The organism is Fusicatenibacter sp., assembly GCF_977045365.1.
Window position 1 is genome coordinate 1 of the sequence record NZ_CDRRUH010000003.1, and the last position, 54596, is coordinate 54596.

Here is a 54596-nt window from a genome sequence, read left to right on the forward strand (position 1 = left end):
TCAGCTATTTCAAAAGGATTTTTAACAATTCGTCCAAAGGACTGCATAGGGTGGTTTCATTCGTGTAATTATGTGCAATAATTTATTGGATTGCTATAAATAAGGCAGTTTTTTCTCTCCACGTGAATTAGGAAACAAAGTATTCCACTGCGTTCTCCGGGAAGAATTCCTTAAACTCACCGTACAACTGTGCCGCCAGTGTTTTATTGTGCGCTATGATCAAGGTTGGCTTATTTAACTGTGCAATAACATTTGCCATGGTAAAGTTCTTGCCGGAGCCTGTAACACCAAGCAAAGTCTCGCATTGATTGCCTTCCCGGAATCCTTTAACTAGTTTTTCGATTGCCTGAGGCTGGTCTCCGGTCGGCTGATAATCTGACACTAATTTAAACTTTTTCTGTTCGTTTTCCACTTCAATACCTCCCGATACGACTAATATCAACCAGAAAATTCGTGCAATTTGAGGTCAAAATTCGTGTAATGGCCTTTATTTTTTTAGTCAAAATGGCAATTACACGAATAAAGTCACTAAATTTTTTTTTTGACTTGGCGCCACTTACCATAACGCCCAGTCATTCTTCAAAACAGAATAGCACAAAACAACATAATTATAAAGGTACAACTATAAATTTTCTTTGTCAGCTTATGCATCTGATTGTATAAATATTCAATTCTCACTCGCGAACATCTGTTCTTTTCTCATTGTAGCAAAAAAGAAATATAAACACAAGACCAATCTATAATTACTACTATGTTTTTAACAAAATAAAAACCGCCTGCGTGAAAAGCAAACGGTTTCTCTATCCCTATAACATTTCATTTTTCCTTCTGCCGGCAAAAAGTTCTCTACTCTATTAAGAAATTCTTTTGCATTGCAAATCTGATTTTCCGAGTCCTCTTTTGATGCAATAAAGAAATCTGAGTAGTCACATTTTTCTCTAATACGGTATGCACTATCTATCAGTTTATATGTACCCCTATCGAACTTTCCTCCATGCACATAAACCTGATTAAAATGAGCAATTACAGAACTATGCTTCGAAGCATCAAAGCCTCCCGGAATATTTACCGCCCTAATCGCATGAAAGATTGCATAATATGATCTGTTTATCGCAACCTTATAAAATCCTGACTGGTGATTGCTTACAGCCGCTTCCATATCTTCTTTGGCACGAGCAAAGCGATATTCTGAAAGAGTTTTTACATCAAGCTGCATACAGAACCACTCCTTCCTCGGACACATTTCTATAAAATGGAGAAATTGTCATCCACGTCATATATTCTTGGTAACTGACATCAATAATTGAAAAAACCTTAAAATATTTTATGGAAATATCCGTTGAAACATCGCTCAGTTTATCTTCAAACATCCTTAATTCCTGATCAGTTCCATCCACAAGAACCATAACATCTATATCCGACTCATCGGTAGCTGTTCCACGTGCAACAGACCCATATAAAATTACTGCTTTCAGTTTTTCTTGATATACTGTCTGTAACATATCTGCCAATTCCGTCAACATCTTTTTCAATTCTATATCCTGCAATTTTTCCATATGTCTGCCCCACCTTTCCTAATTATTCTTAATAGCATTATAACCAACTTGCTGCAAAAAAAAACAATGCACACAGTATTTTCATTTTTTAACATGTTATCAGACCACCATAATCCTTTAACATTTCTAAAAATATATAAACTTATTTCTCCAAAAAGAAGAGATAGCCTAAGCTACCTCTTCCTCCAAATACCATTCTGCAATATCGTCCATCTCTGTCACATCCGAATAATCGTACACAATGATCACCGGCGCAGCTTCCTCTCTGTTTTCCTGCTCTGCATCATCTTCTTCCGTTACGCTTTCATCTTCTACTATAACAATCTCCTGAAACATGCTTTTCAGCATTTCTGCATCTGTGTGATCGTAAGGATGTACCTCCTCAATAAATGACTGAATCTCCTGAACACAATCTGCAATAATCGCCTGTATATCCGTATAAGTGTCCACCGTAATGATTGATTTGGAATGCCCCAGCGCAGCGGCTACCGCTTTCTGGTTTATATCATTCTTCATCAGAAGCGTTGCGTATGTATGCCTCAGATCATGAAATCTGATGTGTGGAAGACCCACCGTCCATGCTGCCTTCTGCTCCGGTTTTTCTCATACTTCTTGCGTTCTTCAAGAATCTCTTCAAACACATAATCCGGAATATCCAGTTCACGATAACTGGATGCTGTTTTCAGTTTGATCTCATGTTTCGTCTTTGTCTTTGGTTTCAATGACTCTTCATCTACATGGAGATCTCTTCCTAACTGTCTCTGGATGCGTAATTTGCGATTCTTATAATCAATATCCGAATACTTCAGGCCATTAATTTCACTTTTCCTAAGCCCCATTAACAAGGCAAAGACCATCTGCATATGGATCCGTGTCTCCTTCGATGCTTCCAGCAACAGTTTTACCTGCTCCAAAGTATATGTTTTAGTCTCATCTACAATAATCGTATGATACTTTGACTTTTTTACTCCTTTTGACAGTTCCAAACCTTCACAGGGATTCGTCATAATCAACCTTTTCGATAATGCGTATCTCATAGAGGTATTCATAATTGTTCTTGCCCTTTTAGGAATAGCAGAATATTGTTTTACAGGTTCTTTATACATTTTCATCAGATGCCCTTGATTGAGCGCAAGCAGCCTCAGACCGCCAATTCTGGGAATAATATGTTTCTGAATACAGTCCCTATAATTATAATAGGTATTCGCCGTAAATGACATATCAGATGGAGACATTCTCCATCTGATATACTATCATACAGATACGATTATTTCAATATATGGCTAAACCCCAACAGTTTAGCATCGTAATACCCAATTGCCACCTTTAAAAAGATAACTGTATCTTTTTTTCATAAATATTAATAATTCTTCCTATGAATAAGGCTGTCAGTATGGTTCCTATACCAAGACCATAAAAAGGGGTATGATTAATTAAACATAAAATAATAGTGGCAAACACAAGTGTAATATCAAAAGTATTTTTCACTATTGAAAAAGGAAAAGAGAAGACTTCTGAAATAGTTTTTACAATACCATCAGTTGGTGTTAAAATAAGATTTGTTTTCACGCTTAAAAATACGCCCATTGCAGTAATGAACATCGTCATAATAAAACAAATAACCCTTAAGTATAAACTTAACGATAATGTAGGAATTATAAAATCATATAAATCAGTCAACCAACCAAAAGCAAACGATAACGGAATTTCTAAAATAAAAGTAACTGTGATCTTTTTGGATAAAATACATTGAATAATAACAAATATTAAGTAACAGATAATAGAAGCTGTTCCTAAAGAAATGTTATAGATTTGTGATATTGAATACATCACAGAACTAAAAGCAGCAACTCCTAAATCAAAGCGAACATTTAATACAACAGCAAAAGCTATTAAATTCAAACCAAGAAAATATAAAAAATATTTTTTCATTCTTATTACCTCATCATTTCTATGGTACTGTAAGCCACCAGAACCGGAGATTCTGCCTTGATGGCACACTTATAAAAAGCCCAAAGGTCTTGATTTCAAGGCTTTCAGGCTTAAGTTAACCCCAGCGGAGTCTGTTGTGTTTATCTTACTGGAATTTCACCTTCATCTATCAGTCTGTCTGGGGAAAATACAATACGGATTCTTCCGTCTGTCGCAACCTTGCAATCTCCGTCAAACGCATTCTTACCGCCATCCTCGATTTTCGCAGTTCCTGAAAGGATATTCTCACAGATGCGTATCGCTGTATTCATGATGCTATGATCCATGGAACCAACGAAAGGCATTCCCGCATATCCCACATGGCCATTAAAATTGCGGTCAAATTCACTTTCATAGGACTTGATTTTATCCAGAGCTCCCAATAGTGTATTAATACTGTCTCTGCAGAGCAGATTACCATTGCAGGCATCTCCAGAAAACAGGATTCGCTCTTTCCGATCAAGGAAACAACAGCCTCCCGATGTATGACCCGGTGTCTCAATTACCTCGATACTGCGTCCCCCCAGCTCAAACACCATCCCCTCCTTCAAAGGAAGACATTTTGGCATCTTTTGTATCCGCCGGATATCCGCAGGGCTACAGTCATACACATCGTAAGCTCCCATATTTCCCAAAAGTTCCACATAATCTGCGATGCTATCATAATTTATCGGTTTAAGACTATCCTCATCTTTTTCGTGAATATATACCTCTTCAAACTGAGCAGCTCCTCCGATATGATCCGGATGTCCATGTGTCAGCACTACATCATAGGGAAGCGGAGTCAGCCAGGAAATCAGCTTTTTCAGGTCTGTCATTCCGACACCCGTATCGATGAGTAATGCACGTTCCGTACCTTTTAACAAAAACATGGCTGTCATACCAGCCTCATTGATAACCCAGGTGTCTTTTGCAATCTCCGTCACCTGATATGTAGTCAGCTTTGCCATATGCATTCCATCCTTTCCGCATCAGTGCATAAATACATTTTCTGCATCCTCATCTAATGGTACAGTAAATGCCGGAGCATGTTTAACAAGAAGCTCCATCAGCCTGTGGTCATAATTATCTTTAACTTCGCAGATATTGTCAAAAATCATAATTGCCTCTTTACCTGGCTCACATACCGGCCACTGCGGAAGAGAAGGAACGGAAGGATTTCCGTATCTCGCAAAGTTTATCCAGGCACCACATATTCTCTCCTGCAGGCGGTCTGTTTCTCCCGGCACATTGCAGATAGGAATTCGGTCAATATTATGGAAAACAAACGGGATTTCAGAGCAATGCCATGCCAGTTTTCCTCCCTCATATGGGAATTCATAATTAAACATGTAGGAATATACGGGAGCTTCCTTATGTACTGACTTCTTCGCAATGAAATCTTTCGATGCATAACGGAAAATATAATCCAGCGACAGAACATCTACAAGGCGATTATTCGGATATGCTTTTTCGAATTCTGCTGCAATCTCTTCTGCATCCTCCTGAAAGCATTTTTCCAGAAGTTTCATCGTTTCCTCACGGGTCAGTTCATCCCTATTCTCCAGAACCGGCTTGAAATCAAATTCTCCAAAAACGCTACCCACTATCACCGGAATCTTTTTTGCTCCATCGGTAAATCCTACTCTGCGCGGATCACCGGCATACCATGAATTTGCTCTCGGCTCTCCGCCCACGTAGAGTCCTTTCTCCTGCAGCTTGGGTGACACCTTATTATATGCTTCCGCAAGGAAATAGTAAGGAATCGTTTCCAAATCCTCAACGGATTCCAACTTCAATTCCGTCAGAAGGGCCTCCACAATTGCGGTACCGTCATCCTCTGCCTCTTTTTTACCTTCTTCTATTACGCCGCTCTGGATAATCCCCTTATGGAATAAACCTTCTGCAGCCGGTGTATTCATCAGGGAATAAACTTTCATTCCACCACCGGACTGACCAAACAGGGTTACATTACCTGGATCTCCGCCAAAACCAGCAATATTGTCCTGAATCCAATGAAGGGCTGCGACCATATCTGCATTTCCCACATTAGCAGAATTGTAGTATTTTTCCCCATAAGCAGATAAATCAAGATATCCCAAAATATTCAGACGATGGTTCAATGACACGACAACCACATCTCCGTACTCACTCAGATGATCTCCCTCATACGCCACCTGTTCAATGGATGAGCCTGCAAAGAATCCACCTCCGTGCAACCATACCATAACCGGTTTTTTTGCTTCCGGATCCAGACTCTGTGTCCAAATATTCAGATACTGGCAATTCTCATCCATTGGCCAGTAACGATGTGGGATCATAGCCTCCATCAACGGATGATCCTGCATCAGCATAGGACACACATAACCGTAGGCCAGAGCATTTTTAATACCTTTCCATGGTTTTACCTCTCTGGGCATTTGAAAGCGATCAGCATCAGCATACTTGATGCCATGGAAAGTGTATGTAGAATTCATCTTAAATCCCCGTATCTTACCCGCCTTAGTCTGAACTACCGGTTCTGCCTTACTACAGTAAAAACAATCTCCCATTTTGTATTCCACCTTTCTTTAGTAATTTTATGTATATCTTATTTCATTACCATTTTGTCATTTTTTTGTTACCGTTTTATTACATCTCTATCTCCACATACAGTTTGCATATTGGTCTCTTCCTGTATTGCAGCCCGATACTGAGAGGGAGTCATATGATAATGCTTTTTAAACACACGAAAAAAGTTTTCCGTATTTTCATATCCAATCTCTTTTCCGACTTCACTGACCGTCATATCTGAATTCCGGAGAAGACACTCTGCATTTTGAAAACGAATTTTTTGAATCATGGCTGAAAAAGTGCACCCGAACACATTCTTCAAATATTTGGAACAGTAAGGGACTGTATAATGTAGCTGTTCTGCAATTGTTGATACCCATCTACTATAATCCCATACATTTCAGAATGATCCGAAGATTATGGACTGCACATCTTTGCACATCTCCGAGACACAGACGAGGCTTCTTATCTAAATGTCCTTTGTACCCGATTGCTCTGCCATCATCTAAAATAAAAGCAACTTCCTCATTGGCCGGGCATATCTTTGGCACAAAACTTGCCGGATCATTGAAAAATGTTTTCATATCATTTGCCTGCATGTAGACTTTTTCCCCATCAACCAAAATCTCTCCATCCTTCATCTCGGCAGTATGTCCTTCACCCAGAGGTGCCATGACTGTATCCGGTCCTTCCGGATCAACCGTAAAGGAATTCCAGCTGGCTGCGAAAACCGGTGCAAATGGTACTTCCTGCACCATAATTACCTGCCCACGTTCATCAAACTCTGGCATAACTGTTCTCACAGCCTGAAGAATATTCATGGCCCTTCCTTTTCCTCCCGGCATAATCAAATCATTTCCGGCATGCATGGATTTCCAGGGTGTACTGCTGCCTCCGTTCCAATCAGTCATGATCAGACCTTCAAATCCCCATTCTCCGCGGGCAAGATCCGTACATAAGTCATAACTATCTGCTGTAGGAACACCGTTGATCAGATTGTAGGAACTCATGATAGACAACGGCTGAGATTCCTGAATAGCAATTTTATAGGGTTCCAGATAAATCTCCCTCAGTGCCCGCTGACCAATCACAGAATCCACAGCATTCCGATTCGTCTCCTGATTATTAGCTGCATAATGCTTAATGCATCCACCTCCTCCTGGCAGGCTCTGAAGACCGCGTACCATTGCTGACGCCATCTTTCCAGATATGAGAGGATCTTCAGAAAAATATTCAAAATTTCGTCCGCACATAGGATCACGCTGAATATTCATTCCTGGTCCCAGAAGCAAATCAATCCGCATTGCCTGCATATCTGCTGCCATTCCGCATCCTACCTGTTCCAAAATTTCCGGATCAAAAGACTGAGCAAGAAGCGTACCCACCGGCCATGCCGTACAGTAATGGTATACCTGCCTCTTTTCCCCCGATTCCAGATCGGTTGCCTCAAACTGCTGTGTGATACGCACACCGCCCGGACCGTCTGCCAATACAATAGAAGAAACACCATAACTTTCCAGTGCGTGTGTTGTTTCCCCTGCCGCTCCAGGTACAGATTCCGAACTGGCTCCAATCACAGGATTGTTCTCATCCTGCACACCCCAGCCTGTACCACAGCAAAGATCCGCCAATTGTGCAGCATCAAGCTGTGCGGCAAATTCTTCCATTGACACTCTGCCCGAAGCCACATCATTCAGCTTCCATTCTTTCTTTTCCACATACCGTACTGTTTCGTAAGGCATAACCGGCTGATAGCTGGTATCTGTCGCATATGTAACCACCTTTTCATCGCTATAGGCTGAACGCGAATCCAGCGTTTCCGGTATCTGCACAGCCAGAAGAACCGGTACATCCTTCCATATAGTTTCATCCTTTCGGTCAGTTAACCCCTTCTTTTCCTCCAAAGTTTCCGTTAACGGAAGCTCCACCAATACCTGTTCTGTCAAAGCAGTTTGTTCCAGCCGAATCTTGCACACCGGTTTTGTATCTCTGGAAGAAGTACCGATACGCACTCCATAATCTCCTTTTGACAGAATATAACCTCCTGCATTTTCACTATAAGATGCAAGATTACGCAGCGGTATGCGGATTTTGATATCTTCCTTTTCGCCCGGTGCCAGTAACATCGTTTTTTGGAAACCTTTCAGCTCCTGTTCCGGCATATCCATCTCCGATACCGGTGCAGAAACATATATCTGCACAACTTCACGTCCGGCAAACGCTCCTGTATTTTCTACTGTTACGCCAAGAACCAGTGTATCCTCATCCAGCGATGCCTCCAGATTTCCCAGTGCAAATGTCGTATAGGAGAGTCCATAACCAAAAGGATAACCCGGCTCAACATTAAATGTATCAAAGTAACGATAACCTACATAAATTCCTTCCGTATATACTGCCTTATTAAAATCCTGAAGGAAATTGCCTGCCGTAGGATAATCTTCATATTTTTTTGCCCAGGTTGCGGTCAGCTTTCCTGACGGTGTTGCCTTACCTGTGAGAATATCGGTAACGGCGGCTCCTCCCTCCTGTCCTGCCTGCCCCATGAGAAGAATAGCATCCGCACAAGCCGCCTCCAGATCCTGCACCGATATGGAGCCCGGAACATTCAGCACCAGTATCAATGAGGAAAAAGCTGACCGCAGCTTTTTAAGATTATCCATCTCCACTGCAGAAAGCCTGTAATCTCCAATTTCATACTTTTTATCCCCAATGGATACTTCTTTTTTCATGAAACGATCATTTCCCTCACCGGAATTTCTCGAAATGACACAAATAGCAGTTTCTGTTTCTTTTGCATATTCTTCCAGTTTTTCTGTTGTCAGCGGTTCCTCCGGAAACGCAAAAACACTCATGACCTGGTCCTTCATCTCTCTTTTGGCCAGATCATAGCATCTGGCCCACGCCATCTGCTGTTCCCGGTTCACAATCTCAAAACCTTCTGTTTCCATAGCATTCAGAATATTAATATGATAACGCAGAGACTGATCCACATCCTGATCACCACCGCCGGAAAGACCGCCGTTAAAAGGATCTCCCGATCCCGTTCCGCCGCGGATTGTTCTGGCAGCTCCGTTTCCAAACAAGGCAATCTTTCCCCTGCCCTTTAACGGAAGAACCCCATTTATGTTTTTTAAAAGTACCATTCCCTGCGTCGCCGCTTCTCTCGATATTGCAGCACCGCTGATCTCACGTTCGGACATCGGCGGATATATCGTATTACTTTTCATATTTTTTCCCTGCCTTTCATTTAAGACTCACTAAAAAACTATTGTATCCGAAGATATGTAATCTTTGCATCCCCCCGCATACGTACACTCAATGTAAATGTCTTATCAGGTATCCTTTGAAGAGAAATCACGTTGCCCTGTTTTTTTTCCCGGTATCTGAATTTCTGTTTTTATAAGGATATTGGCACTCGATGTTCCCGCACCGATGATATAGCATCCTTCTTCAACCATCAGAGACTGGCTGATGACATCATAAAAACGAAGTTCCTCAACCGGAATACTAAACTGCATGCAGCGGGTTTCTCCAGGCTGCACTGCTTTTTCTCTGCGAAATGCAAGCAACTGTTTCAGTGGTTTTTTTACCCTGGATGCAGGTGCAATACCGTATATTTGCACCACTTCATCAGAAACCATAGTTCCGGTATTCGTTATCTCAAGCACTGCTTCCAGCGTCATCTCTGCCAGCAGTCAGTCGAGACGTTCTTCCATAGACAGTGATGAATCCCAAAAAGGAGTCGTTTTATCACTCTTCATACTCCTCCAGAGTCTTAGGATATTCATAATTATTTTCCTTAAGAGCTGCGTACTGTATCTGGCAGTTTCCTCCGGTTACCAAAGTCTGGTATCCTACACCAGCATAAGAAAGCTGATATATTCCTTCATCTCCAGAACCCCATTTCAGCTTTTCAAACTCATCGCCGTACATTTTTTTAATATTTGGACCATATTCCTCGATCAGATCTGTCATATCAATAAGTGCACCTGCCTCATACAGACTGTTTACACTTTGCTTAGCATAAATCATATCTGGATATTCGTCCTCAGCAATCATCAAAGATATATCCTCGGAAGGATCACCTGTACTGGCTACCGGATAGGAAATATCCAAAGTCACACCTGTGGCTTCAGTAATCGCCTGAGCAACAGGATTTTCCCAGTTGCCATTTTTTCCGTCTGCATTGTAGTACTTGAAAGTTATAGGTGACAAATCATCCTTACTGTCCCCAGTACTGCTCTCGCTGTTTTCATTCTTGCTGCTTTCGCTCTTACTGCTTTCCGTATCCTTGGAGCCACATCCTGCCACTGTTCCAACGCAGAGTGCTGCTACCATAAGCAGAGCTAAAATTTTCTTCATTTTCATGTTATTCCTCCCTATATTCTTAGAAAGTCCTACTATAAGGCCAAACATTTGAGATTTTACAATACCTCTATTATTTGTCTCTCATTGCAATAACTCTCCAAGATTATTTTAGATTTTCACGCGCGTTTTTGCTTATCTGAAAGATATCATGGATAGTATATTGGAAGATATAGGAAAATTAACCTTTAAATTTAGAAATATTGACTAATCATTTTTGTAAAAAAAGGTACACCCGTGCGAACCTTGAAAATTTCATATAAAACAATAAATTTATGTCAGGAAATGGTATAATGATCTCAGATTATTTGTGAGGTGAAGCAGACATTATCGTTATGGATAATATGCGTTCCCATCATGCAAAGGCGGTGAAACAGCTACTGGACAGTTCAAAAGTAACCTATCTGTATTTACCCCCATATAGTCCGGATCTGAATCCGATTGAAAAGATGTGGTCAAAACTCAAAGCATTTTTAAGGAAAGAAAAGATACGGATGGCATCGGAATTACCATCAGCTATTTCAAAAGGATTTTTAACAATTCGTCCAAAGGACTGCATAGGGTGGTTTCATTCGTGTAATTATGTGCAATAATTTATTGGATTGCTATAGAACATTTTCCGTATTATCCTTCTTCTTTTCCGGTATACTTCTTCCATTTGACACTCCCCACAGCAAGGGGTTTTACGACGCATTGGATAAGCAGCAAGCTTTCGGATCACGCCATTATCCCTTACAGAATAATGGATTGCATCGATGTAGAGAATAGGATAGACCTCGTCCAGTGGCCGGTTCTGCCAGTCTTCAATCCGTGGCAGAATCTTATCCGTCACATCAGAAATTTGAACGCAAAGCAAAAAAATTCCCCCGCACCAGCTACTTCCGGTACAGGGGATTTGTCATACTTTATTTTGTTTTCTTCTTTAAAAATCCAATCGATGTCTTACAGATCAGTTTATCGAAAATCATAAACATTGCCGGCAGAATCAGGATAACAACGACCATACTGATGATCGCGCCCCGCGCAAGCAGGGTACAGATGGAACCGATCATCTCAACCTGAGAGTAGCAGGCTACACCGAAGGTTGCGGCAAAGAAACTCAGGCCGCTGCTGATGATGGACGGCATGCTCGTTTTGTGGGCAATGCTGATGGCTTCTTTTTTGTCTTTTCCGTTCTGACGCTCTTTCTGGTAACGGGTTGTCATCAGGATCGCGTAATCGACGGTTGCACCGAGCTGGATGGCTCCGATGACGATACTTGCTACGAACGGAAGGCTGGTTCCCTGATAATATGGGATTGCCATGTTCAGCATGATAGCAAATTCGATTACGGCTACCAGGATAATCGGCAGGGAAATCGATTTGAAGATCAGCAGGATGATGATAAAGATTGCACCGATGGAAAGGACGTTTACGTTGACCAGATCGGCGTCGGTGACATCCTGCAGGTCTTTCATCAGCGGTGCTTCACCGATGACCATACCATTTTCATCGTAAGATTTTACAATCTTGTCAATCTCTTTGACCTGTTCGTTTACTTCATCCGTTGCTGACTCATATTCCGAGCTGACGAATGCAAGCTCGTAATCATCACTCTGCAGCATGCTTCGAAGATCCTCCGGGATCATGGATTCCGGAATGGTCGGGCCAAGCAGGGAACTCATGCTGATGGTTGATTTGACACCTTTCACGTTGCCGATCTCATCCATCATTTTCTTTTTCTGTTTGGAGTCCATATCACGGTCCATCATGACGATGTGCATGTTGCTGACGTTGAACTGTGCTTTTACCTCATCGTTTGCCACGTTGCAGTCCAGGGTAGCCGGAAGGGAACGTGCGATGTTGTAATAAATCTGGGTATGATTGTTTCCGTAGATCGACGGGAACAGCAGGATCAGGAAGATCACAACCCACGCCTTATAATGTTTGGTGATAAAAGCGGATGGTTTATCCAGACTCTTTACCAGCGGTCTATGTCTCGTTTTCTCAATTGCCTTGTCAAATACCAGAACCATGGCCGGCAGGACGGTGACACAGCAGACAACGCCGATCAAAACACCTTTTGCCATAACGATACCAAGGTCGCGGCCAAGGGCAAAGGTCATAACACACAGTGCCAGGAAACCGGCTACGGTGGTAACGGAGCTTCCGGCTACGGATTTGAACGTGTTGGCGATTGCATGGCCCATCGCACGCTCTTTGTCATCCGGGAAACGCTTTTTATTCTCCTCGAAGCTGTTCAGCAGGAAGATGGAATAGTCCATCGTAACACCAAGCTGCAGTACAGCAGTCAGCGCTTTTGTGATATAGGATGTTTCACCAAGAAAGACGTTGCTTCCAAGGTTGTAAAGGATTGCCAGTCCGATACTTAACAGGAACAGAATCGGAACAACAAAGGAAGTCGAGGTCAGCTCGATAACAACAAGACTTAAAACTGCCGCAATAACAACGTAAACCGGAAGCTCCTTTAATGCTACGTTTTTGATATCGGTAACAACACCGGTCATACCGCCGATAAAGCACTGCTCGTTCGCAATTTTACGAAGATCCTCGATTGCCTCCATGGAGTCATCGGAAGAAGTCGTATTGTCGAACAGAACGAGCATCATGGTTGCATCCCCATTGTAGAATGCTTTCCGGAGTTTTTCCGGGATCATCTCAACCGGCACGCTGATGTCTGCCACATCGTCATACCATAAAACTTCTTTTACGTGGTTTACCTGCTCGAATTTTTCTTCGAGTTTCTGTACGTCCTTCATTTCCATGTTTTCCACAACAACCATGGAGAACGCACCCATGCCGTATTCATCTACCAGAATGTCCTGACCTTTTACAGTTTCCAGATGCTCCGGCAGATAGCTGAGCAGATCATAGTTTACTTTCGTTGCTGCCATTCCGATGACTGACGGAATAATCAGCAGAAATCCAATGATCAGCATCAGAATCCTGTGCCTGGCAATCCATTTGCCAACTTTAACCATTTTCATTCATCTCCTCTGATTCATTTTTAACTTGTTTTTCTAGTACCACATCTTACAACTTAAATGACTATTAGTCAATATTCGAAATGGCAAAAAATGAATTTTGGTCATTTTTTGTTTACTTTTACAAAAAATAACGGAAATCGGAAATGGGAATCGTTGATTTTTCTGCGCATCAAAAAAGAGTGCCTGGCTCCTTCGTCCTGACACTCTTTTTTATGCATTTTTTTATTTCACTTCAACCAGCTCAATCTCAAAATTCAGCTCTTTTCCAGCCATCTCATGGTTGGCATCAAATGTGATATTGGTCTCGTCTTTTGCGGTAACTTTTACCGGAAACGGCTGGCCGTACTGGTTCTGCAGATAAACCTGCTGTCCGACCTCTACTTCCTCTGCTCCCGGAAGCTGTGCGATCGCAACGGTGAAAATTGCGTTCGGATCCGGCATTCCGTAAGCCTCCTCCGGCATCAGATGGATGTTGACTTTTTCGCCGACTTCCATCTCTGCAACGGCTGCATCAAAGCCGCGGATCATCTGGCCCACACCGCAGATAAACTCGAGCGGTTCGCCGCGGTCGTAGGAAGAATCAAACTGGGTTCCATCGTTGAAGGTTCCTCTGTAATGGGTACGGCAGGTTTTTCCGACATTCTTACCTTCCATAACCGGTGTCGGTGCACCGCATCCGCCGCCGCAGGTTCCGCAGGAACCGCCGCAGGAGCTCTCCTCTTCCTCATGGCTTCCGCAATGGTCGCCGCAGGAGTGGCCTTCCTCGTGATCGTGGTGATCGCAGGTTGCACCCGCAGATGTGAGCGTTCCGTTTAAGTAAGCTTCCACCGCTGCATCCACATCTCCTTCCGCTCCGGAGCAGAGCTCTACGCCAGCCTCAGCAAGAGCAGCCTGTGCACCGCCGCCGATGCCGCCGCAGATCAGAACATCCACGCCCTGCTCGGAAAGAAGGCCTGCCAGTGCGCCGTGGCCGGTTCCGTTGGATCCGATCACTTCGCTGGAAACCACTTTGTTGTCTTCTACTTCGTAAACCTTAAAATTCTCTGTTTTTCCAAAATGCTGGAAAATATTCCCGTTATCGTATGTAACTGCAATTTTCATCTAACTAAATCCTCCGTAGTTTTTTTCTTACGCCTCTTTTCCCTGCATAAAGGCTTCAATCTGGTCCGGATCGCGCATCAGGCTCTCAGAAAGAACCTCGCATCCGTCCTCTGTGATCAGGATATCGTCCTCGATCCGGATTCCGATCTCCCACTCGTCGATATAAAGACCCGGCTCATCGGTGATGATGGCGCCCGGACGCAGCTTGTCGTTCCATGCCGCGGTCACATCGTGTACATCGATGCCGAGGTGATGGGAAACGCCGTGCATGTAATAGGTTCCGACATCCTCTTTCTTCTCGATCAGGCCAAGTTTCACACAGCCCTCGCCGAGAACATCTTTTGCGATATCGTCGAGCTCTTTTAATGTCATACCCGGTTTTGCTGCTTTTGCAACGGCTCGGTTTGCTGCCAGAACAACGTCGTAAACCTGTCTCTGGCGGTCCGTATATTTTCCGTTGACCGGATACGTTCTGGTGATATCTGCGCAGTAGCCCTGGAATTTTGCTCCAAGGTCCATCAGAAGCAGGGTCTCATCCTCGCACACGTCACGGTTGGTGTCGTAGTGCAGCATCGTTCCGTTTGCACCGCTTCCTGCGATCGTCGGGAATGCGGTTCCGTCTGCTCCCTCGTGGAAAATCTTGTACTCGAAATCAGCCTGTGCCTGATACTCGGTGCAGCCCGGTTTCAGATTCTTCATCACAAATTTCAGCGCATCATCCGTGATCTTGATTGCCTGGCGGACAAGTGCAATCTCATCCTCATCTTTCTGCATCCGCAGTGCTGCGATGACAGGAGCAATGTTCCTGACCGGTCTGCCCGGGAATTTCTTTGCGAACTCCTCTGCCTTTACCATGTTGTAATCCGGCAGATCCTCGACCTGATAGCGGTAGCAGTCGAAATACAGGGTTCCGATGTCCTCGCGTGCCATCAGACGGTTTACCATGCCCTCAAAGGAATCCAGGAAACGAACGTCCTCGATTCCGGTGATCTCCTGTGCCTCGGATACGGTTACTTTTCTTCCAAACCATCTCTCCTGATTCGGATCCGCTTCCTCGATAAACAGAATGGATTTCTCCTCTTTTGCGGTCTTTTTCATCATCAGGATCATGTGATCTCTGCGAAGGCCGGTCAGATAGAAAAAGTTGCGGTTTGCTTCAAATGGCAGATATTCATCTGCGCTGACATGCAGCTCGATTCCGGAAAACAAAAGCAGTGCGGAATCCTCGTCCATTTTATCAAAAACCTGTTTTCTTCTTTCTGTAAAGTTCATCTGTCTTTCCTCACTTTCTTTTAGAGCCTGCCAAGATCTGTTTTCGGCTCCTCTACTAAGATAACACGTTCGTGCTTTTTTTCCTACCTTTTTCCTGCTTTTCTGTGAAAATTTTTATTTTATTCCGCACCTTCCAGTCCTTTGACAACTTCCAGCGCTTTTTCGAGCTGCACATCGCTCGTCGCGTCATCCGGCAGCTCCACCTCGACATCCGGCGTGATACCGACCTTGTGGATGTCGTTGCCGAGCGGCGTGTAGTAATGTGCAATCGTCAGTTTCACCACACTGCCGTCGGAGAGCTGGAACGTATTCTGGACAATGCCTTTTCCAAATGTCGTCGTTCCGACAATCGTTCCGATACCGTAATCTTTGACGGCTCCCGTGAAGATTTCTGCCGCACTTGCCGTATTTTCATTGACCAGCACGACGAGCGGAATCGAGATCGGGGTATCGCCGTCGCAGGTATACTCTTCCCGTTTTCCGTTTTTATCCTCGGTATACACGATGAGTCCCTCCGGCAGGATCTGGCGCAGGGTGTCGCAGACTGCCGTCACGAGGCCGCCCGGATTTCCGCGCAGGTCGATAATCAGGCGCTCCATGCCCTGATCCTGCAGCGACTGGTATGCTTTCTGGAACTGCTCGGAGGTAAGCCCTGTAAACTCGCTGATGGCCAGATAGCCGATCTTGTCGTCCAGCATTTTGCCGTCAGCCACGATTGCCGCAAGCTTCTCTTTCGCAACTTCCTTCTCCAGCAGTTCCGCCTCGCCTTCCCGTTCAATTGTGAGCATCACGGTGTCATTCTCACTGTTTTTCAAAAGACCGACGGCTTCGTTGAGGCTGAGCCCCTCCAGTGTCTGCCCGTCAATCTTTACAATGCGGTCATCCGCCTGAATGCCCGCCTTTGCCGCCGGGGTATCGTCCTGCACGCCGGTGACCTGCAGCTTATCGCCGTCCAGCGTCACCGTAACACCGATGCCCTGATAGTAACCCTCCTGCGCTGTCTTGATCGCTTCGTATTCCTCTTTCGTGTAATACGTAGAATACTTGTCGCCGAGGCCGCTGATCAGCCCTTTATACATCGCATCCGACAGCTCTGTGTCATCCACATCGCCCGCGTAAAGCTGGCTGATCATCGCTTTGATCGCCGCCGTCTTCCGCCACGACCAGAAGCCGCCGGGGTGGTCCGCACTGCTTCCCGGCCAGAGAAACGTTGTTCCGACAAGCACGATCATTACAATCGCCAGCATGGAAATCATGCCCGCAAAGTAGCTCTTCCGCATCTCATTTTTTCGGTTTTTCTTTCTGTTTCTGCGCTTTTTCGGTTTTTCCTGCTCTGCCGCTTTTACGCCCTCTTTTTCTTCCTTCATCAGTTCTTCCAAAATATGCCTCCCAATCGAAAGATCCCGGAATCTTTTGACGGATTCCGGGACTTATTTTTACTTCATTATATTGCGATACCAGATTGCTCCATACTTCGTACTCCCGCAATCTTCAGACTTTCAGATGTTTTCGAATCGTAAAGATACTGCCGACAAGTCCGATTCCCATACCGAGAATGAGTCCGACCGGAAGCAGAATCCGGAAGACGGCCGCTACCGGCATGAATGCCATAAAGTTCGACAGTACGCTGAACTCCGTCATAACGTAGCTGATGACTCTGTTGTATACCACGTACAGCAGCCCCAGCGGAATCGCTGCTCCGACAAGACCGATCAGAATACCCTCAATCAGGAACGGAGCCCTTACAAACAGGTTCGTCGCACCGATCAGTTTCATGATACCGATCTCCTCTTTCCGGACCGAAATACCGATCGTGACGGTGTTGCTGATCAGGAAAACAGATACGGCAAGAAGAATCAGGATGATCGCGATGGAAACGTAGCCAATGACACGGTTCATCGTCGTCAGCGTTGTTGTTGCGCCCTCGGCCTGTTTAACCTCACGGACACCGTCCAGCGAGCGGATATACTCAGCCAGTGCATCCTGCGTCTCTACCTGATATACGTAAACCTCGTAGTGCGCGGAAGTTGCGAGCGGGTTGTCGTTTGGCTTAAAGCCGTCCTTGTATTCCTCTTTTCCTTCGAAATACTGTTTTGCAAAGTTTTCCCACGTCTCATCCGCGGAAACATACTTACATTCCTTGACCACATCGGTCTTGGCCCTGATCTCCGTTCCGATCTCATCGATCGTCGCCTGATCCGCATCTTCGTTGAAGAAGACGGTCATGGATACGTCTGTCTCGGCATTTTTTACGATATAGTTAAAGTTGATGACAACCGCAAAGAAGATACCGAACAGAAAGATACAGGCTCCCATGGTTGCGATGGATGCCAGCGAGAACATCTTGTTTCTCCAGATGTTTTTGACACCCTGTTTGATGCTGTAGCCCAGTGTACTAAACCTCATGGTACTCGCCCTCCTTCTCATCGCTGACTACCACGCCTTTGCGCATGGTAATAACGCGTTTTTTCATGGAGTTGACGATCTCACGGTTGTGGGTTACCACAAGAACGGTCGTTCCTCTGTTGTTGATCTCCTCCAGGAGCTTCATAATCTCCATGGAGTTTCCCGGGTCCAGGTTTCCGGTCGGCTCGTCCGCCAGAAGGATGTCAGGCCGGTTGACAATGGCTCTTGCCACGGCAACTCGCTGCTGCTCTCCTCCGGAAAGCTCCTTCGGGAAGGATTTGTACTTCTCTGCCAGTCCGACCAGCGTCAGGACTTCCGGCACGCGCTTTTTGATGACGCGGTTCGGTTTCTCGATGACACGCTGTGCGAATGCTACGTTTTCATAGACATTCCGGTCTTTTAAAAGGCGGAAATCCTGGAAAACGACGCCGACACCGCGGCGGTATTTCGGCACTCTCCAGCGTTTCATTTTATTTAAGATCTGTCCGTTTACCTTAATGGTCCCGGATGTGGGCTCGAGTTCTTTCAAAAGAAGCTTGATCAGCGTCGATTTTCCAGAACCGCTGTTTCCCACGATAAAGACGAATTCCCCCTTCTCGATGTGTAAGGATACGTTGTTGACGGCCGGCTGGCCTTTCGCGTAACTCTTACTTACACTATCCAATGTTATCATGCAATTCCTCCTTCAAGGGTTCTCGCTTAATAATCGAGCGTTTCCATGTATTTCATGTACTGCACAACCATAAGCGCAATCTTGAATGTGATCGCATCTTCAAAAACTCTAAGATCGAGTCCCGTGCTCTTCTGCAGCTTATCCAGCCGATAGACAAGGGTATTTCGGTGTATATAAAGCTGTCTCGAGGTTTCCGAGACATTCAGAGAATTTTCAAAGAATTTATTGATCGTTGTCAGTGTCTCTTCATCAAAGTCATCCGGCGATTTGTTGCCAAAAATCTCTTTGATGAACATTTTGCACAGTGGGATCGGAAGCTGGTAAATCAGACGGCCGATACCCAGTGAGCTGTATGCATAGATATCATTCTCAGCGGAGAAGATTTTTCCGACGTCCATCGCCATTCTGGCTTCTTTGTAGGAACGCGATACTTCTTTGATCTCCTTGACAATGGTACCGTAAGCAACGTGGGTTTTCCCCTCCTCATCTCTTCCTGCTGCTTCCAGAATGGTGGCTGCCACTTTGTTCATCTGGGCATAATCCTCACCTGGAGCAAGTTCTTTTACGATGATGATGTTTTTCTCATCAACTGCAGTTATAAAGTCACCGGATTTGGTACCGAGCAGACTCTTGACGCTCTCGAGCGCCCCGCTGTTCTTATCCGGATTTGTCTCAAGAATAAATACAAGGCGGCGTGCTTCCACTTCAATATGTAACTTCTTCGCCCTGTTGTAGATGTCGACCAGCAGCAGGTTGTCGAGCAGCAGGTTCTTGATAAAGTTGTCCTTATCAAAGCGCTCCTTGTAGGCGGTTAAAAGACCCTGGATCTGGAAGGTAACCATTTTTCCGATCAGGTGAATGTCATCGTTTCCGCCTTTTACAACCAGAATGTACTCCAGCTGGTGTTCATCGTATACTTTAAAAAACTGATAATTTTTCATGGTCTGGGAATCTGCCTGAGACTGCGCAAACGTTACAATATCATTTTGGCTGATCTCAACCTCCGGAAAAGTTGTTACCAGAACTTTTCCTTCTATATCAGTCACGCAGAGTTCGACACGCGAAATGTTTTTGATTCCCTCAATGGTACTCTGTAAAATCTGATTTGAAATCATATTTTCTTCCCTCTTTCATCCTATAGTTTGTCTCCGGCTGCACCCGCTTTCATTGCCAGGCATATCCACACCCCCATGGTTCTGCTCCTGATGCAAAGTACCTCACAGATATACTTATTTTAATACAAAATAGACAAAAAAGGAAGAGAAAACACAACATTTATACCACAAAATACGTAAAAAGGTCAGGAGAAATCCGTCTGGAAGCCCTCTCCTAAGACCTCTCTTGCATCCGACACAACGACAAACGCGTCCGGATCGATCATTCCTATGATCTGTTTGAGCTGCGGGATCTGTTTTTTGCCCACCACACAGAATACCATCATACGCTCTTCGCCCGTGTACATTCCCTTGATGTGGATGCCGGACGCGCCGCGGTCGAGTTCTTTCATGAGTTCATCGGCTACCTGCTCCGGATGCGCGGTAATGATAAACGCGGATTTCGCATAATTCATACCTTCCATCAGGGCATCCGTCACTTTCGTCGTCACGTAGATTGCCACGATCGCATAGAGCGAAGCGTGGATACCGAAGACAAAAATACCGGCGATGACGATGATTCCATCAAGCACCTGCATAACCTGTGCAACGGAATAGTGGCGCAGCTTTCTCTGGATCAGAGCCGCCATCATATCCGTTCCGCCCGTCGTACCGTTTCCGATGAAGACGAGGCCGATGCCTGCTCCCATCAGAACGCCGCCGAACAGTGCGGAAAGCATCCTGTCATCCGGCACCAGCTGCAGCACCGGGAGAACGGCAATCCAGAACGTATTCATCAGGGTTCCGAAGATGGTTTTCACCAGAAAATCGCGGCTCATGCGGATTCCGAACAGAAAGAGCGGAATGTTCAGCACAAGGTTCGTCACCCAGAGCGGAACTCCTTTTCCGAACAGCATCTGGCTCAGTTGTTTGATGACGATTGCAAGACCGGAAAATCCTCCGGTAACAAGCCCCGCCGGGTCGTAAATCGAGCTGGTCGCAACCGCCATGACCGCGGTTCCCAGCGTAATCAGCAGATAATCTCTCCACTGCTGTTTGTTCCGTATCCAGTTCATGAACTTCAACCGTCCTTTTCGCTGTTATATTTTGTTACCATCCGCTTGAACGTATTCTTCTTTAGCAGAGTTCCCCACCAGCTTGTTTTTATACCGGCCTCGTTCTGCAGCGTCGAATGCTCGCCAAGGCTCAGCCAGATTTTTGCGCTGATTTTGCTGCTGTTTTCCAGAACGAAACGATCCTGCCGCGTTCCCGCAAGGCCGCTCACAATCACGTCGGTCGTCTGGCTGTTGATCTCGTTGACCAGGCTGTCAAACGCGGATTCCTCCAGCGTCTCAACGACAGCGCCGCCTCCGATCTCAATGCCGGGATACGTTTCCGTCAGATATTTCTGCAGCGTCTGCAGTTCCTCCTCCGTGTCGCCCAGTACGAAAATCCGGCTCTTCTTCTGAATCAGTCCCCAGAAAAAGCGTGCGATGAACTCGTTCGTCTCCACTTCCTCGTAGGACGGCGTCTCCGGGTCGATTCCTGCTGCCTCCAGCACCTCGGTTTCCCCGATAACTGTCAGATCCAGATCTTCGATATACTGTTTCCACGTCGGTTCCTTGCTCGCCTGCATCAGCATCTGCATCGTAACAATCCCGATGGTGTTCAGCTTATCGTTTGAGAGGTATTCCTCTGCAATCTCCATTGCCGCATCGACGCGGTAATGTTTCAGCTTCACACCTAAAATTTCCAGTTCTGCATTCATAGTTCTGTATGCTTCTGTTTTTCTCCGAAATTCCAGAAGCGTTTCCTCCATGTTTTCCTGCCGCTTGTTCCGGCAGCGCTGTCCGCCCTTTTCTTCTGGCAACAGCTAATCCCCATTATACTAAAAAAAGAGGCTGTTGTCAAAAACAGCCTCTTTTTCTGCCCTGTTTTCACAGAATTTTTACAATTTATCGGACCTTCTGCGGGTTAAACCTCAAACATCAGATCGCCGTAGGACGGCATCGGCCACATCTCTTTGTCTACGATCATTTCCAGTTTGTCAACCGGTGCACGGAGTGCCTCCATAGCCGGAGTAACTTTCTCGTAGTAGTATTTTGCTTTTGCTTCGCCGTCTTCCATCTCGCATCCTGCATTCTCGATTGCGATCAGCTCGTCGAGTGCTTTCTGGGTCTCCTCAAGCAGTGCGCTTGTCTCGTTCAGCAGATTCTTCTGTACACCAACTGCCGTAACACCTGCTGCGGTGATGGTGTTGATGGATCCAGCCAGGGAAGTCGCATATTTGATGACTGCCGGGATAATCTGTTTGCTTGCCATGTCGATCATGGTCTTTGCTTCGATGTTGATGGTCTTTGCATAGTTCTCGAATTTAACTTCTGCACGGGATACCAGCTCTGCCTCGGTGAATACTTTGAAATCGCCGAACAGTTTGATTGCAGTATCGGTGGTCAGTGCCGGGATTGCGTAAACCATGGATTTGATGTTCGGAAGTCCTCTTCTCTCAGCCTCAGCTACCCACTCATCGGAGTATCCGTTTCCATTGAAGATGATTCTCTGATGCTCGCTTAAGTTCTTCTTGATCAGATCATGAACCGCATCCTCGAAGTTTTCAGCACCTTCCAGTACATCGCATGCATCGCGGAATGCTTCTGCAACGATGGTGTTCAGTACGATGTTCGGAGCTGCAACGGAATCGCGGGAGCCAACCATACGGAACTCAAATTTGTTTCCGGTGAAGGCGAACGGTGATGTTCTGTTACGGTCGGTAGCGTCTTTCTTGAGATCCGGAAGAGTCTTAACACCAGTCTCCAGAACGCCCTCTTTTTTACTCTTGGTTGCATTTCCGGTGCTGATGAGCTGCTCAACAACGTCCTCCAGCTGCTCGCCAAGGAATACGGAAATGATGGCTGGCGGTGCCTCGTTGGCTCCCAGTCTGTGATCGTTTCCTGGATCGGCTGCGGACTCACGGAGCAGGTCTGCGTGAACATCAACAGCTTTCAGGATGCAGCTTAATACGAGCAGGAACTGAATGTTCTCGTGCGGTGTTTTGCCAGGATCCAGAAGGTTGATACCGTCATCTGTGGTGATGGACCAGTTGTTATGTTTACCGGAACCGTTGACACCCGCGAACGGTTTCTCATGCAGCAGGCATTTCAGTCCGTGCTGGCATGCAACTCTCTTTAAGGTCTGCATCACGAGCTGGTTGTTGTCGACTGCTACATTTGCCTCGGAATAGATAGAAGCCAGCTCGTGCTGTGCCGGTGCAACCTCGTTGTGCTGTGTTTTTGCGGTAACGCCCATCTTCCACAGCTCAATGTTGACATCCTTCATGAAGGAAGCGATTCTCTGACGGATGGTTCCGAAATAGTGATCGTCCATCTCCTGTCCTTTCGGAGGCATTGCGCCGAACAGGGTACGGCCGGTGTAGATCAGGTCTTTTCTCTGCAGGAATTTCTCTGCATCAACCAGGAAGTATTCCTGCTCCGGTCCTACGGAAGGAGTTACTTTCTCGGAAGTGGTGTTTCCGAACAGTTTTAACAGACGCAGGGACTGTACATTCAGAGCTTCCATGGAACGAAGAAGCGGTGTTTTCTGGTCAAGCGCCTCTCCTGTGTAGGAGCAGAATGCGGTCGGGATGCAGAGCGTTGCGCCTGCTGCGTCCTGACGAACGAAGGCCGGTGAGGTGCAGTCCCATGCTGTATATCCTCTTGCCTCGAAGGTAGCACGCAGTCCGCCGGACGGGAAAGAAGATGCATCCGGCTCGCCTTTGATCAGCTCTTTACCGGAGAAGCTCATCAGTACTTTGCCGTTCGGCATCGGTGCTGTGATAAAAGAATCGTGTTTTTCTGCGGTTACACCAGTCAGCGGCTGGAACCAGTGTGTATAGTGTGTTGCTCCTTTTTCAATTGCCCATTCTTTCATCTCATGTGCAATCGTATCTGCAGTAGCAAGATCCAGCTCACCGCCTTCTTCGATGATCTTTTTCAGCTTCTTGTAAACATTTTTTGGAAGACGTTCCTGCATTACAGTGTCATTGAATACATTTTCGCCAAAGATTTTGGCCGGATTTACATATTCTCCCATTTTCTTTCTTCCTTTCCATTTGTGAATTTTGCGATGCGACCTTCCCGCCGGACTCTAAAAAGGTCCTGATACAAGAAAAAGGGGTTCTCAAAAAGCAGCTAAGGAAAGCTAAGTTTTTGTAGAACGCCCTTGTTTTACATTCGCATATGGATTTGATTTCCAACTGATACTAAAATAACTCAAAAACTTAAAAAACGCAAGTGCTTTTTTGAACTCAGTCCCTTTTTCGTATTATTTTACAAAACTTTCCTAATTCAGGCTAAAAAATTAGCGGATTCGATGAAAGCTTTCGCGGCAGTCGTCAAGGTCTCGTGCAGGCACGGACTTTGACTCGTTGCTCGCAAAAAAAAATACTGTGCGGACCCTGAGGTGGAAGTCCCCCAGGAATCCTGCACAGCATTTTCGTGATAAAACTCAGGCTTTGTTTGCAGAACCGAACAGTTCGATTTTCTCTCTTACAGTAGCTTTGATAGCTTCTGCGCCAGGAGCAAGGAGTTTACGAGGATCGAATCCTTTACCCTGCTGATCTTTGCCCTCTTCGATGTATTTACGTGTAGCTGCAGCGAATGCAAGCTGGCACTCTGTATTTACATTGATTTTGGAAACGCCAAGGTCGATGGCTTTCTTGATCATGTCATCCGGGATACCTGTACCACCGTGAAGAACGAGCGGCATAGTTCCTGTCAGCTCCTGTACAGCTGCCAGAGTCTCAAAGCTCAGTCCCTGCCAGTTAGCCGGATATACACCGTGGATGTTGCCGATACCTGCTGCAAGCATATCTACACCGAGGTCTGCAATCATCTTGCACTCGTTCGGATCAGCGCATTCGCCCATACCTACAACACCATCTTCTTCTCCACCGATAGAACCAACTTCTGCTTCCAGAGACATTCCTTTCTCTTTGCAGACAGCTACCAGTTCTTTTGTTTTAGCAACGTTCTCTTCGATCGGATAATGAGATCCGTCAAACATGATGGATGAGAAACCTGCTTCGATACATTTGTAGCATCCTTCGTAGGTTCCGTGATCCAGATGCAGAGCAACCGGAACAGTGATGTTCAGCTCTTCGATCATAGCTTTTACCATAGCAGCTACAGTTTTGAAACCTGTCATGTATTTTCCTGCACCCTCAGATACGCCAAGGATAACCGGAGAATTCATCTCCTGTGCGGTAAGAAGAATGGATTTTGTCCACTCCAGGTTGTTGATGTTAAACTGACCAACTGCATAGTGGCCGGCTTTTGCTTTGTCCAACATTTCTTTTGCTGATACTAACATAGCTCAAATGACCTCCTGTGTCTGTAATTGTGCCGTGTACCGTTTTCAGGCTTACGGCATACTTGTTACTTTCATAACTGGTTTTATTATACAACATCTTTCTGCAAATGCCAAATGGTTTTCGTGGCGAAATCCATTTTTTTGCACTTTTTTGTGAAAAACTTATCAAAAAGCAGTGCCTACTTATTGTTCAAAACCAGTTCCATGGCATGTTTGCGCGCTTCGATGCAGACATAGCCGTGATCTCCGCCGTATTCGCCGTCCAGAGTCCAGGAAATCTCCTGGTTGGACTCGATGATAATGCGGTCGGTCTTGAACGAATCGATGAGGTCTGTGTGATCCTCCTGCACCAGCAGGGACGCAATGATCTCATTCAGTTCCAGCGGGTTTTTCGGGCGTTTGATCAGGGTTACCTCGAAGAGTCCGTCATCCAGGCGTACATCCTGTCCCGGCAGGTTTTTGAAGCCGCCGACGGACTTGGCATTCGTTACCATACCGTAGATATACTCTCCCTCAAAGGTTTCCCCGTTTGCCTCGACTTTAATCCAGTACGTCGGCACATTCCAGATCCGTTTGGATCCCTCCAGCAGGTATGCCAGATGGCCGAGAATGTTTTTCATGTGCTGGTCTGTCTCATAGGAAACATCCGTGAAAAGGCCGAAGGCAGCGATGTAGACAAAGCTGTCGTTGTTGAACGCTCCTACATCACAGGAATACAGGTTTCCCTCGATGATATCCTTTGCCGCCTGTACCATATCTTTCGAAATAGAAAGACTGTTTGCAAAGTCATTGGTGCTTCCGGCCGGAATATAACCGATCGGAACGCGCTGATCCACTTCCATCAGACCGCTGACAACTTCATCCAGTGTTCCGTCGCCCCCGCTGCAGACAACGAGATCCACCTGCGGCGCAAGCTCCTTTGTCTTTTCGAAACCATCTCCGACTGCCTGCGTCGGGTGGACAATGACTTCATATCCGCCTTTTACAAAAACATCGATAATTTCAAACAGTTTACTTTTAATCTGTGCTTTTCCGGAAAACGGATTAAAAATAAACAACATTTTTTTCTTGCTCTCCATGCAAATGCTCTCCTTTGTGTCCCATTTTAACTTTTCTGTATCCTGTATTGTACCTTATTCCACAGGCAGATGCAACCCCGTACATTGCCACAATTTCGCAATTGTGTCAGATGGAATGGAATGTTTTCCCGCAAAATCCGCATACTAAAACAGGAGTCATCTCCTAAGAGATAACTCCTGTCAGTATTCATATTTTACAGATTAAACCAGCTCGATTACAACTTCCATAGCTGCATCGCCTTTACGCGGTCCGATCTTGATGATACGGGTATATCCGCCGTTACGGTCAGCATATTTCGGAGCGATCTCATCGAACATTTTCTGCGGCATATCGATGGACTTGGTGTTTTTCTTGCGTCCTGCTGCTTCGGTCGGAACCTCTGTTACAGGATAGAAGAAGCTTGCCATCTGACGTCTGGCGTGAAGTCTGGACGGAAGATCTTTTTTGATCTCTTTCTGAACTTCATCGTATACGGTAACTTTTTTGCCGTCTTTTACTTCTTTCACACGTTTGCCATCAGCATCTTTGCGAGCTACTTTAGCAGTAACGGTAACGGTCTCAAAGTTATCTTTCTCTTTTACAGCCAGTGCGATCATGCTTTCAGCGATCTTACGGATCTCTTTTGCTTTGGTCTCAGTGGTAACGATTTTTCCGTGATACAGAAGGTTGGTTACCTGGTTTCTTAATAATGCTTTTCTCTGGTCAGATGTTCTGCCAAGTTTTCTATATTTAGCCATTTTGAATTTTCCTCCATTTGTGGAACCCGCAAGTCATGCTGCCTCGGACTTACTGACAGGGGGTTTTCGTCTACAAATTAAACGGAAAGATAAATCAGACTGATTTATTCTCCGTCCCCAGGACTCAGTGACAGTCCCAGTTCTTTCAGCTTTGCAAGTACCTCTTCCAGAGACTTGCGGCCCAGGTTACGAACCTTCATCATGTCTTCGGAAGTTTTGTTGCACAGCTCTTCTACGGTATTGATACCGGCACGTTTCAAGCAGTTATAGGAACGCACGGAAAGCTCAAGCTCGTCGATGTTCATCTCCAGAACTTTCTCTTTCTCATTGTCCTCTTTCTCGATCATAACTTCTGCTGTCTTCGCATTCTCAGACAGATCGATGAAGAGTTTCAGATGCTCGCTTAAAACCTTAGCTGCCAGGCTGACTGCCTCGTCCGGATCCAGTGTTCCTCTGGTGTAAACATCCAGTGTCAGCTTATCGTAATCGGTAATCTGACCCACACGGGTGTTCTCCACTTTGAGGTTTACACGCTCAACCGGTGTATAGATAGCATCTACAGCGAGAACGCCGATCGGCATGTCATCGCTCTTGCCTTTGTCAGCACTGATATAACCGCGGCCTTTTGTGATCGTCAGCTCCATGTACAGCTTGCTGTCCGGGCCGCCGTTCAGGGTTGCGATTACCTGATCCGGATTCATGATCTCAATATCCTGATCTACCTGAATATCGGATGCTCTTACAACTCCCTCGCCCTCGAACTCAATATAAGCAACTTTTGCTTCGTTGGTTTCGCTGTTATTGCGGATTGCAAGGCTCTTCAGGTTCATGATGATTTCCGTAACGTCTTCTTTCACTCCCGGGATGGAGCTGAATTCATGAAGAACGCCCTCGATTTTCACCTGGCTTACTGCTGCTCCAGGGAGGGAAGAAAGCATAATTCTGCGAAGAGAATTACCTAATGTGATACCATAGCCTCTTTCCAGAGGTTCAACCACAAATCTGCCGTACTTCTTGTCATCAGAAATCTCAGTAATTTCAATTTTCGGTTTGTTAAAATCAAACACTCGAAAGCCCCTCCTTTTAAATTGGTTGGCTCATTACTCATGGGAATAAAGCCTTCCGCGTATGGCGATTCTTTATTTAGAATACAGCTCGACGATCTGCACTTCGTCAACCGGAACATCGATCATTTCGCGGGTAGGACGCTCTTTTACAACACCTTTGAGTGCCTCAAGATCAGCCTCGATCCATTCCGGAGTAAGACGGCCGCCTGTAACCTCTACGATGTCTTTATATCTCTGAGAGGATTTTTTACCCTCTTTGATTTCGATGGTATCACCAGCGCTTACAAGGTAAGACGGGATATTTACCTGTTTGCCGTTAACCAGAACGTGTTTGTGGTCAACGATCTGACGTGCTTCTTTTCTGGTTCTGGCCATTCCCATACGGAACAGAACGTTGTCCAGACGGAGCTCAAGAAGGATCATCAGGTTCTCACCAGTCTGTCCTTCCATTCTGTCAGCCTTTTTGTAATAGTTAACAAAAGGTTTCTCCAGAACGCCGTAGATGAATTTTGCTTTCTGTTTTTCTCTTAACTGAAGACCATACTCAGACATTTTTCTGTTTGCTCTTTTCAGCTGTCTTGTGGACTTCTTATCAATTCCAAGATATACAGGATCCATTCCGAGGGATCTGCATCTTTTCAGGACTGGTACTCTATTTACTGCCATGTTCTTAACCTCCTAATCAGACTCTTCTACGTTTTGGTGGGCGGCATCCGTTGTGCGGAACCGGTGTTACGTCGCGGATGCTTGTAACTTCAAGACCGCATGCCTGAAGGGCACGGATTGCAGCTTCACGACCTGATCCTGGTCCTTTTACCATAACGTCAACAGTCTTTAAGCCATGAACCAGCGCTGCTTTGGTAGCAGTTTCTGCAGCCATCTGAGCTGCGTATGGAGTAGATTTTCTTGAACCTCTAAATCCCAGACCGCCGGCACTTGCCCAAGAAAGAGCATTTCCTTCTGCATCAGTCAGTGTTACGATTGTATTATTGAAGGAAGACTGGATATGTGCCTGTCCGTGTTCAACGTTTTTTCTGACACGACGTTTTGTCGTTTTCTTTGTCACTTTTGCCATTTTAAAACTAACCTACACTTTCTTAATCTTATATTGGACTACTGGTTAAATTATTTCTTTTTATTTGCAACAGTTCTCTTAGGACCTTTGCGGGTTCTTGCGTTGGTCTTTGTTTTCTGACCACGAACCGGAAGGCCTTTACGATGACGGATACCTCTGTAGCATCCGATCTCCTGCAGACGTTTGATGTTCATAGCGATTTCTCTACGAAGATCTCCTTCTACAACCTGACTCTCATCGATAACTGCGCTGAGTCTCTTTACTTCATCGTCTGTCAAATCTCTGCAGCGTGTGTCCGGATTTACTCCAGCTTCTTTTAAGATACGATCTGCACTTGTTCTACCGATTCCGTAGATATAGGTCAGACCAATCTCAACACGTTTGTCTCTTGGTAAGTCTACACCAGCTATACGAGCCATGTACTTTGTCCTCCATTTTTCTAAAACATTAATATTTTCCTAATTGGGATACAGGTATGCGTGTATCCAGCCGTGTTCGCACGACCTTTCTCCTTCTGCCACATGACAGATGGGAGTATTAAGCAATATTATAAGGGATGTCTGCGCTCCGCGCGTCCATCCGCCGGAGGTGTCCTGGCTGCAACTTGCCAGGTGTCTCACTTTATAATATTAACAGCATAACAACGCGCTCACGCGCATCTTTGCTGCAGCCGCACTTAAAATCTGCACAATTACGATCAAGCCTAATGACGGATTAGCCCTGGCGCTGTTTGTGCTTTGGATTCTCACAAATGATTCTGATGCTACCTTTTCTTTTGATAACTTTGCATTTCTCGCAGATCGGTTTTACAGAAGATCTAACCTTCATGATGAATCCTCCTTTCTTTGCTCCTTAGCGCCCCGTGTAGGGGAATTTTCTGTTGTAAACTTTTGGAATGCGTTTTCTTTTTGTGGGTTAGAAAAAAGTCCACGCGCAAAAGTTCGTTTTATAGTATAGCATTTTGTTCCCGGAAATGCAAGAAATTTTTTACATATTTTTTCATTTTTTTTTGCTCTTTTTCTGTGCATTTTTTCATCTCTCCCACCGGTAAGAAAAAAACAGGCGGGACAGATTTCTCTTCTCTGTCCCGCCTGTTTTTTACAGGTAACATCTTTTTTGCATCATGATCCTGAGTTCAGCGGTTTGTATTTGCTTGCGCATACGGATTCTGATTTTACTACATTTCCGCTTGCATCTTTATAATCACGATACGTTACATTACTCATCTCATCGATCTGCTCTACCCTTGGCTCAATGGTATAGTCGTTTTCTTTTGTTCCGAGAATTTTTACGGTCAGTGTATCACTGCTGTCCATATTCATCACAATTTTCACCGGATACTTATGATTATTTTCAAATTTGAAATCCGGTGAATCCCAGAATACGGTTGCATCCATTCCTGACGGCACATAATGTACCGGCATCGAATGGTTGGCTCTTTCCAACACATCAAGGTCTGTATACAAAATAGCGGAAAACAGTGTGGAGGACACCTGGCATTCGCCTCCTCCAAGTACCTGGACGACTTTGCCATCCTGATAGCCTGCTGCCTCCTGGTATCCTTTTTCTGCCGTTGTATCACCTACGACACCATTAAAAGAGAAGGTTTCTCCCGGCAGAACGATCTGTCCGTTGCAGATAGATGCCGTAAGTCCGACGTTGTGAATTCTTCCGCTCGTTCCACCTGCTGCGCTGGAGCTGTAACTTCCAAGCGTGTCTTTAAACAGATTTGCGTTCATCTTCTCGGTTGTAATCTCCGGCTCGGTAAAGGTAAACGGAATCGTGATATCCGTATTTTCTTCTGCACTCTCATACTCGGCTTTCGCACTGTCCGCATCCATTGAGGTTCCGTTTTTCGATGCCACAACGGAATATCCGTTGTCCGGATCCAGCGTCGCATTGACCGGCTCGGTATAAATCTGGCTTGCAATTCCGGCAAAATCCGGCTCCGTCAGCTGATTTTCTGCCGTCGGGCAGGAAATTACATCCTGGAAATTCATTGCTGTCACATTCGTCTGGATCTGCTGTTTTAAAGCATCCACATCCGGTCTGGTTCCGGAAATGCCTTTATGCACGATCAGGCCGGTATCTGTTACTTCATATGTAGTATCCTGCATGGAGTTGTAATCCTGAATGCCGGATGCCTGTACAATTCCTTCCACCTCATCTGGATGGGCCACATTCGGCTGCACATCATAGGAAAGTTTCTCTGCCTTTCCCCGTTTCATCTCGACCCACTCCAGACCGCGAACCAGAAGATTTCCATGGCCTTTTTCATATGCTTTTTCAATTTCTGCGGAAGCATCCATCCCCAGCATTGGAAATACGTTCATCGTATACTGCTGACCATCCAGCTCAACGGTAACAGCTGTATCTTTATAATCTTCTTCAAACTTCTGTTCCACTGTCTGTGCAGCTTCTTTTTTGCTCATTCCCTGAATGTTTACTCCGTTAATAGAAGCATCTGCCCAGATTTTGTCATCCTCGATAATCAGACAGAAGATTCCATATGCAGCGGCAAGTAAAACAATCACTGCAACTACGCTCAATGCTGCAACAAGGCCTTTTTTCTTTTTCTTTCCCATTTTTGTCATTGCACATTTTCCTTTCCTGTTATCTGTAAGGAGCAGCGATGCCATTGCTGCAGATCCGAATTATTTTTCAGACTGCAGCCTGCTGTTTCATAAAATGTTTCCTTGATTTCTGCCGGTGCATGGATTTTACCACACCGCCCAGGAGACCCTTCCCGGTAAAATTTCCCCGTAAAGTTTCTCTATTGCATTGTATCACATTATTTTGAGAATTCAACCAAATATTTCAACTTCACACAGAATTCACGAACATATATTCTTCTGTCGCTTTCGAGCCCTCATCTGTCATTTTCACGGTTTTCCGGCCGCTCTTTTCTCCTGTCTTTTCACTTTTTCTTTTTTCTTCTGACGGTTTAAAAATTTTGTTTCAAAAGTGCACAAATTCTCCTGGTTTTTACAAAAAGTTTTCATAAAATTTTATACTTTTTTCATTGCTTTTTCTATTAAAATATTGCATAATACATCTGGAAGGTTTCAAAAGGGACTGAAAAGAAATTCAGATGCCCGCCGCCGCGGATGCTGCAGGGTTTGCAGACTGGTGCTTGCTTTGTGGCTGTCAGAAATCTGAAGGCCGGTGATCGAAATCTTTGTTCTGTAGAACGGTTACTGTTATTGGGGATGAATACAGAGAAACACATACAGAGAAAAAGCCATCCGGCATGCCGGATGGCTTTTTTTATCGTATTTCTTATTTATCTCTCCAGATAATACGTCCCTTGTCCAGATCGTATGGGGACAGCTCGATGGTTACTTTGTCTCCCGGAAGAATACGGATAAAGTTCATACGCAGCTTTCCGCTGATATGAGCTAATACTACGTGTTTGTTCTCCAGTTCTACTTTAAACATTGCGTTTGGTAATTTCTCGAGGACAGTTCCCTCTACCTCAATTACATCTGCCTTAGACATTGATTAATCCTCCTTCAACTCTTTGCAACTTTTTTCTTTTAATGCCTTACGGATATCTTCATCACGAACCGCATCCGTCATTTCATAATCCGGCTGTACGTGAATCAGCTTCTTCTTTTTCGGCCGGTTGGCGGTACGGATTTTTCCGTCCACCAGGAATACGTATGGCTCCTGTACATCCGAAATCACATACAGCTTTCCTTTATCGTGGCCGGCCAGGCTTCTGGCAAACATTCCTTTCACAATCGGTTTCATAAATCCTCCTCCGTATGCGAAAGTGTCAGAATTTCCGGTTCTCCCTCCGTAATCAGAATCGTGTTCTCATAATGTGCGGCAAGAGAGCCGTCTTCTGTCACAACAGTCCAGTCATCATCCAGCCATCTGACTGCATAGCCTCCGGCTGTGATCATCGGCTCGATGGCGAGCGTCATGCCAGGCTGCAGACGGACGCCGCGGCTTGGCTGTGCGAAGTTCGGCACTGCCGGATCTTCGTGCAGGTGCGTTCCGATGCCGTGGCCTACCAGGTCGCGGACAACGCCGTAGCCGAAGCTCTCTGCATACGCGCCGATCGCCGCCGAAATCTCATGAAGATGATGGCCTGCTTTTGCGTATTTGATTCCTTCAAAAAAGGCCTGGCGTGTTACTTCCACCAGTTTTCCTGCCTCCGGCGAGATCTCACCGACCGCGTGTGTGCGGGCTGCGTCGGAATGGTATCCTTCATAGATAAGTCCCGCATCCAGGCTGACAATGTCGCCCTCTTTCAGAATCCGTTTTTTACTTGGGATTCCGTGAACCACTTCTTCGTTCACAGAAACGCAGATCGAAGCCGGATACCCATTATAGTTTAAAAAGTTGGGAGTGCATCCGAAGCTGCGGATCATTTCTTCTCCGAGCTTGTTGATTTCCCATGTTGACATTCCCGGATGAATGGCGCGGCCTAATTCGTCGTGTACCTTCTCCAGCAGCTCACCGGCGTGGCGCATTCTCTCAATTTCCCGGGCAGTTTTAATTGATATGGACATCCTTTACGCTCCTAAAATCTTTACTATATCCTGAAATACCACATTGATATCCTGGGTTCCGTCAACTTCCACCAGAACGTTGGCTTTCTTATAGTAGTCAATCAGAGGCTGTGTCTGAGCATGGTATACAGACAGTCTCTTCTGTACAGTCTCAGGTTTGTCGTCGTCACGGAGAACCAGCTCGCCGCCGCAGGTATCGCATACGTCTTCTACCTTCGGTGCGTTGAATTCTACATGATACGTTGCTCCGCATCCGATGCAGGCACGGCGTCCGCCCATGCGGTGAACGATGTTTTCATCCGGCACTTCCACATTGATTGCGTAGTCAATTTTCTCTCCGCGTGCTTCCAGGGCTTTGGTCAGAGCCTCTGCCTGCGGAATTGTTCTTGGGAAACCATCCAGTACGTAGCCCTTTGCTGCGTCCGGTTTGGAGATACGGTCTACAACCAGGTCGCAGGTCAGCTCGTCCGGAACGAGTTCTCCTTTATCCATGAATGCTTTCGCTTTCTTTCCAAGCTCGGTTCCTTCTTTGATGTTTGCGCGGAAGATATCGCCGGTAGAGATATGAGGAATCTCATATTTTGCAGCGATCTGTTTTGCCTGTGTACCTTTTCCGGCACCAGGTGCCCCCAACATAATAATTTTCATGCGCTTTTCCTCCCATGTTTTGATTTGCAGCAATCCGCTGCGTGTAATTTACCCTATTATATCATAAAGTAAACCACAATAGCAAAAATTCTTTGTTAAAACAAAAGAAAGGGCCTGTCTTATCCAGACAGTCCCTCTTATGCCTTAATCGTTTAAGAATCCTTTGTAATTGCGTACCAGCATCATGGATTCAATCTGTTTTAAGGTTTCCAGAATTACGCTGGCAATAATGATCAGAGAAGTACCTCCAAAGGATACATTCGCTTTGAAAAATCCATTAAAGAAAAATGGAATCACTGCAACAATGGTCAGACCTGCTGCACCGATAAAAATAATATAGCTGAGCAGATTGTTCAGATAATCTACGGTAGATTTACCCGGACGGATGCCTGGGATAAAGCCGCCCTGTTTCTTCATGTTATCTGCAACTTCCATCGGGTTGAAGGTGATAGAAGTATAGAAATAAGCGAAGAAAATAACAAGGACAATGTAGAGAATCAGACCCAGCGAAGCAACTGGATTTGTTTTGTCAAACCAGTTGTTGGAATTCAGCATCTTGATCAGCGTTCCGCCGATGCCTTTGATATCCGACTTTCCGACAAACGACAGGATAATCGATGGGAAAGACATGATGGATGATGCAAAGATGATCGGGATAACGCCCGCTGTATTTACCTTCAGCGGAATATTGGATGACTGTCCGCCAACCATTTTTCTTCCGGCCATTTTCTTGGAATACTGTACCGGAATTCTTCTCTCAGCGCCATTCAGGATCAGTACCAGCACAACAACAGCGATGATCACAACAGCGATGATAATCCACATCAGCAGACCACGCGCGATGGTTTTGCCTTTTACGAAGGTTTCGTAAAGGGTTACCATATCCTGCGGGATTCTGGAAAGAATGTTGATTAACAGAACCATGGAAATACCATTTCCAACGCCCTTGTCGTTGATCTGTTCTCCCACCCACATAAGGAAGGCAGAACCGGCTGTCAGAGCTGCCACTACAACAATCACATTAACTGCGTTAAAAGTAGTGAGGAGTCCCTGGCGTCCAAAGCCTACTGCCATGGCAACAGACTCAAACAATGCAAGACCTACTGTCACATAACGAGTAATCGCAGTCATTTTCTTTCTTCCCTCTTCGCCGTCACGCTGCATTTCCTCAAGTCGTGGAATTGCAATGGTGAGCAGCTGAATAATGATGGAAGAAGTAATGTACGGTGTAATACTCAGAGCAAAGATGGAGAAACGGTCGAAACCGCCGCCCGTGAATGCATTCAGGAAACTGAATGCCTCATTCGTATTATTTGCAAAATAATTCGCAAAAAAGCTTGTATTGACACCCGGTACAGGCATCTGAGAGCCTAACCGGATGACAACAAGCATCATAAGCACATAAAATATTTTGCGACGAACATCTTTGACCTTAAATGCATTGATAAAGGTCTTAAACATTAGATCACCTCGACTGTTCCACCTGCCGCTTCAATTTTTGCCTTTGCGCTCTCGCTGAAAGCATTTGCTTTTACAGTGAGTTTTTTGGTGACTTCACCGTTTCCAAGGATTTTTACGCCATCTCTCGGATTAGAAACAAGACCAGTCTCAATCATAGTTTCTACGGTTACAACAGCTCCGTCCTCATAACGATTCAGAGCATCTACATTGATTCCAACGATTTCCTTGGAGTTTCTGTTTTTGAAACCTCTCTTCGGAAGACGTCTGTATAAAGGCATCTGACCACCTTCAAAGCCCGGTCTCGGTGCTCCGGAACGTGCTTTCTGTCCTTTGTGGCCTTTACCTGCTGTTTTACCATTTCCTGAACCATGTCCACGGCCTCTGCGGAAGTTATCGTTCTGTCTGGAACCTTCAGCCGGCTGTAAATTAGATAAGTCCATTACGGTACCTCCTTATGCTTCTTCTACTTTAACCAGGTAAGAAACCTGATTAACCATGCCGCGAACTGCTGCGTTATCCGGCAGTTCTACCGTCTTGTTAACTTTTTTCAGACCCAGTGCTTCCACGGTTCTTCTGTGTTTCGGAACACATCCGATCGGGGATTTCACCAGTGTTACTTTTAATTTATCTGCCATTTTTCACATCCTCCTTAAGCAAAGATCTCGTTTGTAGATTTGCCACGAAGTCTTGCTACTTCTTCTGGAGTCTTCAGCTCAGACAGACCAGCGATGGTAGCCAGAACTACGTTCTGCTTATTTCTGGATCCAAGGGATTTTGTACGGATGTTCTTAATACCAGCTAACTCGATTACGGCACGGGCTGGGCCACCAGCGATGACACCAGTACCTTCAGGAGCTTTCTTTAACAGAACCTCTGCGCTTCCGAATTTACCTACGTAGTCATGAGTGATACTTCCGTTCTCATTGATTGCTACGCTTACCAGTTTCTTCATAGCGTCTTCTTTACCTTTGCGGATAGCTTCCGGAATCTCGGCTGCTTTTCCAAGGCCTGCGCCTACGTGTCCATTGCCGTCGCCGACAACTACTAAAGCTGTGAAACGGAAGTTACGACCACCTTTAACAACTTTTGTAACACGCTTAATTGATACGACTTTTTCTTCCAGTTCGAACTGGCTTGCATCAATAATTGTATGCTTCATGTGTTCTTTTCCTTCCTTTCTTAGAATACCAGCCCAGCTTCTCTAGCTGCGTCTGCGAATGCCTGGATTTTTCCCTGGTAGATGAATCCGCCACGGTCAAATACAACTTCAGTAATACCTGCTTCTACAGCTTTCTTTCCAAGAACGGTTCCAAGATATGCTGCTGCATCTACATTGTTGGTTTTCTCAAGCTCTGCTTTAACATCTTTCTGAAGAGTAGAAGCAGAAACTAAAGTATTTCCAATCGTATCGTCGATAATCTGAGCATACATATGGTTATTGCTGCGGAATACACACAGACGCGGACGCTGTGCAGTACCTACGATATGATTACGTAATCTTCTATGCTTTTTCTGGCGCATCTGCGCTCTTGATACTTTACTAATCATGTTCACACTCTCCTTAATTATTTCTTACCAGTCTTACCAACTTTACGTCTGATCACTTCATCAGCATACTTGATTCCCTTGCCCTTGTATGGCTCAGGTCTTCTCTTGTCTCTGATTTCAGCGGCATACTGGCCAACTTTCTCTTTGCTGATACCGGAAACAATGATCTTGTTGCCGTCTACAGCGGAGGAGAGTCCTTCCGGATCGATCATCTCTACCGGATGAGAATATCCAAGAGACAGAACTAATTTGTTGCCCTGTTTTGCAGCTCTGTAACCTACACCGTTTACTTCCAGTGTTTTGGTATAGCCTTCGCTAACACCAATTACCATGTTGTGGATCAGAGTTCTGGTCAGACCATGAAGAGCTTTCATTTTCTTCAGATCGTTCGGTCTTGTAACTACTACGTGTCCGTCTTCCAGTTTGATGGTCATTTCAGACGGGAGAGTTCTCTCTAATGTTCCTTTTGGTCCTTTTACTACAACGTGGTTGTTTTCCTGGATGTCTACTGTTACACCTGCAGGAATTGCCACTGGCAGTCTTCCAATACGTGACATACCAATTTCCTCCTATTAACTTAGATTTTCGGAGAGAGCCTTACGCTCTCTCTGTTTTCAGTTGCTTTGTTTCGTTTCAGATTACCAAACGAATGCCAGAACCTCGCCGCCAACCTGCAGCTTGCGAGCTTCTTTATCGGTGATAACACCCTGGTTTGTGGAAAGAATAGCGATTCCAAGTCCGCCAAGTACTCTCGGCAGCTCATCTTTGCCAACATAGATTCTCAGACCCGGTTTGGAGATTCTCTTCAGACCGGTGATGATCTTCTCGTTTTTGTCAGCGCCGTATTTCAGGGTGATGTGCATATTCTGGAATGCACCCTCATCGCTGAGTTCATATTTTGCAATGTATCCCTCGTTTACCAGGATATCAGCGATTGCGATTTTCATTTTGGATGCCGGAACATCTACTGTATCATGTTTTGCAGTGTTAGCGTTACGGATTCTTGTAAGCATATCTGCAATCGGATCACTCATACTCATTTGAATTTGCCTCCTTCTAAAATTTTACCAACTAGCTTTCTTAACGCCAGGAATCTGGCCTTTGTATGCTAATTCACGGAAGCAGATTCTGCAGATTCCGTATTTTCTTAAATATGCGTGTGGACGGCCACAAATTCTGCAACGATTGTATTCTCTTGTAGAGAATTTAGCTTTGCGCTGCTGTTTGATTTTCATTGCTGTTTTAGCCATGAATCAATTCCTCCTATTACTTTGCGAATGGCATGTTGAATAATGTCAGTAATTCACGAGCTTCTTCATCTGTGTTAGCAGTGGTAACGAAGATAATGTCCATACCTCTGACTTTATCAACTTTATCATACTCGATCTCCGGGAAAATCAGCTGCTCTTTGATACCAAGAGCATAGTTTCCTCTGCCATCGAAAGCGTTCGGATTTACGCCGCGGAAGTCACGTACACGAGGCAGTGCCAGGTTGATCAGGCGGTCTGCGAACTCGTACATTTTCTCGCCACGAAGGGTAACTTTGCATCCGATCGGCATACCCTCACGGATTTTAAAGTTTGCTACGGAATTTTTCGCTTTGGTGGTAACTGCTTTCTGTCCGGTGATAGCTTCCATATCACTGATTGCAGCATCCAGAAGTTTAGCGTTCTCCTTAGCCTCACCAACACCCATGTTGATTACGATTTTGGAGAGCTTCGGCACTTCCATCACGTTTTTGTATCCAAATTTTTTGGTCATTGCATCAACGATCTGCTCGTTGTAAAGATCTTTCAGTCTACTCACGGTTTTGCCTCCTCTCTTCCTTAATCAATTACTGCGCCGTTCAGCTCTTTTGCTTTTGCAACGCGGGTTCTAACAGCTTTTGTTTTGCCGTTTTTCTCAACCATCTCAACTTTGATTCCAACACGGGTCGGAACTCCTTTTACAACCAGCATTACGTTGGATGCATCGATAGGAGCTTCTTTGTTAACGATTCCGCCCTGCTGATTGCTCATAGACGGTTTCTCATGCTTTGTAATCATGTTTACGCCTTCAACAACAACACGGTTGTTCTTTACGTCAACGCTGACTACTTTGCCGGTTTTGTCTTTATCTTTGCCGGCGATTACCTTTACGGTATCGCCTTTTTTAATCTTCATTGACATAGCTGTCCTCCTATAATACTTCCGGAGCTAAGGAAACAATCTTCATGAACTGTTTCTCACGAAGCTCTCTGGCTACTGGTCCAAAAATACGGGTTCCTTTTGGAGTTTTGTCATCTTTGATAATAACTGCTGCGTTCTCATCAAATTTGATGTAAGAACCGTCTTTACGACGAGCGCCTTTTACGCTTCTTACAACAACAGCTTTTACTACGTCACCTTTTTTAACAACGCCGCCTGGTGTTGCATCTTTGACCGAAGCAACGATTACATCACCAATGTTGGCATATCTTCTTGTAGAACCGCCCATAACACGAATGCATAAGATTTCTTTTGCACCGGTGTTGTCAGCGACTTTCAGTCTAGTTTCCTGCTGAATCATGCTGGTATTCCTCCTTTAGCATTCTGATCTCTTATTTATTTCGCTTTCTCAACGATCTCCACAAGTCTCCATCTCTTATCTTTGGATAAAGGTCTTGTTTCCATAACTCGTACGGTATCACCTACATGGCACTCGTTGTTTGCATCGTGTGCTTTCAGCTTATATGTGCTTTTTACAATTTTCTTGTACAGAGGATGTTTTACATGGTCTTCGATGGCAACCACGATAGTCTTATCCATCTTATCGCTGACAACTTTGCCCACGCGAGTTTTTCTAAGATTTCTTTCTTCCACGATATTTTCCTCCTAATTACTCAGCTGCGTTTGCCTTCTGGGCAATAACAGTCTGGATTCTTGCAATATTTTTGCGAACCTCTTTGATTCGGCTTGTATTGTCAAGCTGGTTGGTTGCATTCTGGAATCTTAAATTGAAGAGTTCCTTTTTAGCAGCTACTAATTCGTCATTCAGCTCAGCTGCGCTCTTTGTATTTAAATCTTTTACAAATTCGTTAGTTTTCACTGTTATCACCGCCTTCTAAGTCTGCACGAGAAACAACTTTGCATTTACATGGTAACTTATGCATGGCAAGACGTAATGCCTCGCGGGCTGTTTCTTCCGGAACACCTGCGATTTCGAACATTACACGGCCTGGTTTTACTACTGCTACCCAGTACTCCAGAGAACCTTTTCCGGAACCCATTCGGGTTTCAGCCGGCTGTGCGGTTACTGGTTTGTCCGGGAAAATTTTGATCCAAACTTTACCACCACGTTTGATGTAACGTGTCATGGCGATACGGGCTGCCTCGATCTGGTTGGATTTGATCCAGCATGGCTCAAGGGCTACGAGACCAAATTCACCGTAGTTAATTTTGTTTCCTCTAAGGGCTTTACCCTTCATGGAACCACGGAACTGTTTACGACGTTTTACTCTCTTCGGCATTAACATAATTAATTCTCGCTCCCTTCCTTTTTAGTTCTGGTTGGAAGTACTTCGCCATTGTAGATCCATGCTTTTACGCCAACTTTACCGTAAGTGGTATCTGCTTCAGCGAATCCATAATCGATATCGGCACGCAGGGTCTGCAGCGGAATAGTTCCCTCGCTGTAGAACTCGGTACGAGCCATATCAGCTCCACCAAGACGTCCGGATACAGATGTTTTGATTCCCTTAGCGCCAGCTCTCATCGTACGCTGCATGGTAGACTTCATAGCACGACGGAAGGAAATACGGTTTTCCAGCTGTAATGCAATGTTCTCAGCAACGAGCTGTGCATCGCGGTCCGGTCTTTTTACTTCTTTGATATCTACGATAAGCTTTTTGTCAGTCAGTTTCTGAACTTCAGCTTTTACTTTCTCGATCTCTGCTCCGCCTTTACCGATAACAACGCCCGGTTTTGCGGTGTAGATGATAACTTTTACTCTGTCAGATGCTCTTTCGATTTCGATCTTGGAAACACCTGCGCTGTACAGTTTCTTCTTCAGGTATGTGCGGATGTTGTAGTCCTCTACGAGGTTATCTGCGAAATCACCCTCGGCATACCATTTGGAATCCCAGTCTTTAATAACACCGACTCTCAGGCCGTGTGGATTAACTTTCTGTCCCATGACATGTCCTCCTTATTTCTCGTCTAACACAATCGTGATGTGGCTGTTTCTCTTCAGGATTCTGTAAGCTCTGCCCTGTGCTCTCGGATGAATTCTCTTCATGGTCGGAGCCTTGTTAGCGAAGCACTCAGCTACATACAGGTTTTCTCTGGAAAGACCGTTGTTGTTCTCAGCGTTTGCGATTGCGGACTCCAGCAGTTTTTTCACTACGCTGGAGGCATATCTCGGGTTATAAGTTACAATACCAAGTGCGGTTGTTACGTCTTTACCGCGGATTGCATCTAAAACAAATCCAGCTTTCTGCGCAGACATTCTAGCGTAGGATAACTTTGCAGACGGTCTGGTATCTTTGTTAGCATTTCTTGCTCTTTTAATCTGACTTCTATGTCCTTTAGCCATTGCTAAAAAACCTCCTCTCTCAAATCATTCTACTTAGCGGACGCCGGATTTCTTCTCGTCCTTGCCGTGGCCTCTGTAGGTTCTGGTTGCTACGAACTCACCGAGTTTGTGTCCAACCATATCCTCTGTAACGTATACCGGCACATGTTTTCTTCCGTCATGAACAGCGATTGTGTGTCCAACGAATGACGGGAAGATTGTAGAACGACGTGACCAGGTTTTAATGACTGTTTTATCTCCTGAAGCGTTTGCAGCGTCAACTTTCTTTAACAGGCTTTCATCTGCAAATGGTCCTTTTTTTAATGAACGAGACATCGTTTACCTCCTTATTTCGATAAAGCTTTTCCATCGCGTCTTCTTACGATGTACTTGTTAGACTGCTTGTTCTTTGCTCTGGTCTTCAGGCCAAGAGCCGGTTTTCCCCAAGGAGTAGACGGGCCCGGACGTCCGATACCGGTCTTTCCTTCTCCACCACCATGTGGATGGTCATTCGGGTTCATGACAGAACCACGTACAGTCGGGCGGATACCCATGTTACGTTTCCGTCCTGCTTTACCAATGTTGATCAGGCTGTGCTCGCCATTTCCAACAACACCGATGGATGCACGGCAGTTGATCGGAACCATTCTCATCTCTCCAGACGGAAGACGAAGGGTTGCGTATTTACCTTCTTTAGCCATCAGCTGAGCGCCATTACCAGCTGCACGAACAAGCTGTCCGCCTTTGCCTGCATGAAGCTCTACGTTGTGAACCATGGTACCAACCGGAATCTCGGACAGCGGCAGGCAGTTTCCAGGTCTTACCTCGGCAGCAGCGCCGCTCATAACCTTCATGCCAACTTTCAGTCCTTCCGGAGCCAGGATGTATGCTTTCTCGCCGTCTGCATAGCAGATCAGAGCGATGTTTGCTGTTCTGTTCGGATCGTACTCGATCGATTTAACGGTTGCCGGAACATCATCTTTTCTTCTCTTGAAGTCGATGATTCTGTATTTTCTTCTGCTTCCGCCTCCGCGGTGTCTTACAGTGATTTTACCCTGGTTGTTACGACCAGCGTTTTTCTTCAGGGACACTACCAGAGATTTCTCCGGTGTGCTCTTCGTGATTTCGTTGAAATCAGAGGAGGTCATGTGTCTTCTGGAAGGTGTATATGGGTTAAAGCTTTTGATTCCCATTACTTTGTTCTCCTTTCATTTCGTATCGCACTTATGTGTGCATATTTCGAACAGCTGCTAATTAAAGTCCTTCGAAGATTTCGATGTCTTTGCTGTCCTCGGTCAGAGCAACGATTGCTTTCTTGCTCTTTGCAGTTTTTCCAACTACCATTCCACGACGTTTGTTCTTTCCGTCCATGTTCATGGTGTTTACGCTTTTTACTTTTGTTCCTTCGAACATTTTCTCAACTGCTTCTTTGATCTGAGATTTGTTTGCTTCCGGGTGAACCATAAATGTGTATTTCTTCTCGCCCATAGCGTTCATGCTCTTCTCAGTTACGATTGGTTTCAGGATTACGTCGTAATATCTGATATCTGCCATTATGCGTACACCTCCTCGATAGATGCAACACTGCTCTTGGTTGCGATGATGGTGTTGTATTTCAGCATGTCGAATACATTGATGGTATTAACAGATGCAGTCTGAACGCCGGCAATATTTCTTGCGGAAAGTGCTACGTTTTCGCTGTCATCTCCGATGATTACCAGTGCGTTGTTTACTTTGAGGTTATCAAGCACTTTCTTCATCTCTTTTGTTTTAACCTCTGCAAGTTTCAGCTCGTCAAGAACGATGAATTTGTTCTCCTGAACTTTGCTTGTCAGAACGGATTTTAATGCAGCTCTTTTCTCTTTCTTGTTCATTTTGAAAGAGTAATCTCTTGGTACTGGAGCGAATACAACTCCGCCGCCTGTCCACTGAGGAGCTCTTGTTGAACCCTGTCTTGCGTGACCTGTTCCTTTCTGTCTCCACGGTTTTCTTCCGCCACCGCTTACTTCGGAACGGGTTTTAGCTTTCTGAGTTCCCTGACGATTATTTGCAAGCTGAAGCACTACAGCCTGATGTACCAGATGCTCGTTGATTTCTACACCGAACACTGCATCATTAAGCTCCATGCTGCCAACTTCTTTGCCTTCCATATTTAATACAGATACGTTAGCCATTACGTGTGTTCCTCCTTTCAACGAACTTATTTACCGCATTTTACTGTCTCTTTGATGGTAACCATGGATTTCTTCGGTCCTGGTACAGCACCTTTGACTAACAGTAAATTGTTCTCTACGTCAACTTTTACGATTTCCAGGTTCTGTACGGTGATTTTCTTTCCACCCATCTGTCCTGGCATTCTTTTTCCTTTGAATACCTTACTCGGATCGGAGCAAGCACCATTGGAACCTGCGTGACGATGATATTTGGAACCATGAGCCATAGGTCCTCTGGACTGACCATGTCTCTTGATGGCACCCTGGAATCCTTTACCTTTGCTTGTTGCAGTAGCGTCGATTTTGTCGCCTGCGCCAAAGATATCGGCCTTGATTTCCTGTCCTAATGTATAGGTTTCAGCATCTTCAAATCTGAACTCTTTCAGATATCTCTTGCAGGAAACACCTGCTTTTGCGAACTGGCCTTTCATCGGTTTGTTCACACGGTTTTCTTTCTTCTCGCCGAAGCCTACCTGAATTGCACTGTACCCGTCGTTGTCTGCGGTTTTCACCTGTGTTACAACACACGGACCTGCCTGCAATACAGTTACCGGTACTAAAACACCGTTTTCGTCGAAGATCTGAGTCATTCCGACTTTTGTAGCTAAAATTGCTTTCTTCATTCCTTTTACCTCCTGTTTTATCTACAGCGGAACTTCCTATTATAAAGAAGTTCATTCTAGCGAACAGTTGATATAAGTGGAACACTATGACCCTTAGGGATGTTGATTCCTTCGAATGAGTGTTGCTTCTATATCATCTATTGCTTACTTAATTGATGGCCGGGGGCTGATCCCGGACTTTTTACAGCTGATCTTATTTGTTTTTCATCTTGATGTCGATGTAAACGCCAGCCGGCATTTCCAGTCTTGCTAATGCATCCACTGTTTTCTGGGTAGGTGCGATGATATCAATCAGTCTCTTGTGGGTTCTCTGCTCGAACTGCTCACGGGAATCTTTGTACTTATGAACTGCACGAAGGATAGTTACTACCTCTTTCTTCGTTGGAAGCGGTACTGGTCCGCTCACCGTTGCTCCGTTCTTCTTTACAGTTTCGATAATTTTCTGTGCAGATGCATCTACTAACTGATGATCATACGCTTTCAGTGTAATTCTCATTACTTGACTTGCCATAAAAAAAGTCGCCTCCTTTTCGCACTTTTACGAGTACGACAAGCGGTGACTGTACACTTACCCGTGTGTGTCCTGATGTTTGCACACGGTCGTTTCCACTCTTACAGGTGGACTTAATTGTGGGTACAGTGACTTGTCGCCAGTTTCTTTAACTTGACATTCGCTCCACGGAAAACCCGCTGTTTCTCAGCGGCAACCTCGCGCTTCAACGCTATCAATGTCACAACAGTTGTTAGTATACAAGAAAGCACGCGAAAAATCAAGGTTTTTTTTTATTTTTTTCGATTTATCCGTTTTTATGCAAAAAGAGAAATACAGGGGTGCCGTGTTGTGCACTTTTCCTATATATCTCTCTTTTTTGACGTTTTCCAACTATTCAGAGCCCCATCTCGATTCCGCTGCGATGCATCTCGATGTGGCTTCTTGCCATATGAACAAAAAGAAAAGAACGTTCATTCATGCAAGCATGATTCGCGTTCTTTTCTTTTCGTTCGCATGGCTCTGAATAGTTACAGAATGTCGGAATAATCTAAGATTGTGATGCCGGTTGCAGAATCTTCAATGACTTTCGGGTCATCTCCGGCTGCGTGGGCCTTCTGGATGAGTTCTTCCGCCGTGTAAACCGGCATGGCAAGTTCGATCGGCTCGGACGGTTCCGGTTCCGGCTCTTCTTCCGGCTCTTCGATGGTTTCTTCAAACTCTTCGATTTCTTCCACAGTTTCCGGCTCTGCTGATTCCGTTTCTTCGGTTTCTTCTGTCACTTCTTCCGCTGTTTCTTCTGCGGCAGCTTCTTCGACGATTTCCGTTTCTTCCACGGCTTCCGGAATTTCTTCAGTTTCTTCTCCTCTTACAAGGTTCTGCAGATCGGCGGTATGAAAGGACACCTGCTCCGTTCCTTCTTCTTCCAGATCCGGAATTTCAAATTCGTCCTGTTTCTCTTCTTCTGCCGTTTTCTGGTCGGCTGCTCTCAACTGTTCGGTCATTTCCTGTTCTTCCCGCTTCTTTTTTTCTTCCAGGGCAGCTTTCTTTCTGCTGCGAAGCTCTTCGGACGCTTTCTCATCGTCCTCGTCTTCTTCTTCCTCGTCTTCCTCATCCTCTTCTTCATCACGTTTCCATACCTCGGAAAGGATGAACAGAATGACCAGAAACAGAATGGCAAGTCCGATGATCATGATTCCCTCTCTGCTCTGCGCCGCCATCGACAGAAAGCCGATCACCGGAATCGTGACGATCACTTTGCTCACGGTTGCTCTCACGGTAATTTCCGTTGCGTCTCCGCTGATCACATTTTTTACGGATGCGGTTCCGGCAGCGGTGTCGAGGGACTGTATCGTATAGATATACTTTCCGGAATTGTCATCAACCAGGATTTTGTCTCCCGTCGCAACCGATGACGTATCTGTCTTCTTTGCGTACGTGACAGCGCCGCGGGAAATGTTGGTATTTCCCATCCCGTCTGAGACAAGTGTCGTGATGCCGGCAAACGGCGGAATCACCAGTGCACCTGCTGACAGGATTGCAAGCAGAAGCAGCGTATTCACAATTACCTTCAGTAATTTTGACATATTCAATTCTCCTTGTATTCTCAGTCTTTGCTCCCTATTATAACCCCTTTTCTTCGATTATGCAAGAAAACGTTACGCATCGTGTCCCGGCCGCCCGGTTCCGCGTGTCGAATTTTTCGATTTTTTCTTGAAGATCTGTCCTGTTTCTTCTATACTATATACATAACCAAAGGGGGAATACTTTCATATGAATACACTGATCAAAACCATCGAAGATCTTTCCCTGAACGCATGGCCGTCCCACCAGATCGAGCTGTACGACGGATGGATTCTTCGTTTTTCTTATTTTTATACACACCGGACCAACAGCGTCGAGCAGATCGGGCCGTCCACGATTCCGGTGAAGGAAAAAGTGCAGTACTGCGAGGAGATCTACCGTCGCTGGGGTACACCGGCAATTTTCAAGATCAGTCCGCTTGTCACTCCCGGCTTTGATGCAATGCTCGCCGACCGCGGCTATGTAGTCCAGCACACGACGCACGTCATGACAATGGATCTGGCGAACTTTGTCAAAAAGGATCCTGCCGTTGCCGTGACCGTCAGCAGCTTTATCCCGCCGAAATGGATTGACAGCCTCTTTGCTTTAAAGAGCACGACGAACGTGATGCACCGCATGGTCGTTCCTTCGATGTACCGCGCCATTCCAAAAGAAACCATCTGTACCTCCATCCAGGATGAAACCGGAACGATCGTTGCCACCGGCCTTGGCATCCGCGACCGCGATTACGTCGGTGTCTATGCCATCCATGTGCATCCTGCGTACCGCCACCGCCACTACGCTTCCTCGATCTGCCGCACAATCCTCTCCGAGGGAATCCGGCTCGGTGCAACGAAAGCGTATCTTCAGGTTGTCGAGGGAAACGCGCCTGCGATCACACTGTATGAATCGCTCGGTTTTTCCTATCTCTATACCTACTGGTTCCGCGCGAAGAACGTGGTCTGATTTTCGTCTGATTTCACATAAACATAGAGCAAAACGGCATGTCAAAATTTTCTGACATGCCGTTTTGCTCTATGTTTATGCTATAAGTGCAGTAAGATTATTCAGCAGAAGGACTGCTTAAATATTTTTCAACGCCGTCCATGGCTTCGCTCTCGTCTTTTCCGTTTGCGATCACGGTAACTTCCTCGCCATTGTCCAGACCAAGTGTCATCATACCCATAATGCTCTTCGCATTTACTTTTTTTCTGCCGCTCTCGACGTAGATTTCACTTTCGTACTGGCTCGCTACCTGTACCAGCATGGCAACTGGTCTCGCCTCCAGGCCGCTTGAAAGACGAATTGTGATTGGTTTCTTAATCATAATACTTCTCCTCCTTGTTTCCTTCGCAAATCTTCCGCAATCTCTTTTAGTTTCCTTAATCTATGATTAACTCCGGATTTACCAACAACCGGTGTTAACATCTTGCCCAGTTCCAGAAGCGATGCTTCCGGGTATTGTAAGCGGAGCCTTGCCATCTGCTCCAGCGGTTCCGGCAGAGAAGAAAAGCCTGTGGTTTCTTCGATATACCGGATATCTTCGATCTGGCGGATCGCCGCGCTGACCGTTTTGTTGATGTTGGCAGTTTCACAGTTCACCTTTCGGTTGACACTGCCGCGCATTTCTTTTAAGATCCGCACGTTTTCCAGATTCATAAGTGCGATGTTGGCTTCCATGATACCAAGCATCTCCACAATCTGTGCGCCCTCTTTCATATAAACCACATGGTGGTTTTTCCGGAGAACGATCCGCGCATCAATTCCAAAGCTTTTCAGAAGTTCCTGCACCTGTTCTGCTCTCGGCGCATCGGGACAGACAATTTCGAGATGGTAAAACCGGTTGGGATCGCTGATGGAACCGGACGCTAAAAATGCGCCCCGCAGAAATGCCCGTTTGCAGCACTGACGCTGTACCACAACAGCCGGAATCGGCATTGTTAACTGCCGGTCTGTCTCGTGTAACTTCACTGCCTGCAGAATCTGACGGGTTTCTTCCCTGTCATTTACGCGGATCAGATACGTATTTTCCTTCTGATTCAGCTTAACTGCAAGCTCTGCCTCTATATTAAATGTTTTTTTCAATAAAGTAAAGTATTTTCTTGCCACATACGCATTCTCTGTCTGAATCCGTATCGTCCCGTCCTTCTCGAAAATCTGTCCGCAAAGTGACAGGATCGCCGCTGTTTCCGCAATCTGGCAGTGGCGTGCCGTCGGAAGATGTCTCGATAATTCCTCTTTTACCTCGCTTGAGAATGACATCCTTCCACCTCTAAATTCCTTTTCGGATGGCGTCTTTTTCCAGATCCCGGTGTTCAATCCGGATTCCGTAATCCTTCGCGTTGGAAAGACGCCGGTACAGCTCGTTGGCAAGGGTTACGGAACGGTGTTTTCCGCCGGTGCAGCCGATGCTGATAATGAGCTGATGCTTGCCCTCGGAAATATAGTTCGGAATCAGAAAACGGATCATATCCTCTAATTTTTCCGCAAACACCTGCGCTGTCTCAAATCCCATCACATAATCCCGCACCGGAGCATCATTGCCGGAGAGCGGGCGCATGCCTTCTACGTAATAGGGATTCGGCAGGAACCGCACATCGAAAACAAGGTCCGAATCCGCCGGGATTCCGTATTTGAATCCAAATGAGAGCACGGTAATCATCAGATTTTTGAATTTCTGATCCTGCACGAAAATCTTATCGAGCTCCGCTTTCAGCTCTCTTGTGAGAAGCTGGCTCGTATCGAGAATGTAGTCCGCATCTTTTTTCAGGAACTCAAGTGCTTTGCGCTCTTTTCTGATTCCCTCATCCACCCGTCCAAGGCCTGCCAGCGGGTGCGTTCTTCTCGTCTCTTTGTATCGTTTGACCAGCACGTCATCGGACGCGTCCAGAAACAGGATCTCATAGCAGATTCCGTTGATGCTCATCCGCTCCAGAACATTCTGCAGGTCCGGGAGCGCCTGGCCGCTTCGGATATCGATTCCGACTGCTACCTTCTGGATTTCTCCGGAAGTGCCGTCAGCGGTAAGCTGTGCAAATTTTTCAACCAGCGGGATCGGAAGGTTATCGACGCAGAAATATTCCGCGTCCTCCAGCATTTTCAACGCTGTACTTTTTCCCGCACCGGACATGCCGGTCACAATTACAAAACGCATGTTTTTTCTCCTTTGGTGGATAATGAAAATCAGAATTCCCCGAGGAACTGGATTTCCGGCTCAAGCTGTACGCCAAACTGTTCTTTTACTTTTGCCTGGATCTGACGGATCAGTTCCATCACATCCGATGCGGTTGCTCCGCCTGCATTGATCAGGAAGCCACAGTGTTTTTCCGATACCTTTGCACCGCCGACTGCGTAACCGGAAAGTCCGGCATCCATCACAAGCTTGCCTGCGAAATAGCCCTCCGGCCGCTTGAATGCGCTGCCGGCGCTCGGATACTCGAGCGGCTGTTTCTCTACCCGCTTGTTTTTCAATTCCTGCATGCGGGCAAGAATTTCTTCTTTATCTCCCGGAACAAGCATAAGTTCTGCTCCAAGTACGACGTAGCCTCTGTCTTTGATGACGCTGGCACGGTAGCCGAAGCCGAGCTCTTCTTTTTCCAGCTTCAAAATCTCACCTTCTCTTGTGAGTACAGTGACATTCTGCACAATATCCTTCATCTCTCCGCCGTAAGCTCCCGCGTTCATCCGGACACCGCCGCCTAACGTTCCCGGGATTCCGGAGGCAAACTCCATACCGGAAAGTCCGGCTTCTCTGGCCGCCTGGCTGATGGAGACGAGCATGCTTCCGGCTTTCGCCCGGATTCTGTTTTCCTCCACTTCGATTCCCTGGAAGTTTTTGTAGACCGAGAGAATCACACCGTGGTAGCCCTCGTCACTTACAACGAGATTGCTGCCGTTTCCGGTGACGAACCACGGGATCTCTTTTTCTTCGCAGAGAGCCACGATTTTTCTGATTTCTTCTTCTGTATGAGGAGCGACGAAATAATCTGCCGGACCGCCCACGCGGAAGGTCGTATGATTTTTCATCGGTTCTGCGGTCTGTACCGCATCTTCCCCTGCAATTGCATAAAGTTCTCTGACAATCTCTTCTTTGATCACGATTTTTACCCTTTGCCGCATCTGCGGCCGAACATTTCATTACGAATTACTACGAATTACAGATTATACTTTTTTTAGACGCGAAAGCAGCCGACATCCCTCACTTCTTCGTTCGTTCTGCCAGCCGCTGTTTTTTTCTTCGTCTGCCCGCCTTTTTTTGCAGGCTCACGGGCTATTCTACCACGAACCCCCAAAAAGTGCAACGAACTTTTTCGTTCCGGCTCTTTTTTCTATCAGATCTTCCGGATTGGTATCATTTCCTACATCAGACAGTCTTTTCCATGGATTCTCGTCGGAGTGACAAGCACCATCTGATTCATGAGATTTTCTTCCGAAAGAACAGCAACGCGCAGATATTCTCTCGTGTGTCCCGTCCAGTAACGGACGCCGTCGATCTCAACTTCTTCTTCCATGAGCACTTCCAGCTCTTTTCCGAGGAAGCCTTCCATATATTCCTGTCTCCGTCTCTCGTCCAGTTCCAGCAGAACGTGGCTGCGCTTCGTCTTCTCCTGCTCCGGAATCTGGCCTGCCATCGCTGCGGCGCGGGTGCCTTCTCTTCTCGAATACTTGAAGATGTGAGTCTCGAAGAAATGAATGTCCTCGACAAAGGCGCGCGACTCTTCAAACTCCTCCTCACTCTCCTGCGGGAAACCGACAATCACATCGGTCGTCAACGCCGGATTTCCATATACCTTACGCAGCAGATCGCATTTGTGTTTGTATTCTTCCGCGGTATATTTCCGGTTCATCCGCTTCAGTGTTCCATTGCTTCCGCTCTGCAGCGAAAGATGGAAATGCGGGCACACCTTCGGCATTGCGGCGATCGCCTCTGCAAACTCTTCGGTGATGATGCTCGGCTCCAGTGATCCGAGACGGATTCTTCTGATGCCATCCACTGCATCAACAGCGCGAATCAGGTCGAGCAGCGTCTCTTTTTCGCCCTCCGGGAAATCGAGTCCGTAGGAGGAAAGGTGGATACCGGTCAGCACGACTTCCTGGTATCCGGCCTCCACCAGACGTTTTACTTCTTCTACCACATCACTCTGGCGGCGGCTTCTGACTCTGCCGCGCGCGTACGGGATAATACAATAAGTACAGAACTGATTGCATCCATCCTGTACTTTCAGGAATGCGCGGGTGTGCTCCGCCGTTTTGCTGATCGAGAGTGTCTCGTACTCACGGTTGTGTGTCATATCCACGAGGAAGCTCTTACACTCCGCGTCGGATGGTTTTCCACCATCCTCACGTTCTGCCAGAAAGTTTTCCAGAATATCCACAAGATCTTTCTTCTTATTATTTCCGATGATCAGATCAATCGCCGTATCCTCTTCGAGTTTTTCCCCAGCCGCCTGCACATAACAGCCGCAGGCCACGACAACCGCATCGGGATTCATCTTTTTCGCTTTGTGCAGCATCTGCCGCGATTTCCGGTCCGCAATGTTCGTCACGGTACACGTATTGATAATGTAAACATCCGCTCCCGGTGCAAAAGGCACGATCTCGTACCCTCTGTTTTCGAGGAGCTGCTGGATGGCTTCCAGCTCATATGCGTTCACTTTACACCCAAGATTATGCAAAGCTACCGTTTTTTTCATGCCATACTCCTTTCTTCTTCATCTTTATTATTAAAAATCACGAAGATTCCACTTTATCTTTGTATGTTTTCGCATTGACTTTTTCCCCTCCAGACGGTAAGATAAAGCTGTTAAATGAGGGTAATAAATAATGTTAACCAAATAACAGGGAGGATTACAAACATGAAAACAGTACAGATTTCTCTTAATTCTATCGACAAAGTAAAATCTTTCGTCAACGACATTTCCAAATTCGATTTTGATTTCGATCTGGTATCCGGAAGATACGTAATCGACGCAAAATCCATCATGGGAATCTTCAGCCTCGACCTTTCCAAACCGATCGACCTGAACGTCCATGCTGATGGAGATGCTCTTCAGACCGTACTTGATGTTCTTGCTCCGTACATTGTATAATTACGATAGAACATAAGGGCCGCGCACTCGCCGCGGCTCTTTTTTTGTCTTTGTTTATCATCAGGACCGGATCTTGTTTTTCAGAACCCCCAAAACAAGATCCGGCCTTTTTGTTCTTTAAAGCAAGTTTTCCTTAGCAGACCTCGATCGTCTCTGCGGTAGAAACTGCGCGTTCCATCATCTCGTCGATCACGTCGTCCAGATGGCGCTCGGAGCATTTGATGACATTCAGGTTCGGTTTTGTCACCGGATGCTTTGCAACGAAGATCGTGCAGCAGTCCTCATACGGCAGAACAGATGTCTCGTACGTACCGATTTTTTCGGAAATATCGACGATCTCCTGTTTGTCGAAACCGATCAGCGGACGGAAGACCGGCATGGTGCAGACTTCGTTGGTAACGGCGAGGGAATGCATCGTCTGGCTTGCCACCTGTCCGATACTCTCTCCGGTGATCAGGCCAAGGCATTTGTCCTGACGTGCAAACGCTTCTGCGATCTTCATCATATAACGGCGCATGATGATGGTCAGCTCGTCGTGCGGGCATTTTTCGTAGATTGCAAGCTGGATCTCGGTGAAGTTGACCACATGCAGACGGATCGGGCCGCTGTAGCGTGCAACGAGTTTTGCAAGATCCACAACCTTCTGTTTGGCTCTCTCGCTGGTGTACGGCGGAGCGTGGAAGTAAACGGCATCAATCTTAACACCGCGTTTTGCGATCATGTATCCGGCAACCGGACTGTCGATACCGCCGGAAAGCAGCAGCATGGCCTGTCCGTTTGTGCCGACCGGCATACCGCCAGGGCCTGCGATGCTCTCGCAGTACAGATAAATCTTCTGACGCAGCTCGACGTTCAGATAGATATCCGGCTCGTGAACGTCTACTTTGAGGTTCGGGCAGACATCGAGGATGCGGCCGCCCAGCTCGCAGTTGACTTCCATTGTGTGCATCGGATAGTTTTTGTTCGCACGGCGTGCGCATACCTTAAAGGTTTTCTCCTCGGTCGGGTACAGCTCTTTCACGTAGGAAACCACTGCCTCTGCCAGATCTTCAAAGCCGGTGTCCTCTAAAATGACAACCGGGCAGATCTCGGCGATACCGAAAACTCTTGTCAGCGCATCGACAGCGCCCTCGTAATCAAAGTCTCCTTCGGTGTTGACATAGATTCGTCCCATCTCACGGGTGACCTGGAAATTTCCGTCTACCGGGGCAAGCGCGTGCTCCATCTGTACGCAGAGCGCTTTCTCGAACAGATGACGGTTCTTTCCTTTAATGCCGATCTCGGCATATTTTACCAGAAATGCTTTGTACATCATCGTTTTTTATTCTCCTTTTTTCTCAGCCAGATCACGGAAGAACAGAGGATATTCCTCAGAAAATTTCTTCAGGATCAGGTCAGATACCTGACGCATCTGCGGATGTGCGGCGTTGGCGCTTCGAAGCCGGATAAAGTGGCGCCACTCTCTTAAGTTCATGGTCATGACGATCTCGGTTTTCAGAGAGTTCGGAAGAATGCTTCTTGCCTCCTCCGGCTTTGCTCCGAGTTCGAGCATCTGGAAGTAATACTGCTCTGCAGCTTCCATTGCTTTCTGCCATACCTCGTATTTTTTACGGTCGTTCTCGTCGTCC

The 54596-nt window shown here is 45.9% G+C and carries 68 protein-coding genes and 3 pseudogenes (1 of these 71 running past the window's edge); 3 read left to right on the plus strand and 68 right to left on the minus strand.

Annotated elements, in window-relative coordinates; all coding sequences use genetic code 11:
• Positions 1 to 130: 130 nt before the first annotated feature.
• The 13 genes and pseudogenes from ACY2VW_RS01325 to ACY2VW_RS01385 all read right to left on the minus strand — a co-directional run.
• Positions 131 to 412 (minus strand): annotated as a pseudogene (locus ACY2VW_RS01325) (DEAD/DEAH box helicase family protein); the annotation flags it as partial.
• A 345-nt stretch (positions 413 to 757) separates the two neighbouring features.
• The gene (locus ACY2VW_RS01330; protein ID WP_173816672.1) at positions 758 to 1216 is read right to left on the minus strand and encodes a HEPN domain-containing protein; all 459 of its coding nucleotides are present in this window, start codon (positions 1214 to 1216) and stop codon (positions 758 to 760) included.
• Positions 1206 to 1556, minus strand: a complete 351-nt coding sequence (locus ACY2VW_RS01335) for a nucleotidyltransferase domain-containing protein (protein WP_461876738.1) — start codon at positions 1554 to 1556, stop codon at positions 1206 to 1208. Before ACY2VW_RS01335 ends, ACY2VW_RS01330 begins: the two co-directional genes overlap by 11 nt.
• Before the next feature lie 168 nt (positions 1557 to 1724).
• On the minus strand, positions 1725 to 2072 hold the full coding sequence (locus tag ACY2VW_RS01340) for a hypothetical protein (protein ID WP_274601367.1): 348 nt from the start codon (positions 2070 to 2072) through the stop codon (positions 1725 to 1727).
• Between the two features lie 23 nt (positions 2073 to 2095).
• Positions 2096 to 2563: a tyrosine-type recombinase/integrase gene (locus tag ACY2VW_RS01345; protein ID WP_461876782.1), complete on the minus strand. Its 468-nt coding sequence runs from the start codon at positions 2561 to 2563 to the stop codon at positions 2096 to 2098.
• A 141-nt stretch (positions 2564 to 2704) separates the two neighbouring features.
• Positions 2705 to 2791: pseudogene (locus ACY2VW_RS01350) on the minus strand (hypothetical protein); the annotation flags it as partial.
• 91 nt (positions 2792 to 2882) lie between these two features.
• Positions 2883 to 3488: a YczE/YyaS/YitT family protein gene (locus ACY2VW_RS01355; RefSeq protein ID WP_238061770.1), complete on the minus strand. Its 606-nt coding sequence runs from the start codon at positions 3486 to 3488 to the stop codon at positions 2883 to 2885.
• Between the two features lie 140 nt (positions 3489 to 3628).
• Entirely contained in the window at positions 3629 to 4477 is an 849-nt protein-coding gene (locus tag ACY2VW_RS01360) for an MBL fold metallo-hydrolase (protein ID WP_158555036.1), read from the minus strand.
• Between the two features lie 21 nt (positions 4478 to 4498).
• Positions 4499 to 6070, minus strand: a complete 1572-nt coding sequence (locus tag ACY2VW_RS01365; protein ID WP_461876739.1) for a carboxylesterase/lipase family protein — start codon at positions 6068 to 6070, stop codon at positions 4499 to 4501.
• 56 nt (positions 6071 to 6126) lie between these two features.
• Positions 6127 to 6426 carry a helix-turn-helix domain-containing protein gene (locus ACY2VW_RS01370; RefSeq protein ID WP_443647334.1) on the minus strand — a complete coding sequence of 100 codons (300 nt, stop codon included), beginning with the start codon at positions 6424 to 6426 and terminating at the stop codon, positions 6127 to 6129.
• Positions 6427 to 6442: 16 nt separating this feature from the next.
• Positions 6443 to 9286 (minus strand): beta-glucosidase, encoded by a 2844-nt coding sequence (locus ACY2VW_RS01375; RefSeq protein WP_117804615.1) that lies wholly within the window; start codon positions 9284 to 9286, stop codon positions 6443 to 6445.
• A gap of 105 nt (positions 9287 to 9391) precedes the next feature.
• The gene (locus tag ACY2VW_RS01380) at positions 9392 to 9742 is read right to left on the minus strand and encodes a fibronectin type III-like domain-contianing protein (protein WP_461876740.1); all 351 of its coding nucleotides are present in this window, start codon (positions 9740 to 9742) and stop codon (positions 9392 to 9394) included.
• A gap of 67 nt (positions 9743 to 9809) precedes the next feature.
• Positions 9810 to 10427: a hypothetical protein gene (locus ACY2VW_RS01385; RefSeq protein WP_461876741.1), complete on the minus strand. Its 618-nt coding sequence runs from the start codon at positions 10425 to 10427 to the stop codon at positions 9810 to 9812.
• Positions 10428 to 10759: 332 nt separating this feature from the next.
• Here ACY2VW_RS01385 and ACY2VW_RS01390 point away from each other — a divergent pair, with 332 nt between their 5' ends.
• Positions 10760 to 11017 carry a transposase gene (locus ACY2VW_RS01390; protein WP_461876742.1) on the plus strand — a complete coding sequence of 86 codons (258 nt, stop codon included), beginning with the start codon at positions 10760 to 10762 and terminating at the stop codon, positions 11015 to 11017.
• A gap of 104 nt (positions 11018 to 11121) precedes the next feature.
• Here the strand turns inward: ACY2VW_RS01390 and ACY2VW_RS01395 are convergent.
• From ACY2VW_RS01395 to ACY2VW_RS01630, 48 genes and pseudogenes are all read right to left on the minus strand, one after another.
• Positions 11122 to 11265, minus strand: a pseudogene (locus ACY2VW_RS01395) (transposase); the annotation flags it as partial.
• 64 nt (positions 11266 to 11329) lie between these two features.
• Positions 11330 to 13405: an efflux RND transporter permease subunit gene (locus ACY2VW_RS01400; RefSeq protein WP_461876743.1), complete on the minus strand. Its 2076-nt coding sequence runs from the start codon at positions 13403 to 13405 to the stop codon at positions 11330 to 11332.
• Positions 13406 to 13633: 228 nt separating this feature from the next.
• Positions 13634 to 14512, minus strand: coding sequence for a NifB/NifX family molybdenum-iron cluster-binding protein (locus ACY2VW_RS01405; RefSeq protein ID WP_055227718.1), 879 nt, complete (start codon positions 14510 to 14512; stop codon positions 13634 to 13636).
• Between the two features lie 27 nt (positions 14513 to 14539).
• Positions 14540 to 15784: an aminopeptidase P N-terminal domain-containing protein gene (locus ACY2VW_RS01410; RefSeq protein WP_461876744.1), complete on the minus strand. Its 1245-nt coding sequence runs from the start codon at positions 15782 to 15784 to the stop codon at positions 14540 to 14542.
• Between the two features lie 119 nt (positions 15785 to 15903).
• Positions 15904 to 17163: a S41 family peptidase gene (locus ACY2VW_RS01415; protein WP_461876745.1), complete on the minus strand. Its 1260-nt coding sequence runs from the start codon at positions 17161 to 17163 to the stop codon at positions 15904 to 15906.
• 112 nt (positions 17164 to 17275) lie between these two features.
• Positions 17276 to 18190, minus strand: coding sequence for a permease-like cell division protein FtsX (gene ftsX, locus ACY2VW_RS01420; RefSeq protein ID WP_461876746.1), 915 nt, complete (start codon positions 18188 to 18190; stop codon positions 17276 to 17278).
• Complete coding sequence (gene ftsE, locus ACY2VW_RS01425; protein ID WP_022461638.1) at positions 18180 to 18863, minus strand: cell division ATP-binding protein FtsE; 684 nt, start codon at positions 18861 to 18863, stop codon at positions 18180 to 18182. The genes ftsX and ftsE overlap by 11 nt, the downstream gene beginning before the upstream one ends.
• Before the next feature lie 26 nt (positions 18864 to 18889).
• Complete coding sequence (locus ACY2VW_RS01430; protein WP_118595663.1) at positions 18890 to 19978, minus strand: PucR family transcriptional regulator; 1089 nt, start codon at positions 19976 to 19978, stop codon at positions 18890 to 18892.
• Between the two features lie 185 nt (positions 19979 to 20163).
• A complete protein-coding gene (locus tag ACY2VW_RS01435; RefSeq protein WP_461876747.1) occupies positions 20164 to 21033 on the minus strand; it encodes a YitT family protein in 870 nt (289 codons plus the stop codon).
• A 5-nt stretch (positions 21034 to 21038) separates the two neighbouring features.
• Complete coding sequence (locus tag ACY2VW_RS01440) at positions 21039 to 21827, minus strand: WecB/TagA/CpsF family glycosyltransferase (RefSeq protein ID WP_118741774.1); 789 nt, start codon at positions 21825 to 21827, stop codon at positions 21039 to 21041.
• Positions 21828 to 21931: 104 nt separating this feature from the next.
• A complete protein-coding gene (locus ACY2VW_RS01445) occupies positions 21932 to 24046 on the minus strand; it encodes a glutamine synthetase III family protein (RefSeq protein WP_461876748.1) in 2115 nt (704 codons plus the stop codon).
• A 414-nt stretch (positions 24047 to 24460) separates the two neighbouring features.
• Positions 24461 to 25324: a class II fructose-1,6-bisphosphate aldolase gene (gene fba, locus ACY2VW_RS01450; RefSeq protein ID WP_022461579.1), complete on the minus strand. Its 864-nt coding sequence runs from the start codon at positions 25322 to 25324 to the stop codon at positions 24461 to 24463.
• A gap of 179 nt (positions 25325 to 25503) precedes the next feature.
• On the minus strand, positions 25504 to 26403 hold the full coding sequence (locus tag ACY2VW_RS01455; RefSeq protein ID WP_461874732.1) for a diacylglycerol/lipid kinase family protein: 900 nt from the start codon (positions 26401 to 26403) through the stop codon (positions 25504 to 25506).
• Between the two features lie 201 nt (positions 26404 to 26604).
• The gene (locus tag ACY2VW_RS01460; RefSeq protein ID WP_022461577.1) at positions 26605 to 27141 is read right to left on the minus strand and encodes a bL17 family ribosomal protein; all 537 of its coding nucleotides are present in this window, start codon (positions 27139 to 27141) and stop codon (positions 26605 to 26607) included.
• Positions 27142 to 27245: 104 nt separating this feature from the next.
• The gene (locus tag ACY2VW_RS01465) at positions 27246 to 28208 is read right to left on the minus strand and encodes a DNA-directed RNA polymerase subunit alpha (RefSeq protein ID WP_022461576.1); all 963 of its coding nucleotides are present in this window, start codon (positions 28206 to 28208) and stop codon (positions 27246 to 27248) included.
• A gap of 72 nt (positions 28209 to 28280) precedes the next feature.
• Complete coding sequence (gene rpsD, locus ACY2VW_RS01470; RefSeq protein ID WP_022461575.1) at positions 28281 to 28874, minus strand: 30S ribosomal protein S4; 594 nt, start codon at positions 28872 to 28874, stop codon at positions 28281 to 28283.
• A gap of 16 nt (positions 28875 to 28890) precedes the next feature.
• Positions 28891 to 29283, minus strand: a complete 393-nt coding sequence (gene rpsK, locus ACY2VW_RS01475; protein WP_022461574.1) for a 30S ribosomal protein S11 — start codon at positions 29281 to 29283, stop codon at positions 28891 to 28893.
• Between the two features lie 50 nt (positions 29284 to 29333).
• Positions 29334 to 29702 carry a 30S ribosomal protein S13 gene (rpsM, locus tag ACY2VW_RS01480; protein WP_022461573.1) on the minus strand — a complete coding sequence of 123 codons (369 nt, stop codon included), beginning with the start codon at positions 29700 to 29702 and terminating at the stop codon, positions 29334 to 29336.
• A 295-nt stretch (positions 29703 to 29997) separates the two neighbouring features.
• A complete protein-coding gene (gene rpmJ / locus ACY2VW_RS01485; RefSeq protein ID WP_003022746.1) occupies positions 29998 to 30111 on the minus strand; it encodes a 50S ribosomal protein L36 in 114 nt (37 codons plus the stop codon).
• Positions 30108 to 30311, minus strand: a complete 204-nt coding sequence (locus tag ACY2VW_RS01490; protein ID WP_055220743.1) for a hypothetical protein — start codon at positions 30309 to 30311, stop codon at positions 30108 to 30110. Before ACY2VW_RS01490 ends, rpmJ begins: the two co-directional genes overlap by 4 nt.
• Positions 30312 to 30404: 93 nt before the next feature.
• Positions 30405 to 31877 carry a VanW family protein gene (locus ACY2VW_RS01495; RefSeq protein WP_461876749.1) on the minus strand — a complete coding sequence of 491 codons (1473 nt, stop codon included), beginning with the start codon at positions 31875 to 31877 and terminating at the stop codon, positions 30405 to 30407.
• A 685-nt stretch (positions 31878 to 32562) separates the two neighbouring features.
• Positions 32563 to 32781, minus strand: coding sequence for a translation initiation factor IF-1 (gene infA, locus ACY2VW_RS01500; RefSeq protein WP_022461642.1), 219 nt, complete (start codon positions 32779 to 32781; stop codon positions 32563 to 32565).
• Between the two features lie 3 nt (positions 32782 to 32784).
• Positions 32785 to 33036, minus strand: coding sequence for a KOW domain-containing RNA-binding protein (locus ACY2VW_RS01505; RefSeq protein ID WP_022461643.1), 252 nt, complete (start codon positions 33034 to 33036; stop codon positions 32785 to 32787).
• Positions 33033 to 33803: a type I methionyl aminopeptidase gene (map, locus tag ACY2VW_RS01510; protein ID WP_461876750.1), complete on the minus strand. Its 771-nt coding sequence runs from the start codon at positions 33801 to 33803 to the stop codon at positions 33033 to 33035. The genes ACY2VW_RS01505 and map overlap by 4 nt, the downstream gene beginning before the upstream one ends.
• A 3-nt stretch (positions 33804 to 33806) precedes the next feature.
• Positions 33807 to 34451 (minus strand): adenylate kinase, encoded by a 645-nt coding sequence (locus ACY2VW_RS01515; RefSeq protein WP_022461645.1) that lies wholly within the window; start codon positions 34449 to 34451, stop codon positions 33807 to 33809.
• Positions 34452 to 34595: 144 nt separating this feature from the next.
• On the minus strand, positions 34596 to 35912 hold the full coding sequence (gene secY, locus ACY2VW_RS01520) for a preprotein translocase subunit SecY (protein ID WP_022461646.1): 1317 nt from the start codon (positions 35910 to 35912) through the stop codon (positions 34596 to 34598).
• Positions 35912 to 36352, minus strand: a complete 441-nt coding sequence (rplO, locus tag ACY2VW_RS01525) for a 50S ribosomal protein L15 (RefSeq protein ID WP_022461647.1) — start codon at positions 36350 to 36352, stop codon at positions 35912 to 35914. Before rplO ends, secY begins: the two co-directional genes overlap by 1 nt.
• A 12-nt stretch (positions 36353 to 36364) precedes the next feature.
• Positions 36365 to 36547: a 50S ribosomal protein L30 gene (gene rpmD / locus ACY2VW_RS01530; RefSeq protein ID WP_022461648.1), complete on the minus strand. Its 183-nt coding sequence runs from the start codon at positions 36545 to 36547 to the stop codon at positions 36365 to 36367.
• 14 nt (positions 36548 to 36561) lie between these two features.
• A complete protein-coding gene (gene rpsE / locus ACY2VW_RS01535) occupies positions 36562 to 37071 on the minus strand; it encodes a 30S ribosomal protein S5 (RefSeq protein WP_022461649.1) in 510 nt (169 codons plus the stop codon).
• Positions 37072 to 37091: 20 nt separating this feature from the next.
• Positions 37092 to 37460 (minus strand): 50S ribosomal protein L18, encoded by a 369-nt coding sequence (rplR, locus tag ACY2VW_RS01540; RefSeq protein ID WP_022461650.1) that lies wholly within the window; start codon positions 37458 to 37460, stop codon positions 37092 to 37094.
• Between the two features lie 17 nt (positions 37461 to 37477).
• Positions 37478 to 38017 (minus strand): 50S ribosomal protein L6, encoded by a 540-nt coding sequence (gene rplF / locus ACY2VW_RS01545; protein ID WP_022461651.1) that lies wholly within the window; start codon positions 38015 to 38017, stop codon positions 37478 to 37480.
• Positions 38018 to 38098: 81 nt separating this feature from the next.
• The gene (rpsH, locus tag ACY2VW_RS01550) at positions 38099 to 38500 is read right to left on the minus strand and encodes a 30S ribosomal protein S8 (protein WP_022461652.1); all 402 of its coding nucleotides are present in this window, start codon (positions 38498 to 38500) and stop codon (positions 38099 to 38101) included.
• Between the two features lie 24 nt (positions 38501 to 38524).
• Entirely contained in the window at positions 38525 to 38710 is a 186-nt protein-coding gene (locus ACY2VW_RS01555; protein ID WP_022461653.1) for a type Z 30S ribosomal protein S14, read from the minus strand.
• Between the two features lie 16 nt (positions 38711 to 38726).
• Positions 38727 to 39266 carry a 50S ribosomal protein L5 gene (gene rplE / locus ACY2VW_RS01560; RefSeq protein ID WP_022461654.1) on the minus strand — a complete coding sequence of 180 codons (540 nt, stop codon included), beginning with the start codon at positions 39264 to 39266 and terminating at the stop codon, positions 38727 to 38729.
• A gap of 20 nt (positions 39267 to 39286) precedes the next feature.
• Positions 39287 to 39628 carry a 50S ribosomal protein L24 gene (rplX, locus tag ACY2VW_RS01565; protein ID WP_022461655.1) on the minus strand — a complete coding sequence of 114 codons (342 nt, stop codon included), beginning with the start codon at positions 39626 to 39628 and terminating at the stop codon, positions 39287 to 39289.
• 10 nt (positions 39629 to 39638) lie between these two features.
• Positions 39639 to 40007: a 50S ribosomal protein L14 gene (gene rplN / locus ACY2VW_RS01570; RefSeq protein ID WP_022461656.1), complete on the minus strand. Its 369-nt coding sequence runs from the start codon at positions 40005 to 40007 to the stop codon at positions 39639 to 39641.
• Positions 40008 to 40042: 35 nt separating this feature from the next.
• Positions 40043 to 40300 carry a 30S ribosomal protein S17 gene (rpsQ, locus tag ACY2VW_RS01575; RefSeq protein WP_022461657.1) on the minus strand — a complete coding sequence of 86 codons (258 nt, stop codon included), beginning with the start codon at positions 40298 to 40300 and terminating at the stop codon, positions 40043 to 40045.
• A 16-nt stretch (positions 40301 to 40316) separates the two neighbouring features.
• Positions 40317 to 40526, minus strand: coding sequence for a 50S ribosomal protein L29 (gene rpmC, locus ACY2VW_RS01580; RefSeq protein ID WP_022461658.1), 210 nt, complete (start codon positions 40524 to 40526; stop codon positions 40317 to 40319).
• Positions 40516 to 40953 (minus strand): 50S ribosomal protein L16, encoded by a 438-nt coding sequence (gene rplP, locus ACY2VW_RS01585; RefSeq protein WP_022461659.1) that lies wholly within the window; start codon positions 40951 to 40953, stop codon positions 40516 to 40518. The genes rpmC and rplP overlap by 11 nt, the downstream gene beginning before the upstream one ends.
• Before the next feature lie 2 nt (positions 40954 to 40955).
• Positions 40956 to 41612: a 30S ribosomal protein S3 gene (gene rpsC / locus ACY2VW_RS01590; RefSeq protein WP_022461660.1), complete on the minus strand. Its 657-nt coding sequence runs from the start codon at positions 41610 to 41612 to the stop codon at positions 40956 to 40958.
• Positions 41613 to 41624: 12 nt separating this feature from the next.
• Positions 41625 to 42011, minus strand: a complete 387-nt coding sequence (gene rplV, locus ACY2VW_RS01595; RefSeq protein ID WP_022461661.1) for a 50S ribosomal protein L22 — start codon at positions 42009 to 42011, stop codon at positions 41625 to 41627.
• A gap of 33 nt (positions 42012 to 42044) precedes the next feature.
• Complete coding sequence (gene rpsS, locus ACY2VW_RS01600) at positions 42045 to 42326, minus strand: 30S ribosomal protein S19 (protein ID WP_022461662.1); 282 nt, start codon at positions 42324 to 42326, stop codon at positions 42045 to 42047.
• Positions 42327 to 42337: 11 nt separating this feature from the next.
• Complete coding sequence (gene rplB, locus ACY2VW_RS01605; RefSeq protein ID WP_117510470.1) at positions 42338 to 43183, minus strand: 50S ribosomal protein L2; 846 nt, start codon at positions 43181 to 43183, stop codon at positions 42338 to 42340.
• A gap of 61 nt (positions 43184 to 43244) precedes the next feature.
• Entirely contained in the window at positions 43245 to 43544 is a 300-nt protein-coding gene (gene rplW, locus ACY2VW_RS01610; protein WP_022461664.1) for a 50S ribosomal protein L23, read from the minus strand.
• Positions 43544 to 44164, minus strand: coding sequence for a 50S ribosomal protein L4 (rplD, locus tag ACY2VW_RS01615; RefSeq protein WP_022461665.1), 621 nt, complete (start codon positions 44162 to 44164; stop codon positions 43544 to 43546). The genes rplW and rplD overlap by 1 nt, the downstream gene beginning before the upstream one ends.
• Positions 44165 to 44190: 26 nt before the next feature.
• Positions 44191 to 44826 carry a 50S ribosomal protein L3 gene (gene rplC / locus ACY2VW_RS01620; protein WP_022461666.1) on the minus strand — a complete coding sequence of 212 codons (636 nt, stop codon included), beginning with the start codon at positions 44824 to 44826 and terminating at the stop codon, positions 44191 to 44193.
• Between the two features lie 193 nt (positions 44827 to 45019).
• Positions 45020 to 45337: a 30S ribosomal protein S10 gene (rpsJ, locus tag ACY2VW_RS01625; protein ID WP_022461667.1), complete on the minus strand. Its 318-nt coding sequence runs from the start codon at positions 45335 to 45337 to the stop codon at positions 45020 to 45022.
• Positions 45338 to 45846: 509 nt separating this feature from the next.
• Positions 45847 to 46902, minus strand: a complete 1056-nt coding sequence (locus ACY2VW_RS01630) for a hypothetical protein (RefSeq protein ID WP_461876751.1) — start codon at positions 46900 to 46902, stop codon at positions 45847 to 45849.
• 187 nt (positions 46903 to 47089) lie between these two features.
• Between ACY2VW_RS01630 and ACY2VW_RS01635 the strand changes: the two genes are divergently transcribed.
• Entirely contained in the window at positions 47090 to 47845 is a 756-nt protein-coding gene (locus ACY2VW_RS01635; RefSeq protein WP_461876752.1) for a GNAT family N-acetyltransferase, read from the plus strand.
• Positions 47846 to 47942: 97 nt separating this feature from the next.
• Here ACY2VW_RS01635 and ACY2VW_RS01640 read toward each other — a convergent pair whose 3' ends face one another.
• From ACY2VW_RS01640 to mtaB, 5 genes are all read right to left on the minus strand, one after another.
• The gene (locus ACY2VW_RS01640) at positions 47943 to 48206 is read right to left on the minus strand and encodes an HPr family phosphocarrier protein (protein WP_444270976.1); all 264 of its coding nucleotides are present in this window, start codon (positions 48204 to 48206) and stop codon (positions 47943 to 47945) included.
• Positions 48203 to 49141 (minus strand): DNA-binding protein WhiA, encoded by a 939-nt coding sequence (whiA, locus tag ACY2VW_RS01645; protein WP_461876753.1) that lies wholly within the window; start codon positions 49139 to 49141, stop codon positions 48203 to 48205. The genes ACY2VW_RS01640 and whiA overlap by 4 nt, the downstream gene beginning before the upstream one ends.
• Before the next feature lie 10 nt (positions 49142 to 49151).
• Positions 49152 to 50033, minus strand: a complete 882-nt coding sequence (gene rapZ / locus ACY2VW_RS01650) for an RNase adapter RapZ (RefSeq protein WP_238061781.1) — start codon at positions 50031 to 50033, stop codon at positions 49152 to 49154.
• A 29-nt stretch (positions 50034 to 50062) separates the two neighbouring features.
• On the minus strand, positions 50063 to 50974 hold the full coding sequence (murB, locus tag ACY2VW_RS01655) for a UDP-N-acetylmuramate dehydrogenase (RefSeq protein WP_238061790.1): 912 nt from the start codon (positions 50972 to 50974) through the stop codon (positions 50063 to 50065).
• Between the two features lie 263 nt (positions 50975 to 51237).
• Positions 51238 to 52572, minus strand: a complete 1335-nt coding sequence (gene mtaB, locus ACY2VW_RS01660; RefSeq protein WP_461876754.1) for a tRNA (N(6)-L-threonylcarbamoyladenosine(37)-C(2))-methylthiotransferase MtaB — start codon at positions 52570 to 52572, stop codon at positions 51238 to 51240.
• A gap of 162 nt (positions 52573 to 52734) precedes the next feature.
• Between mtaB and ACY2VW_RS01665 the strand changes: the two genes are divergently transcribed.
• Positions 52735 to 52968 (plus strand): HPr family phosphocarrier protein, encoded by a 234-nt coding sequence (locus ACY2VW_RS01665; RefSeq protein ID WP_022461844.1) that lies wholly within the window; start codon positions 52735 to 52737, stop codon positions 52966 to 52968.
• Positions 52969 to 53101: 133 nt separating this feature from the next.
• On the opposite strand, the gene thiI is transcribed toward ACY2VW_RS01665, so the two are convergent.
• Together thiI and thyX are read right to left on the minus strand one after the other, a co-directional pair.
• Positions 53102 to 54280: a tRNA uracil 4-sulfurtransferase ThiI gene (thiI, locus tag ACY2VW_RS01670; protein WP_082424694.1), complete on the minus strand. Its 1179-nt coding sequence runs from the start codon at positions 54278 to 54280 to the stop codon at positions 53102 to 53104.
• 9 nt (positions 54281 to 54289) lie between these two features.
• Positions 54290 to 54596, minus strand: partial view of an FAD-dependent thymidylate synthase gene (gene thyX / locus ACY2VW_RS01675; RefSeq protein WP_022461846.1) — the final stretch only. It continues 350 nt past the right edge of the window; 307 of the gene's 657 nt are visible here — the last part of the coding sequence; its start codon lies beyond the right edge, outside the window; the stop codon is at positions 54290 to 54292.

What these genes read in the sequence shown, in the direction of transcription:
- ACY2VW_RS01455 (WP_461874732.1), bottom strand. Translation starts at nt 26,403, where the DNA reads ATGGAGAGCAAGAAAAAAATGTTGTTTATTTTTAATCCGTTTTCCGGA.
- ftsX (WP_461876746.1), bottom strand. Translation starts at nt 18,190, where the DNA reads ATGAGGTTTAGTACACTGGGCTACAGCATCAAACAGGGTGTCAAAAAC.
- ACY2VW_RS01410 (WP_461876744.1), bottom strand. Translation starts at nt 15,784, where the DNA reads ATGAACTTTACAGAAAGAAGAAAACAGGTTTTTGATAAAATGGACGAG.
- rpsM (WP_022461573.1), bottom strand. Translation starts at nt 29,702, where the DNA reads ATGGCTCGTATAGCTGGTGTAGACTTACCAAGAGACAAACGTGTTGAG.
- rpsS (WP_022461662.1), bottom strand. Translation starts at nt 42,326, where the DNA reads ATGTCTCGTTCATTAAAAAAAGGACCATTTGCAGATGAAAGCCTGTTA.
- ACY2VW_RS01405 (WP_055227718.1), bottom strand. Translation starts at nt 14,512, where the DNA reads ATGAAAATTGCAGTTACATACGATAACGGGAATATTTTCCAGCATTTT.
- rapZ (WP_238061781.1), bottom strand. Translation starts at nt 50,033, where the DNA reads ATGCGTTTTGTAATTGTGACCGGCATGTCCGGTGCGGGAAAAAGTACA.
- rpsH (WP_022461652.1), bottom strand. Translation starts at nt 38,500, where the DNA reads ATGAGTATGAGTGATCCGATTGCAGATATGCTTACAAGAATCCGTAAC.
- secY (WP_022461646.1), bottom strand. Translation starts at nt 35,912, where the DNA reads ATGTTTAAGACCTTTATCAATGCATTTAAGGTCAAAGATGTTCGTCGC.
- ACY2VW_RS01445 (WP_461876748.1), bottom strand. Translation starts at nt 24,046, where the DNA reads ATGGGAGAATATGTAAATCCGGCCAAAATCTTTGGCGAAAATGTATTC.
- ACY2VW_RS01505 (WP_022461643.1), bottom strand. Translation starts at nt 33,036, where the DNA reads ATGAAACCGATTGTGAAAGGAATGTTTGCCAGAAGCCTGGCCGGCCAC.
- ACY2VW_RS01635 (WP_461876752.1), top strand. Translation starts at nt 47,090, where the DNA reads ATGAATACACTGATCAAAACCATCGAAGATCTTTCCCTGAACGCATGG.
- rpmJ (WP_003022746.1), bottom strand. Translation starts at nt 30,111, where the DNA reads ATGAAGGTTAGATCTTCTGTAAAACCGATCTGCGAGAAATGCAAAGTT.
- ACY2VW_RS01400 (WP_461876743.1), bottom strand. Translation starts at nt 13,405, where the DNA reads ATGGTTAAAGTTGGCAAATGGATTGCCAGGCACAGGATTCTGATGCTG.
- thiI (WP_082424694.1), bottom strand. Translation starts at nt 54,280, where the DNA reads ATGTACAAAGCATTTCTGGTAAAATATGCCGAGATCGGCATTAAAGGA.
- ACY2VW_RS01430 (WP_118595663.1), bottom strand. Translation starts at nt 19,978, where the DNA reads ATGATTTCAAATCAGATTTTACAGAGTACCATTGAGGGAATCAAAAAC.
- ACY2VW_RS01335 (WP_461876738.1), bottom strand. Translation starts at nt 1,556, where the DNA reads ATGGAAAAATTGCAGGATATAGAATTGAAAAAGATGTTGACGGAATTG.
- map (WP_461876750.1), bottom strand. Translation starts at nt 33,803, where the DNA reads ATGTCCATATCAATTAAAACTGCCCGGGAAATTGAGAGAATGCGCCAC.
- rplX (WP_022461655.1), bottom strand. Translation starts at nt 39,628, where the DNA reads ATGTCAATGAAGATTAAAAAAGGCGATACCGTAAAGGTAATCGCCGGC.
- ACY2VW_RS01640 (WP_444270976.1), bottom strand. Translation starts at nt 48,206, where the DNA reads ATGATTAAGAAACCAATCACAATTCGTCTTTCAAGCGGCCTGGAGGCG.
- ACY2VW_RS01355 (WP_238061770.1), bottom strand. Translation starts at nt 3,488, where the DNA reads ATGAAAAAATATTTTTTATATTTTCTTGGTTTGAATTTAATAGCTTTT.
- ACY2VW_RS01375 (WP_117804615.1), bottom strand. Translation starts at nt 9,286, where the DNA reads ATGAAAAGTAATACGATATATCCGCCGATGTCCGAACGTGAGATCAGC.
- rplB (WP_117510470.1), bottom strand. Translation starts at nt 43,183, where the DNA reads ATGGGAATCAAAAGCTTTAACCCATATACACCTTCCAGAAGACACATG.
- ACY2VW_RS01340 (WP_274601367.1), bottom strand. Translation starts at nt 2,072, where the DNA reads ATGAAGAATGATATAAACCAGAAAGCGGTAGCCGCTGCGCTGGGGCAT.
- ftsE (WP_022461638.1), bottom strand. Translation starts at nt 18,863, where the DNA reads ATGATAACATTGGATAGTGTAAGTAAGAGTTACGCGAAAGGCCAGCCG.
- ACY2VW_RS01495 (WP_461876749.1), bottom strand. Translation starts at nt 31,877, where the DNA reads ATGACAAAAATGGGAAAGAAAAAGAAAAAAGGCCTTGTTGCAGCATTG.
- mtaB (WP_461876754.1), bottom strand. Translation starts at nt 52,572, where the DNA reads ATGAAAAAAACGGTAGCTTTGCATAATCTTGGGTGTAAAGTGAACGCA.
- rplF (WP_022461651.1), bottom strand. Translation starts at nt 38,017, where the DNA reads ATGTCACGTATTGGAAGACTGCCAGTGGCAATTCCTGCAGGTGTAACA.
- rpsE (WP_022461649.1), bottom strand. Translation starts at nt 37,071, where the DNA reads ATGAAGCATACAATTATTGATGCAAGCCAGTTCGAACTGGAAGAAAAA.
- rplC (WP_022461666.1), bottom strand. Translation starts at nt 44,826, where the DNA reads ATGAAGAAAGCAATTTTAGCTACAAAAGTCGGAATGACTCAGATCTTC.
- rpsJ (WP_022461667.1), bottom strand. Translation starts at nt 45,337, where the DNA reads ATGGCAAGTCAAGTAATGAGAATTACACTGAAAGCGTATGATCATCAG.
- rplP (WP_022461659.1), bottom strand. Translation starts at nt 40,953, where the DNA reads ATGTTAATGCCGAAGAGAGTAAAACGTCGTAAACAGTTCCGTGGTTCC.
- ACY2VW_RS01665 (WP_022461844.1), top strand. Translation starts at nt 52,735, where the DNA reads ATGAAAACAGTACAGATTTCTCTTAATTCTATCGACAAAGTAAAATCT.
- whiA (WP_461876753.1), bottom strand. Translation starts at nt 49,141, where the DNA reads ATGTCATTCTCAAGCGAGGTAAAAGAGGAATTATCGAGACATCTTCCG.
- rplR (WP_022461650.1), bottom strand. Translation starts at nt 37,460, where the DNA reads ATGATTAGTAAAGTATCAAGAGCGCAGATGCGCCAGAAAAAGCATAGA.
- rplV (WP_022461661.1), bottom strand. Translation starts at nt 42,011, where the DNA reads ATGGCTAAAGGACATAGAAGTCAGATTAAAAGAGCAAGAAATGCTAAC.
- rplD (WP_022461665.1), bottom strand. Translation starts at nt 44,164, where the DNA reads ATGGCTAACGTATCTGTATTAAATATGGAAGGCAAAGAAGTTGGCAGC.
- fba (WP_022461579.1), bottom strand. Translation starts at nt 25,324, where the DNA reads ATGTTAGTATCAGCAAAAGAAATGTTGGACAAAGCAAAAGCCGGCCAC.
- rpsK (WP_022461574.1), bottom strand. Translation starts at nt 29,283, where the DNA reads ATGGCAAAAGTGACAAAGAAAACGACAAAACGTCGTGTCAGAAAAAAC.
- rplW (WP_022461664.1), bottom strand. Translation starts at nt 43,544, where the DNA reads ATGGCAGATATCAGATATTACGACGTAATCCTGAAACCAATCGTAACT.
- ACY2VW_RS01380 (WP_461876740.1), bottom strand. Translation starts at nt 9,742, where the DNA reads ATGACGCTGGAAGCAGTGCTTGAGATAACGAATACCGGAACTATGGTT.
- ACY2VW_RS01385 (WP_461876741.1), bottom strand. Translation starts at nt 10,427, where the DNA reads ATGAAAATGAAGAAAATTTTAGCTCTGCTTATGGTAGCAGCACTCTGC.
- rpsC (WP_022461660.1), bottom strand. Translation starts at nt 41,612, where the DNA reads ATGGGACAGAAAGTTAATCCACACGGCCTGAGAGTCGGTGTTATTAAA.
- ACY2VW_RS01515 (WP_022461645.1), bottom strand. Translation starts at nt 34,451, where the DNA reads ATGAAAATTATTATGTTGGGGGCACCTGGTGCCGGAAAAGGTACACAG.
- rplO (WP_022461647.1), bottom strand. Translation starts at nt 36,352, where the DNA reads ATGGACTTATCTAATTTACAGCCGGCTGAAGGTTCCAGACAGAACGAT.
- rpsD (WP_022461575.1), bottom strand. Translation starts at nt 28,874, where the DNA reads ATGGCAGTAAATAGAGTACCAGTCCTGAAAAGATGCAGATCCCTCGGA.
- infA (WP_022461642.1), bottom strand. Translation starts at nt 32,781, where the DNA reads ATGTCTAAGGCAGATGTAATTGAGGTAGAGGGAACTGTCCTCGAGAAA.
- rpmD (WP_022461648.1), bottom strand. Translation starts at nt 36,547, where the DNA reads ATGGCAGATAAATTAAAAGTAACACTGGTGAAATCCCCGATCGGATGT.
- ACY2VW_RS01630 (WP_461876751.1), bottom strand. Translation starts at nt 46,902, where the DNA reads ATGTCAAAATTACTGAAGGTAATTGTGAATACGCTGCTTCTGCTTGCA.
- ACY2VW_RS01360 (WP_158555036.1), bottom strand. Translation starts at nt 4,477, where the DNA reads ATGGCAAAGCTGACTACATATCAGGTGACGGAGATTGCAAAAGACACC.
- rplN (WP_022461656.1), bottom strand. Translation starts at nt 40,007, where the DNA reads ATGATTCAGCAGGAAACTAGACTGAAAGTCGCTGACAACACCGGTGCA.
- ACY2VW_RS01390 (WP_461876742.1), top strand. Translation starts at nt 10,760, where the DNA reads ATGGATAATATGCGTTCCCATCATGCAAAGGCGGTGAAACAGCTACTG.
- ACY2VW_RS01555 (WP_022461653.1), bottom strand. Translation starts at nt 38,710, where the DNA reads ATGGCTAAAACAGCAATGAAAATCAAACAGCAGCGCAAAGCTAAATTC.
- ACY2VW_RS01460 (WP_022461577.1), bottom strand. Translation starts at nt 27,141, where the DNA reads ATGGCTAAATATAGAAAACTTGGCAGAACATCTGACCAGAGAAAAGCA.
- ACY2VW_RS01435 (WP_461876747.1), bottom strand. Translation starts at nt 21,033, where the DNA reads ATGAACTGGATACGGAACAAACAGCAGTGGAGAGATTATCTGCTGATT.
- ACY2VW_RS01330 (WP_173816672.1), bottom strand. Translation starts at nt 1,216, where the DNA reads ATGCAGCTTGATGTAAAAACTCTTTCAGAATATCGCTTTGCTCGTGCC.
- ACY2VW_RS01490 (WP_055220743.1), bottom strand. Translation starts at nt 30,311, where the DNA reads ATGCACAGAAAAAGAGCAAAAAAAAATGAAAAAATATGTAAAAAATTT.
- ACY2VW_RS01345 (WP_461876782.1), bottom strand. Translation starts at nt 2,563, where the DNA reads ATGACGAATCCCTGTGAAGGTTTGGAACTGTCAAAAGGAGTAAAAAAG.